Source organism: Streptomyces sp. NPDC001868 (genome assembly GCF_040297125.1).
Taxonomy (GTDB): domain Bacteria; phylum Actinomycetota; class Actinomycetes; order Streptomycetales; family Streptomycetaceae; genus Streptomyces.
Genome location: NZ_JBEOYO010000001.1, coordinates 57,341 through 115,011, shown reverse-complemented (window position 1 = coordinate 115,011; position 57,671 = coordinate 57,341). Strand labels below are relative to the sequence as shown.

The 57,671-nt window shown below is 70.1% G+C and carries 47 protein-coding genes (2 of these 47 running past the window's edge); 28 read left to right on the top strand and 19 right to left on the bottom strand.

What is annotated here, in order from left to right; genetic code table 11:
- A protein-coding gene (locus ABT147_RS00525; protein ID WP_351401157.1) for a cysteine hydrolase family protein crosses the window boundary here: on the top strand, positions 1-129 show its 3' portion. Its footprint begins 435 nt before the window's first position; 129 of the gene's 564 nt are visible here — the last part of the coding sequence; its start codon lies beyond the left edge, outside the window; its stop codon occupies positions 127-129.
- Between the two features lie 224 nt (positions 130-353).
- Here ABT147_RS00525 and ABT147_RS00520 read toward each other — a convergent pair whose 3' ends face one another.
- Complete coding sequence (locus ABT147_RS00520) at positions 354-1,574, bottom strand: metallophosphoesterase (protein WP_351401155.1); 1,221 nt, start codon at positions 1,572-1,574, stop codon at positions 354-356.
- Positions 1,575-1,923: 349 nt separating this feature from the next.
- On the opposite strand from ABT147_RS00520, the gene ABT147_RS00515 reads away from it, so the two are divergent.
- A complete protein-coding gene (locus ABT147_RS00515; protein WP_351401152.1) occupies positions 1,924-2,100 on the top strand; it encodes a hypothetical protein in 177 nt (58 codons plus the stop codon).
- 193 nt (positions 2,101-2,293) lie between these two features.
- Here the strand turns inward: ABT147_RS00515 and ABT147_RS00510 are convergent, their stop codons facing one another.
- Positions 2,294-3,760: a non-reducing end alpha-L-arabinofuranosidase family hydrolase gene (locus ABT147_RS00510; RefSeq protein ID WP_351401150.1), complete on the bottom strand. Its 1,467-nt coding sequence runs from the start codon at positions 3,758-3,760 to the stop codon at positions 2,294-2,296.
- A gap of 755 nt (positions 3,761-4,515) precedes the next feature.
- Between ABT147_RS00510 and ABT147_RS00505 the strand changes: the two genes are divergently transcribed.
- The gene (locus tag ABT147_RS00505) at positions 4,516-5,940 is read left to right on the top strand and encodes an endo-1,4-beta-xylanase (protein ID WP_351401148.1); all 1,425 of its coding nucleotides are present in this window, start codon (positions 4,516-4,518) and stop codon (positions 5,938-5,940) included.
- Between the two features lie 184 nt (positions 5,941-6,124).
- Here the strand turns inward: ABT147_RS00505 and ABT147_RS00500 are convergent, their stop codons facing one another.
- The 3 genes from ABT147_RS00500 to ABT147_RS00490 all read right to left on the bottom strand — a co-directional run bounded on the left by ABT147_RS00500 (position 6,125) and on the right by ABT147_RS00490 (position 9,934).
- Positions 6,125-7,018, bottom strand: coding sequence for a geranyl diphosphate 2-C-methyltransferase (locus ABT147_RS00500; protein WP_351401146.1), 894 nt, complete (start codon positions 7,016-7,018; stop codon positions 6,125-6,127).
- A 16-nt stretch (positions 7,019-7,034) separates the two neighbouring features.
- Positions 7,035-8,408, bottom strand: coding sequence for a 2-methylisoborneol synthase (gene tcp / locus ABT147_RS00495; RefSeq protein WP_351401144.1), 1,374 nt, complete (start codon positions 8,406-8,408; stop codon positions 7,035-7,037).
- A gap of 110 nt (positions 8,409-8,518) precedes the next feature.
- On the bottom strand, positions 8,519-9,934 hold the full coding sequence (locus ABT147_RS00490; protein WP_351401142.1) for a family 2B encapsulin nanocompartment shell protein: 1,416 nt from the start codon (positions 9,932-9,934) through the stop codon (positions 8,519-8,521).
- Between the two features lie 354 nt (positions 9,935-10,288).
- Between ABT147_RS00490 and ABT147_RS00485 the strand changes: the two genes are divergently transcribed.
- On the top strand, positions 10,289-10,867 hold the full coding sequence (locus tag ABT147_RS00485; protein WP_351401140.1) for a dienelactone hydrolase family protein: 579 nt from the start codon (positions 10,289-10,291) through the stop codon (positions 10,865-10,867).
- Positions 10,868-10,948: 81 nt separating this feature from the next.
- On the opposite strand, the gene ABT147_RS00480 is transcribed toward ABT147_RS00485, so the two are convergent.
- Entirely contained in the window at positions 10,949-11,917 is a 969-nt protein-coding gene (locus ABT147_RS00480) for a LysR family transcriptional regulator (protein WP_351401138.1), read from the bottom strand.
- Positions 11,918-12,086: 169 nt separating this feature from the next.
- Here ABT147_RS00480 and ABT147_RS00475 point away from each other — a divergent pair, with 169 nt between their 5' ends.
- Together ABT147_RS00475 and ABT147_RS00470 are read left to right on the top strand one after the other, a co-directional pair.
- Positions 12,087-13,208 carry a PrpF domain-containing protein gene (locus tag ABT147_RS00475; protein WP_351401135.1) on the top strand — a complete coding sequence of 374 codons (1,122 nt, stop codon included), beginning with the start codon at positions 12,087-12,089 and terminating at the stop codon, positions 13,206-13,208.
- A gap of 102 nt (positions 13,209-13,310) precedes the next feature.
- Positions 13,311-14,564, top strand: coding sequence for an SLC13 family permease (locus ABT147_RS00470; RefSeq protein WP_351401133.1), 1,254 nt, complete (start codon positions 13,311-13,313; stop codon positions 14,562-14,564).
- A gap of 257 nt (positions 14,565-14,821) precedes the next feature.
- Here the strand turns inward: ABT147_RS00470 and ABT147_RS00465 are convergent, their stop codons facing one another.
- From ABT147_RS00465 to ABT147_RS00455, 3 genes are all read right to left on the bottom strand, one after another.
- Positions 14,822-14,995, bottom strand: a complete 174-nt coding sequence (locus ABT147_RS00465) for a hypothetical protein (RefSeq protein WP_351401131.1) — start codon at positions 14,993-14,995, stop codon at positions 14,822-14,824.
- Between the two features lie 47 nt (positions 14,996-15,042).
- The gene (locus ABT147_RS00460; RefSeq protein WP_351401129.1) at positions 15,043-15,348 is read right to left on the bottom strand and encodes a hypothetical protein; all 306 of its coding nucleotides are present in this window, start codon (positions 15,346-15,348) and stop codon (positions 15,043-15,045) included.
- Between the two features lie 155 nt (positions 15,349-15,503).
- On the bottom strand, positions 15,504-16,259 hold the full coding sequence (locus ABT147_RS00455; RefSeq protein ID WP_351401127.1) for a hypothetical protein: 756 nt from the start codon (positions 16,257-16,259) through the stop codon (positions 15,504-15,506).
- Positions 16,260-16,388: 129 nt separating this feature from the next.
- Here ABT147_RS00455 and ABT147_RS00450 point away from each other — a divergent pair, with 129 nt between their 5' ends.
- On the top strand, positions 16,389-16,976 hold the full coding sequence (locus tag ABT147_RS00450) for a hypothetical protein (protein WP_351401125.1): 588 nt from the start codon (positions 16,389-16,391) through the stop codon (positions 16,974-16,976).
- A 360-nt stretch (positions 16,977-17,336) separates the two neighbouring features.
- Here ABT147_RS00450 and ABT147_RS00445 read toward each other — a convergent pair whose 3' ends face one another.
- From ABT147_RS00445 to ABT147_RS00435, 3 genes are all read right to left on the bottom strand, one after another.
- On the bottom strand, positions 17,337-18,302 hold the full coding sequence (locus ABT147_RS00445; RefSeq protein WP_351401123.1) for a glycoside hydrolase family 6 protein: 966 nt from the start codon (positions 18,300-18,302) through the stop codon (positions 17,337-17,339).
- A 96-nt stretch (positions 18,303-18,398) separates the two neighbouring features.
- Positions 18,399-20,465 carry a glycoside hydrolase gene (locus ABT147_RS00440; RefSeq protein WP_351401121.1) on the bottom strand — a complete coding sequence of 689 codons (2,067 nt, stop codon included), beginning with the start codon at positions 20,463-20,465 and terminating at the stop codon, positions 18,399-18,401.
- Between the two features lie 96 nt (positions 20,466-20,561).
- Complete coding sequence (locus tag ABT147_RS00435; RefSeq protein WP_351401120.1) at positions 20,562-20,771, bottom strand: hypothetical protein; 210 nt, start codon at positions 20,769-20,771, stop codon at positions 20,562-20,564.
- Between the two features lie 494 nt (positions 20,772-21,265).
- On the opposite strand from ABT147_RS00435, the gene ABT147_RS00430 reads away from it, so the two are divergent.
- Together ABT147_RS00430 and ABT147_RS00420 are read left to right on the top strand one after the other, a co-directional pair.
- Positions 21,266-22,525 carry a CE1 family esterase gene (locus tag ABT147_RS00430; RefSeq protein WP_351401925.1) on the top strand — a complete coding sequence of 420 codons (1,260 nt, stop codon included), beginning with the start codon at positions 21,266-21,268 and terminating at the stop codon, positions 22,523-22,525.
- Positions 22,526-23,451: 926 nt separating this feature from the next.
- Positions 23,452-24,174 (top strand): FadR/GntR family transcriptional regulator, encoded by a 723-nt coding sequence (locus ABT147_RS00420; RefSeq protein WP_351401117.1) that lies wholly within the window; start codon positions 23,452-23,454, stop codon positions 24,172-24,174.
- 105 nt (positions 24,175-24,279) lie between these two features.
- Here ABT147_RS00420 and ABT147_RS00415 read toward each other — a convergent pair whose 3' ends face one another.
- Entirely contained in the window at positions 24,280-26,262 is a 1,983-nt protein-coding gene (locus ABT147_RS00415) for a glycoside hydrolase family 31 protein (RefSeq protein WP_351401115.1), read from the bottom strand.
- Positions 26,263-26,796: 534 nt separating this feature from the next.
- On the opposite strand from ABT147_RS00415, the gene ABT147_RS00410 reads away from it, so the two are divergent.
- Both ABT147_RS00410 and trpC read left to right on the top strand, forming a co-directional pair.
- Positions 26,797-28,062, top strand: coding sequence for a ferredoxin reductase family protein (locus tag ABT147_RS00410; RefSeq protein WP_351401113.1), 1,266 nt, complete (start codon positions 26,797-26,799; stop codon positions 28,060-28,062).
- Positions 28,063-28,338: 276 nt separating this feature from the next.
- On the top strand, positions 28,339-29,124 hold the full coding sequence (trpC, locus tag ABT147_RS00405; protein ID WP_351401111.1) for an indole-3-glycerol phosphate synthase TrpC: 786 nt from the start codon (positions 28,339-28,341) through the stop codon (positions 29,122-29,124).
- 161 nt (positions 29,125-29,285) lie between these two features.
- On the opposite strand, the gene ABT147_RS00400 is transcribed toward trpC, so the two are convergent.
- Positions 29,286-30,773: an APC family permease gene (locus ABT147_RS00400; RefSeq protein ID WP_351401109.1), complete on the bottom strand. Its 1,488-nt coding sequence runs from the start codon at positions 30,771-30,773 to the stop codon at positions 29,286-29,288.
- A gap of 83 nt (positions 30,774-30,856) precedes the next feature.
- Positions 30,857-32,512, bottom strand: coding sequence for an amidohydrolase (locus tag ABT147_RS00395; protein ID WP_351401106.1), 1,656 nt, complete (start codon positions 32,510-32,512; stop codon positions 30,857-30,859).
- A gap of 201 nt (positions 32,513-32,713) precedes the next feature.
- On the opposite strand from ABT147_RS00395, the gene ABT147_RS00390 reads away from it, so the two are divergent.
- The 3 genes from ABT147_RS00390 to ABT147_RS00380 all read left to right on the top strand — a co-directional run bounded on the left by ABT147_RS00390 (position 32,714) and on the right by ABT147_RS00380 (position 35,404).
- Positions 32,714-33,328, top strand: a complete 615-nt coding sequence (locus ABT147_RS00390) for a TetR/AcrR family transcriptional regulator C-terminal domain-containing protein (RefSeq protein ID WP_351401104.1) — start codon at positions 32,714-32,716, stop codon at positions 33,326-33,328.
- Between the two features lie 47 nt (positions 33,329-33,375).
- A complete protein-coding gene (locus ABT147_RS00385) occupies positions 33,376-33,939 on the top strand; it encodes an MBL fold metallo-hydrolase (protein ID WP_351401102.1) in 564 nt (187 codons plus the stop codon).
- A 412-nt stretch (positions 33,940-34,351) separates the two neighbouring features.
- The gene (locus ABT147_RS00380) at positions 34,352-35,404 is read left to right on the top strand and encodes a LacI family DNA-binding transcriptional regulator (RefSeq protein WP_351401100.1); all 1,053 of its coding nucleotides are present in this window, start codon (positions 34,352-34,354) and stop codon (positions 35,402-35,404) included.
- A gap of 80 nt (positions 35,405-35,484) precedes the next feature.
- Here the strand turns inward: ABT147_RS00380 and ABT147_RS00375 are convergent, their stop codons facing one another.
- Positions 35,485-36,294, bottom strand: coding sequence for a leucine-rich repeat domain-containing protein (locus ABT147_RS00375; RefSeq protein WP_351401098.1), 810 nt, complete (start codon positions 36,292-36,294; stop codon positions 35,485-35,487).
- A gap of 347 nt (positions 36,295-36,641) precedes the next feature.
- Positions 36,642-38,267 carry a PucR family transcriptional regulator gene (locus tag ABT147_RS00370; protein ID WP_351401095.1) on the bottom strand — a complete coding sequence of 542 codons (1,626 nt, stop codon included), beginning with the start codon at positions 38,265-38,267 and terminating at the stop codon, positions 36,642-36,644.
- 244 nt (positions 38,268-38,511) lie between these two features.
- Between ABT147_RS00370 and ABT147_RS00365 the strand changes: the two genes are divergently transcribed.
- Genes ABT147_RS00365 through ABT147_RS00350 form a run of 4 tightly spaced genes read left to right on the top strand, consistent with a single transcriptional unit; the run spans position 38,512 to position 44,517 of the window.
- Complete coding sequence (locus ABT147_RS00365; protein ID WP_351401093.1) at positions 38,512-39,780, top strand: aspartate aminotransferase family protein; 1,269 nt, start codon at positions 38,512-38,514, stop codon at positions 39,778-39,780.
- Complete coding sequence (locus tag ABT147_RS00360) at positions 39,777-42,671, top strand: FAD-binding and (Fe-S)-binding domain-containing protein (protein ID WP_351401091.1); 2,895 nt, start codon at positions 39,777-39,779, stop codon at positions 42,669-42,671. The genes ABT147_RS00365 and ABT147_RS00360 overlap by 4 nt, the downstream gene beginning before the upstream one ends.
- Positions 42,668-44,107 carry an NAD-dependent succinate-semialdehyde dehydrogenase gene (locus ABT147_RS00355; protein ID WP_351401089.1) on the top strand — a complete coding sequence of 480 codons (1,440 nt, stop codon included), beginning with the start codon at positions 42,668-42,670 and terminating at the stop codon, positions 44,105-44,107. Before ABT147_RS00360 ends, ABT147_RS00355 begins: the two co-directional genes overlap by 4 nt.
- 56 nt (positions 44,108-44,163) lie before the next feature.
- Positions 44,164-44,517 carry a cupin domain-containing protein gene (locus ABT147_RS00350; protein WP_351401086.1) on the top strand — a complete coding sequence of 118 codons (354 nt, stop codon included), beginning with the start codon at positions 44,164-44,166 and terminating at the stop codon, positions 44,515-44,517.
- 40 nt (positions 44,518-44,557) lie between these two features.
- Here ABT147_RS00350 and ABT147_RS00345 read toward each other — a convergent pair whose 3' ends face one another.
- Positions 44,558-45,301 carry an IclR family transcriptional regulator gene (locus tag ABT147_RS00345; protein ID WP_351401923.1) on the bottom strand — a complete coding sequence of 248 codons (744 nt, stop codon included), beginning with the start codon at positions 45,299-45,301 and terminating at the stop codon, positions 44,558-44,560.
- Positions 45,302-45,641: 340 nt separating this feature from the next.
- A complete protein-coding gene (locus ABT147_RS00340) occupies positions 45,642-46,388 on the bottom strand; it encodes an IclR family transcriptional regulator (protein ID WP_351401921.1) in 747 nt (248 codons plus the stop codon).
- Between the two features lie 285 nt (positions 46,389-46,673).
- On the opposite strand from ABT147_RS00340, the gene solA reads away from it, so the two are divergent.
- The 10 genes from solA to ABT147_RS00290 all read left to right on the top strand — a co-directional run.
- Positions 46,674-47,813, top strand: a complete 1,140-nt coding sequence (gene solA / locus ABT147_RS00335) for an N-methyl-L-tryptophan oxidase (protein WP_351401084.1) — start codon at positions 46,674-46,676, stop codon at positions 47,811-47,813.
- Complete coding sequence (locus tag ABT147_RS00330) at positions 47,810-48,877, top strand: M14 family metallopeptidase (RefSeq protein WP_351401082.1); 1,068 nt, start codon at positions 47,810-47,812, stop codon at positions 48,875-48,877. The genes solA and ABT147_RS00330 overlap by 4 nt, the downstream gene beginning before the upstream one ends.
- 74 nt (positions 48,878-48,951) lie before the next feature.
- A complete protein-coding gene (locus ABT147_RS00325) occupies positions 48,952-50,058 on the top strand; it encodes an ABC transporter substrate-binding protein (protein ID WP_351401080.1) in 1,107 nt (368 codons plus the stop codon).
- Positions 50,059-50,080: 22 nt separating this feature from the next.
- A complete protein-coding gene (locus tag ABT147_RS00320; RefSeq protein WP_351401919.1) occupies positions 50,081-51,193 on the top strand; it encodes an ABC transporter ATP-binding protein in 1,113 nt (370 codons plus the stop codon).
- A 3-nt stretch (positions 51,194-51,196) separates the two neighbouring features.
- Positions 51,197-52,093 carry an ABC transporter permease gene (locus ABT147_RS00315; RefSeq protein ID WP_351401079.1) on the top strand — a complete coding sequence of 299 codons (897 nt, stop codon included), beginning with the start codon at positions 51,197-51,199 and terminating at the stop codon, positions 52,091-52,093.
- Positions 52,090-52,956, top strand: coding sequence for an ABC transporter permease (locus tag ABT147_RS00310; protein WP_351401077.1), 867 nt, complete (start codon positions 52,090-52,092; stop codon positions 52,954-52,956). Before ABT147_RS00315 ends, ABT147_RS00310 begins: the two co-directional genes overlap by 4 nt.
- The gene (locus tag ABT147_RS00305) at positions 52,953-54,335 is read left to right on the top strand and encodes an aminotransferase class III-fold pyridoxal phosphate-dependent enzyme (protein WP_351401075.1); all 1,383 of its coding nucleotides are present in this window, start codon (positions 52,953-52,955) and stop codon (positions 54,333-54,335) included. Before ABT147_RS00310 ends, ABT147_RS00305 begins: the two co-directional genes overlap by 4 nt.
- Before the next feature lie 23 nt (positions 54,336-54,358).
- Positions 54,359-55,312: a succinylglutamate desuccinylase/aspartoacylase family protein gene (locus ABT147_RS00300; protein WP_351401073.1), complete on the top strand. Its 954-nt coding sequence runs from the start codon at positions 54,359-54,361 to the stop codon at positions 55,310-55,312.
- The gene (locus ABT147_RS00295; protein ID WP_351401071.1) at positions 55,309-56,772 is read left to right on the top strand and encodes an aldehyde dehydrogenase family protein; all 1,464 of its coding nucleotides are present in this window, start codon (positions 55,309-55,311) and stop codon (positions 56,770-56,772) included. Before ABT147_RS00300 ends, ABT147_RS00295 begins: the two co-directional genes overlap by 4 nt.
- Positions 56,769-57,671: the 5' portion of an aldo/keto reductase gene (locus tag ABT147_RS00290; RefSeq protein ID WP_351401069.1), read on the top strand. Its footprint extends 36 nt past the window's final position; the window shows 903 of its 939 coding nt (coding positions 1-903); the start codon lies at positions 56,769-56,771; its stop codon lies beyond the right edge, outside the window. Before ABT147_RS00295 ends, ABT147_RS00290 begins: the two co-directional genes overlap by 4 nt.

Sequence of the window (57,671 nt, the reverse complement as noted above, 5' to 3'; positions counted from 1 at the left end):
ACCGTCCTGGCGGACGGCTGCCTCGACACCGACCCCGAGGTGCACCGGATGCTCACCGAAAAGCTGTTTCCGCAGTGGGCAGATGTCGTCGCCGTCGAGGACTGGCTCAAAGCGATCGCACCGCAATAGCGGGAGGCCGTCCGGACCCTCGCGTTCGGGACAAGACGGCATCGCCTCCCGCCGGCCGGGGGAGGTCAGCCCACCCCGTATTTGCGCTGCGGGGCCCGGTTCGACATTCCTGCCCGGCTATCACGGCGGATCACCGATCGACAACCGGTGTCAGAGCTCACCGACAAAGCCATTCTGGTCCGGATCTCGTCCTCGGCGAGACGGCAGCGTCGGCCCGCCGTGTGTTACGGCGAGGTGGGCAGGTGCGGGGAGCGGAGCACGAGCAGGGTGATCTCGCTGGGGGCGAAGACGCGGAACGGCGGGCCCCAGAAGCCGGTGCCGCGGCTGGTGTAGAGGAGGGTGCGGGTGCCGTGGCGGCTGAGGCCGGCGAGGGCGGGCTGGTCGAGGCGGACCAGGTGGTGGAAGGGCCAGATCTGGCCGCCGTGGGTGTGGCCGGAGAGCTGGAGGTCGATGCCGGCGGCTGCCGCCCGGTCGACGAATTTGGGCTGGTGGGCCAGGAGCAGGACGGGTAGGTCGGGGTCGGCGCCGTTCAAGGCTCCGGCGAGGTGGGCGCGGTGGCCTGCCAGGCCGGAGGACTCGGCGGTGACGTCGTCCACGCCGGCGACCACGAGGGTGTCGCCTCCGCGTTCGAGCAGCAGATGGCGGTTGCGCAGCGGCTCCCAGCCCAGCTCGCCCATCAGATCGACCCAGCCCTGGGCCTCGCTGTAGTACTCGTGGTTGCCGGTGACGTAGACCCGGGCGCGGGTGGCCCGCACGGTGCCGAGTGGTGTGGCCTGGGCGCGGCGGCGTTCGGCCGTGCCGTCCGCGATGTCGCCGGTGTGGCAGACCAGGTCGGCTTCCAGAGTGTTCACCGTCTCGCACACCCGCGCCGACCAGCGCGCGCGGTCGAGCGGGCCGTAGTGGGTGTCGGTGATGAGGACGACGCGGAGACCATCCAACCCGGCCCCGAGCCGCGGGAGTTGGACATCGAGTCGGCGCACCCGCGGCACGCGGCGAGCCTCGGCGTACCCCCAGGCGAGGAACACGGCGGTGACGCCGAGGACGGCCCACGTGACGATTCGGGCCCGGTCCTGACTGTCGCCGACGCCGGCCACGGCCAGAGTGAGCCGCAACAGGGCGCCGAGCAGAACGGACCAGGTGAACAGAATCCAACTGGTGCCCAGCAGGGTGTCACCGACGATCGCCGCCCGGTCCTGCTGGCGCCGGCCGTGGCCGCGCATCATCGCGAGCGGCATGCCGACGAGGCCGAGGACGAACAGGGCGGTGCCGCCGAGCGTGACGGGCAGCGGCCAGTGCTGACCGGTGTGCAGGAGCACCCAGCAGGGCACGGCCCACAGCAGGACGGGGGCGATCAGGGGGAGGTAGCGCATCAGGCGGTGCAGCCGGCTCTGCCGTGGCGCTCGCGCTTCACTGTCGGCGGGTCGGGTGTCGCTGGTGTCGGTCACGCTTCCCCTCACAAACCAGGCTGCCGTCCCGCGCACTGTATCCGGTCGCCCTCGGGCCGACCGGACCGGCGTCCACGGGCTCGGCCCCTTGGCGCGAAGGATTCTCGGCGGGATGGCAAGGCCCCGCCGCAGACACCTCCTATCCTTGGCATGAGCCGCGATGACGCAGGGCAACCCCGACACTCGTCAGGCGCGGGTTCCATTCGCCGGAGGCGCAGGATGTGCCGGACGTGCCGAATGTGCCGGACGAGCCGGGCGAGCCGGGCGAGCTCAGGTCGTCGACACCGCGCGGTACATGGGCCGGCCCGAGCGCGCCATGTGCGTCCCCTCCGACCGCGGCCATCGCCGGGTGTACGAGCGCATCGCCGCCCACAACCCGAGCGGTGCGGCCGAGGCGCTGTTCACCCACATCACCGCAGCCTGGCTCGTCCGCCGCTGCGCACCAGGCGACCTGCGCGCCTGGATCGTCAGCCAGTCAGCCAGTCAGCCAGTCAGCCAGTCAGCCAGTCAGCCAGTCAGCCAGTGAGCCAGCCAGCCCGACCGGCGGCGGCGCACCGCGTTACGGGGTGGCGCTCGGGCCGGTGAGCGTTGCCCGCTCCCGCGCTCCGTCGCCGTACAAGCGCGCCGGCGTTGTCGCGTGACCGTGACCCGGGCGGGCTCGGCCTTCCGCCGAGCCCGCCACGCCGACTCCCTGTCGGAGCCGGACTCGTGTCACGCCGTCAGCGCTGCAGTGTCAGCAGACCCGGACGGTAGGGCAGGAGGCCGTAGTCGCCGCCGGAGCTGGGGCTGCGACCCTGGTAGAGCAACTGCAGATTGCAGGGATCGACGGTCATGGTCTGATCGGCGCTGGTGCGGATCAGTTCGCCATGGCTGATGTCGTTGGTCCAGGTGGCGCCACTGTTGGCCTTGCCGGCGAAGGGGTTGCTCTCGGTCGCGGCCTGGGGCGTCCAGGAGCCGTTCAGACTGGTGGCCGTGAACGAGCGGAAGTAGCGGCCCTGCGAGCCGATCGCCTCGACGATCATGAGGTAGCGGTTCTGGCCCTGGAGCTTGTAGACCTGGGGGGCTTCGAACAGGTTGTTCGTCGTATCGCTCATGATCGTCGTGTACGACGAGCCGAAGCTGCCCGGGAAGTTCCCGATCGGCATGCTGGCCCGGTAGATCTTGCCGTTGTCACCGGCGAAGAACAGGTACATGTTCGACCCGTCGGCGATGAGCGTCTGGTCGATGGGTCCTGTACCGGAGCCGGTGATGCTCCCGGAGAAGAGCACCTGCGGTGCGGACCAGCCGTTGGGGTTGGTCGGGTCGCTCGACGTCCGGTAGGAGAAGGCGGTACTGCCCCACTGGTAGGCGAGCACCCAGACGTTCTTCGGCGCGAAGTAGAAGAGCGTGGGCGCGACGGTGGAAGACGACATCGTGTTCTGGCCGGCCGAGGCCATCTCCGACCAGTTGGTGAACAGGCTGAAGTTCATCGAACCCCAACTCGTCCCCGTGTCGTGTGTCGTCGCATAGACGAGTTGTCTGCCGTTGTAGGGGACGACGGTGAAGTCCTTGAGCGAGACCCACCCCGGCTTGGGCTGCGCCAGCGCGCCCGTCGATGTCCAGCGGTAGGTCGACGGAAGATCGCACGGGCCGGGGGTGTCGCCGCCTGCCTTGACGAGCTGCCACTGCTGGTTGGTGCCGCCCCAGTCGTCGTACTGGACGATGTTCGCGTTGTCGGCGGTGGAGGCTCCTTGTACTTCGAGGGCCTTGTTGCTGTGGCGCGAGATGAACCTCACGTAGCCGTCCGAGCTGTCGGCCAGCCTCCACTGCTGGTTGGTGCTGTTCTGGTCGGCCCACTGGACGATCGAGCCGCCGTTCGCGGTGGACCAGTTGTGGACGTCCAGCACCTTGCCCGAGTGGCGGGACTTGATGCGGTAGTAGCCCCCTCCGGAATCGACGAACTGCCACTGCTGCTGGTTCTGATCGTTCCTGGCCCACTGGGTGATGCGGGCGCCGTCATTGGTCGCCATGTTGTACACATCCAGGGCCTTGCCGCTGTTGCGGTTGACCAGCACGTACGAGGCGTTGGGGTCGACGGTCGCCGCGTCGGCGGGCTGGGCACCGACGAAGGTAGCCATCAGCAGCAAAGGCGCAAGGACGGCGAGCAAGCGTCTTGGACGGACCAGGGACAGATGGCGAAACCACATCAGTAGGCCTCCTATGGGGGCGGGGGTGAGGTGACCCCGATGAGCCGCGTAGCGGACGTGCCGGAGGGCAGAGAGAATCTCGAATGTTTCGGAGAACTCCCCGATGCTTCGACGCCACAAGCTAGGAATGCGCTGCCCTCCGGTCAAGGCCTGTCGCCGATCTGTCTACAAACAGCGCCTGCTCCCTTGGGGCTTGACGAGGTGTCACACCGACCCGAAACACGCCGGAGTTCGCGACGCATCTGTTGACGGCGGCGCCGGGGGATTCCCCGTCCGTCTCGCCGTGATTTCCGAATGTTTCGGTCTAGGACCCGAAACTTCTTCTGCGGGGAGTATTGACGATCCATCGTCAATGCCTCAATCATCCGAGCCTGAGAACCCGGCCATGGTTCGAGGTATCGAACCACGTCGGCCCTCAACAATCTGCGCCGCACGGCAGATCCACGCACAGCTGCACGGCAGATCCGCGCACCAAGAGCACCTGCGCCACCCCATCTCGTTCCGGTGAGATTCGCAGCAGCGCATCCTGGCTCTCTTCGCGCAGTGGGAGAGATACGCGACGCGACGCGGCGGTCCCCCGGCTGAGCCGCGATGGAGTACCCCCATGCCTGTGTCGCAACACCGCCGCCGCCAGCCGTACGTCACGCGACGGCGGACCGGGTTCCTGCCCGCCCCGTCCGTCTTCCGAGTGGGAGCGGACGACGCAATGCCCAGCGCTTCAGTCCTTCCGTGATTTCTACCTTGGAGGCACAGTCATGGACTTGCATGCCCTTCCCAGACCCGCAATCCGTCGGAAGATCCGAGGCCTGCTGTTGGCGCTGCTCGTCGGCGCCCTGGGTATGGTCGCCACACTGGCCGCGCCGCCGACCGCACACGCCGCCGAGAGCACGCTCGGCGCCGCGGCGGCGCAGAGCGGCCGCTACTTCGGTACCGCCATCGCCTCGGGCAGGCTGGGCGACTCGGCGTACACGACGATCGCGGGCCGTGAGTTCAACTCGGTGACGGCCGAGAACGAGATGAAGATCGACGCCACCGAACCGCAGCGGGGCCAGTTCAACTTCACCGCCGGTGACCGCGTCTACAACTGGGCGGTGCAGAACGGCAAGCAGGTACGCGGCCACACCCTGGCCTGGCACTCCCAGCAGCCCGGCTGGATGCAGAGCCTCAGCGGCAGCACGCTGCGCCAGGCGATGATCAATCACATCAACGGCGTGATGGCCCACTACAAGGGCAAGATCGCCCAGTGGGACGTCGTGAACGAGGCCTTCGCCGACGGCAGTTCGGGAGCCCGGCGCGACTCCAACCTGCAACGCACCGGCAACGACTGGATCGAGGTCGCCTTCCGCACCGCGCGCGCCGCCGATCCGGCCGCCAAGCTCTGCTACAACGACTACAACGTCGAGAACTGGACCTGGGCCAAGACCCAGGCCATGTACGCCATGGTCCGGGACTTCAAGCAGCGCGGCGTGCCGATCGACTGCGTCGGATTCCAGGCGCACTTCAACAGCGGCAGCCCCTACAACAGCAACTTCCGCACCACCCTGCAGAGTTTCGCCGCTCTCGGCGTCGACGTGGCCATCACCGAACTCGACATCCAGGGCGCCTCGGCCACGACCTACGCCAACGTGACCAATGACTGTCTGGCCGTCCCGCGCTGCCTCGGCATCACCGTCTGGGGTGTGCGCGACACCGACTCCTGGCGGCCGGAGCACTCGCCTCTGCTGTTCAACGGCGACGGCAGCAAGAAGCCCGCCTACACCGCCGTCCTCAACGCCCTCAACGGCGGTTCCCCTACGCCCCCTTCGGATTCCGGACCGATCAAGGGCGTCGGTTCGGGCCGCTGCCTGGACGTGCCCGGCACCAGTACCACCGACGGCACCCAGCTCCACTTGTGGGACTGCAACAACCGCACCAACCAGCAGTGGGCCCACACCGCCGCGGGCGAGCTCAGGGTCTACGGCAACAAGTGCCTGGACGCCGCCGGCACCGGTAACGGCACCAAAGTCCAGATCTACAGCTGTTGGGGCGGCGACAACCAGAAATGGCGCCTCAACTCCGACGGATCCATCGTCGGCGTCCAGTCCGGCCTCTGCCTCGATGCCGCCGGCACCGCCAACGGCACCCTGATCCAGCTCTACTCCTGCTCGAACGGTAGCAACCAACGCTGGACCCGCACCTGATCGACCGGCCGGGGCGTAACGGGGTTCAGGTGGCCCGCACGGCGAGGGCCGGCCGGACTGCGGCACGGTGCGGCGAAGGCTGCCGCGCCGTACCGGTCGGCCCTCGGGCCTCTTTCCGTCCTCGGCGGGGTGGACCTCGCGGGACCGGGCCGCCGAGCGGCGATCCGGCCCCGCGAGGCCACGCTCACACGCGGTCGGCCGCGATCAGGACGTACTGGAAGGAGCCGTCCCGGTAGGACTCGATGAACGCCTCCTCGATCCCGGTGACCAGCGAGGACGTCGCCCGCAGCTCCCAGTAGGGCAGGGTCTCCGCGGTGAGGTCCACGATGGTGTGCGGTACGAGCCGGTTGTCGGCCATGGCGCGCAGATACTCGCGGCGGGAGTGGATGTTGCACTCGAAGTGGGCGTTGATCTGGGAGACCCACTTCGACGGCTGGCCGTAACGGGGGTTCCAGCAGCCGGTGATGGTCACGTACCGGCCGCCCGGCTTCAGGAAACGGGAGTGCTCGGCGAACAGGTCGTGAAGGTCGACGTACATGGTCGACTCGTTGTTCCACGAGGCCGCGACGCTGCCCTTGTCGAAAGGCGTGTCGAGCATGTTGCACACACGGGAGCGGACGTGGTCGTCAATACGGAGTTCTCGCGCGCGCCTGTTGCCGAAGTCGGCCTGGGTGGCGGACAGCGTGACCCCCTCGACCCTGCTGCCGAAGCGCTGGTGGGCCATGACCATGGAGCCGCCGCGCCCGCAGCCGGCGTCGACGAGGGTGTCGTCCGGACCGACGGTGCCGAGGTGGTCCAACAGAAACTCCGCTTGCGCCGACTCCAGGCGGTGCAGCTCCGCGATGAGCTTCTTCTCGTACTCGCTGTCCGCAGGGTCGCCGAGCGCGGCGTGGTCCACGGCGCCGATGCCGTAGTGGTGGTGGTAGAGCCCGTCCACATCACCGAGGCGGAGGTTGACGGGCCGCGCCTCGTTGTTCCAGTAGCGGGCGATGTCCCCCTGGTACGGCGTCGCCGGAGCCGGGATCTTCGCGGTGACAGGGGACGCGGCGGTGGACGTGGCGGTGGTTTCAGTGGTCATAGAGAATATCCGTTCTTTACCAGAAATCGGGCAGGCTGTAGCGGAAGGTATTGGTGCGATGCCAGTCGTGATTGCCGTCGACCCAGGCGGCCACGCCCCTGAGGAAGCGCAGCACGGTGGGCAGCGGGCAGGCCTGCGCGAGGTCGGCCGCGGCGGCCTCGAAGGTGTGCTGGAGTTCGTTGTGGACCTCGACGGCCTTGAGATAGGCGTCGCGCTCGGAGAGCTCCTCGCGCTTCGCGATCACCACCGGCAGGTTCAGATGGAGGCCGGGGCTGTCGAGTTCCTTGGTGTACGAGTAGAGGTCGTTGACGATGGTGGTCGCGTTGCCGGCGAGGGCGATGACCCGTTGCATGTCCGGCCGGGCGTGGACGTCCGCGGGCAGTTCGTAGCCGCCGACGGCGTCGGTGATCGTGGGACAGGGGCGGAAGTTGTTGAACTGACGCATCGCCAGGTACTCCCACACCTCCGGGACATGACCAGTCTCCGCCCAGGCGGCCTCGGCGAGGTAGCCCATGTGCAGGCGGGCCATGTCATGCCGGTAGCGATCCGCCTGGGAGGGTGTGGTCGCACGGACGAAGTAGTCCATCGCGCTGCGGTACGCCCGGCGTGGGGCGTCCGATGCGAGGGAGTCCTGCCACGCCGGTGCGTACTCCGTCGTGCTGTGGACGTGGTCGAGTGCGGTGTGCGCGAGGAGGAGGCGCCCGCCGAGACCGACGGGTGATCCGCCGTGGTCCTCGCAGTAGCAGTCGTCCACCGCGTTCTCCGCGACCATCAGCCGGGTGGCGAGCATCAGGTGGTCGATCGTGGGGGCGTCGGGGTGGCAGCCGACCATGTAGCGGCCGACGGAGAAGCCGTCGAACTGCCCCTCCCACTCCTCGGGATAGAGCTGGACCTCGTCCTCGGCCCAGCGCTTGATCCGCCGGCTCACCTCCTCGACGCGTACGGGGTCGGGTTCCGGGACGGGGTGGTGGTAGAGGCCGGGGACGGCCTGCCCCGCGGCGGGCGGAGCGGGTGCCGGGGACACCGGCGCCGGGAGCGCGGTTCTGTACCGGTCGGCCAAGGCGAGCGCGGCCGTGCCCAGTCCGGTCGATCCGCGCAGGATCGCCTGAAGAGCGGAGGAGTCGGCCGCGGGCGTGTCCGCGGTGTCCTGTACGGCGGTGGCGGTGCCGGTGCCTGCGGCGATCCCGGTGGGGGGCGCCGGGGCCGAGGCGGGAGCCGGTGGCGGACCGGGCGTCATGACCGGCGGATGCAGTGCCGCCAGAAAGCCGGAGGCGATCGGTGCGACCGGAAGGTCCGGGACCACCGGCACGGGGGCGGCGTCCGGCGGGGCCGTGTGCGGCGTCGGCCGCTGCTCAGGGGGTGAGGACCCGAGGGGCCCGGAGTCGGGCATCGGTAGCTCCTTGGTGCGGTGCGGTGCGGTGCGGTGCGGTGGGGTTCGGGGCATGGGTGCTCCGCCGTACGTACGGCGGGGCGGGGGTGGACCTGCGGCGGGTCGGGCCGTCAGCGCGGGGTGGCGGCGATCTGCACGTTCTCCATCACGCCGAGGGCGTCCGGCAGGAGTACCGCGGCGGAGTAGTAGGTGCTGACGAGGTAGGAGATGATCGCCTGTTCGTTGATGCCCATGAAGCGAACGGAGAGGCCCTCTTCGTACTCGTCCAGCAGTCCGGTCTGGCGCAGGCCGATGACGCCCTGGTTCTTCTCGCCGGTGCGCATCGCGATGATGGAGCTGGTCTGCTCCTTGCTGATCGGGATCTTGTTGCACGGCAGGATGGGGACCCCGCGCCAGGCGGGGACGGACTGCCCGCCGAGGTCGACATGGTCGGGGTAGAGACCGTGGGCGTTGAAGCCGCGTCCGATGGCGGCGATGGTCCTGGGATGGGCGAGGAACAGTTTGGTGCCGCGGCGCCGGCACAGCAGATCGTCCATGTCGTCCGGGGTCGGCGGGCCGGATCGGGGTTGGATGCGCTGCTTGAAGTCAGCATTGTGCAGCAGCCCGAACCCCCGGTTGTTGATCAGCTCGTGTTCCTGACGCTCACGCAAGGCCTCGATGGTGAGCCGGAGTTGCTCCTCGCTCTGGTTCATCGGACCGTTGTAGAGGTCGGCGACCCGGGTGTGGATGCGCAGAACGGTCTGTGCGACGGAGAGTTCGTACTCGCGCGGCTCCAGTTCGTAGTCGACGAAGGTGCTCGGCAGGTCGACCTCGCCGACGTGACCGGCCGTCAGAGCGATCGCGGCCTCGCCGTGTTTGTTCTGCGGCTGCCGCGTGCGGGAGGCGAACCGGTCGACGTGGGCCTGCAGACGGGGCGCGGAGGCCCGGACAGCGGCGAAGTCGGCCCGGGAGAGGGTGAGGAGGGTACCGGGAGTCTCGGCGGTGACCGTGCGGTCATGGCGGGCGTCGGGGTCCAACAGGGCGTTCTCACCGAAGTGTTCGCCGTCCGAGAGCACCGCGATGCCGATCTCTCCGCCGTACTTGCCCTCGGAGGTCTGGCTGACCCTGCCGTGGGCGATCAGATGGATCCCGTCCGCGGGACTGCCGCGCTCGACGAGGACTTCGCCCGCCGCGAAGTCGCGCTGCGTGCAGCGGTCGGCGAGGGCGGTGAGGACGTCCGAGTCCTCGAAGCCGCGCAGCAGGGCCAGTTCACCGAGCTCCCGGGGGATCACCCGGACCGTGGCGCCCTCCTGGACGAATTCGACGCGCCCGTCGCCGACGGTGTGGCGCAATCGCCGGTTGACCCGGTAGGCGCCACCCTCGGCCTCGACCCAGGGCAGCATCCGCAGCAACCAGCGGGAGGTGATCTCCTGCATCTGCGGGGCGGACTTGGTGGTCGTGGCGAGGTTACGGGCGGCGGCAGTACTCAGGGACTGCTGCGGTGCGTCGGATGTGGTCCGAGCTTCCCGGACGCTGTCGACGGACATCGAGGGCTTTCTCCTTGCACGGCGGGTCGTTCGGCGCAGACGGGTACGCCGAACGAAAGACACGGAGGAGTGGGTGACGAGCGAGAAGGATCACGGGAATCCGTCCACCGGCAGAAACCTAGCCGCCGGACTGGCCGCATCCACCAGGGAGACAAGATGCTTACCTCGAAGCAGTGATTATCGGTGCAACGCGGTTTATCAGTCCGTTATGTGTCAAGGCCCCGTCCTCGCCCGGCTGTCACGGCCGACACCCGCCCGGCCAACGGCAACGGTGTCCAGGGCCCCCGGTGTCAGTGCCGCGGGCCATACTCGTGCCGCGGCGCCACACGGGCACCGCGGCACGAGGGGAGCGACATGGCCGAGGTGCTGGTCTTCCATCATGGACACGGGCTGACCGCGGGCGTTCGCGAGTTCGCCGAGCGGTTGCGCCGGGCCGGACACACCGTCCACGCCCCGGACCTGTACGAGGGGCAGGTGTTCGACAGTCTTGAGGAGGGCATCGGCTACGCCGAGAGCGCCGGGTTCGACACGATCACCGCGCGCGGAACCGCCGCTGCCGAGAAGCTGCCCGCGGAACTCGTCTACGTCGGATTCTCACTCGGTGTCCTGTCGGCACAGAGACTGGCCCAGACCCGCCCCGGCGCGAAGGGCGCACTGTTGCTTGAGGCATGCGTCCCGGTCTCGGAATTCTGCGGCGCCTGGCCCCAGGACGTCCCGGTCCAGGTCCACGGCATGGACGCGGATCCCTTCTTCGCGGGGGAGGGCGATGTGGACGCCGCTCGCGCACTCGTCGGGACGGCGGCGGACGCCGAGTTGTTCCTCTACCCCGGCGACAGACACCTGTTCACCGACAGCAGCCTGCCGTCCTACGACGAACAGGCCGCCCAGCAGGTGAACCATCGGGTGCTCGGCTTCCTCGACCGCATCAAGTAGGTACAGAGACCAGCAACAACCTGCCCCGGTCCGGCTGACGACCTTGCACACCGTGAAGAAACGGCCTTCGCTGACATGAGGTCAGGCGCGCCCAGACCCGCCCCTGCGCACGGCGCCGAGCTGGGTGCGGTCCAGGTGGGCTCCGGTGAACCGCTGCGCCACGGCGCGCAGAACGTCGGCCATGGCCCGGGCGGGCGGGGTGGCGGCGCGTGACGCGGCGCGGGCGAGCAGGATGCGGCGGGTCGGGGCGGGGACGTCGGATCCGAACGGCAGGAGGCGGACGTCGCTGCGGCGGCTGGTCAGGGCGAGTCGGGGAGCGAGGGCGATGCCCAGTCCGGCCGCGACCATGGCCTGGCCTTCCTGGTAGTCGTGCGAGGCATAGGCGATGCGCGGTTCGAACCCGGCTCGGTGGCAGCTACGGCGCAGCACGTCGGCGACGGGGTGGTTGTCGGCGCGGGTGATCCACTCCTGGTCGGAGAGGTCGCTGAGGCGCAGCGAGGGCAGTGTGCGCAGCGGGGAGTCGGCGGGGACGACCAGAACGGTCGGATCGTCGAGGAGATGGGTGAGGGTGAGCGCGTCATCGTTGACGCGGTTCCACTCGTAGTCCCACAGCAGCGCCTGCTCGACCTCTCCGGTGTGCAGCATCTCGCGCAACTGGTCCAGGACTCCGGCACGTACGACGGTCCGGACATCGGGGTGGCGGCGACTGAAACGGGTGAGGGCGAGCGGTAGCAGCGAGGCGCTCGCGGTGGGGAAGGAACCGAGTCTGAGAGTGCCCTGGTCGAGGTCGGCGAAGGCATCCAAGTCGGCTTCCGCGGCGCTCAGTTCGCGACGGATGGCCTGCCCGCGCTCGGCCAGGGCGGCGCCCGCCGGAGTGGTGCGGATACCGCGCGGCAATCGTTCGATCAGGGGCTGCCCGGCCTCCCGTTCCAGCAGGGACATCTGCTGGGAGGCGGCGGAGGTGGTCATGCCCATCGCCTCCGCCGCGGCGGTGAGCGAGCCGCGCTCGGCGGCCTCGGTGAGCAGGAGCAGACGGCGCACGTTCAGCATGCCGGAGAGTTTAGCTGAGCTAAACCGAGGTGAAGGAAACTGCCATTGTGCCAAAGTCACGCGGCTGGGAAGGTCGTCGCATTCGCCGGAGCGGTTCACCGGAGCGCAATGTGCCCGTAATCATCCGCACCGGTGTTCCCCCTCGTGTGACCCAGGAAGAGCCTCAACTGTGCACATTCCCGCGACCCTGGTACGTGGCGGCACCAGCAAGTGCTGGTTGTTCAGCCAGGTTCATGTCCCCACCGACCGCAGCGCGTTGGAGAAGCTGCTGGTCTCCGCGTACGGCTCCACCGACCCGGTGGAGCTGGACGGGGTGGGCGGAGCGACACCGACCACCTCCAAGGCGGCCGTCGTCGGCGTTTCCCCCGAACCCGGAATAGATGTCGACTACCTGTTCGCGCAGGTCGGCATCGGCACCGGCACGATCGAGTGGACCAGCAACTGTGGCAACTGCGCCACCGGAATCGCCTTGTACGCCGTCGCGAAAGGGCTGGTGCCCATCACCGGTGACCGTACTCGCGTGGTGATGCGGAACAGCAATACCGGCGCCGTACTGGAAGGGGTGGTCGACACCACAGGCGGTGTGGTGCACGAGTTCGGTGACCAGACCGTGCCGGGCACCTTGGCCGGCGGTGTGGCGGTCGGCCTCACCTTCCTCCGCCCCGCCGGCGGCACCACCGGCTCGTTACTGCCCACCGGACGGGCAACCGACGAACTGCGACTCGGTGCCGCCGAGCCTCAGCGGGTGAGCATGGTGGACGCGGGAGCCCCCGTGGTCCTGGTGGACACGCACGGTACCGGACGCTCCGGTGCCGAGTCCCTGGAGCAAGTGCGCGCCGACGTGCCCTGGCTGCGAGCGGTCCGCCACGCGGCCGCGCCGCTGATGGGGCTCCTCAAGCCGGGTCAGGAGCCAGGTGACGCGGTGCCCAAGGTGGGCCTGGTCGGCCCTCCGGTGCCGTACACCACCACGCTGGGCGAGTCGGTCGCCGCCGAGGACTACGACGTCTCGGTGCGCATGCTCACCATGAACGCCCCCCACCCGGCGATCGGCCTCACCTCCGCGGTCGCCGTCGCGGCCGCGGGCCTGCTGGAGGACACGGTGGTCTCCCGGGCCGCAGGCGGGCCGACCGGTGAGTGGCTGCGCCTGGGCACCGCCGCAGGCGTCGTGGCAGTCCGCTGCTCGGACCTTCGCGAAGGCCTCCCGGGCCGGGTCACCGTGCAGCGGGCCGCCCGGCTGCTCGCCGATGCGCGTATCTACGTACCGGAATCAGGAGCACGGCAAGCCTCCTGAACCGGGCTGAAACGCTCCCCCGGGCGCCCCCCCCACCGCCCCCGGGGCAGCCCCGCGCCCTCGGGGCGCGCTCTCCCCTTCCTTCCTGCACCAAGGACAAAGATGTCTGCTGAAGTGATTTCTGTAAGCGCGCTCCTGGTGATGTTCGTGGTCGGTACCGTGCTCCCGATCAACCTGGGCATACTCGCCTTTGTCGCTACGTTCACGGTCGGCACCGCCTCACTCGGCCTCACCGAGGACGAGATCTTCGAGGGCTTTCCGGTGAAGTTGTTCGTGACGATCGTGGGAGTCACCTACCTGTTCTCCGTCGCCCGCCGCAACGGCACCATCGATCTGCTCGTCGCGGCCGGCGTGCGGCTGGTCCGCGGGCGGGTCGTGCTGATCCCCTGGGTGCTGTTCCTGATCGCGGCACTGCTGACGGCGTTCGGCACCTTCACCCCCGCTGCTGTCGCGATCCTCGTGCCGATCGGCATGAACTTCGCCTACCGCTACAAGCTGAACCCGCTCGTGGTCGGCATGATGGTGATCAGCGGCGGCCACGCCGGTGCGTTCTCGCCGCTCGCCGTCTCCGGTGCGCTGGTGCTCGACATGGTCGACAAGACCGAGCTGGCCGTTTCTCCGGTTGCTCTGTTCGCCGCCAGCTTCGTGATCAACCTGGTGCTGTCGCTCCTCACGTACGTGCTGCTGGCCAAGCGGCCCGTCCCACTGGCCGAGCAGGACGAAACGACCGTCGAAGACGAGGATCCGGCCGTTTCCGGCAGGCCCGACTGGCGGCAGTGGCTGACCCTCGCCTGTCTGGTCGGCCTGATCGTGGGCGCGCTCGGCTTCCAGCTGGAGATCGGCTTCCTCGCCCTGGCCGCAGGCGCCTTGCTGGCCGTGGTGGACATGAAGCGGCAGGAGAAGGCCGTCGAAGGCATCAGCTGGTCCACGCTGCTGCTGGTCGCGGGCATGATGACGTACATCGCCATGCTGGAGCACGCCGGGGTGATCGAGGACATCTCCGAGAGTGTCGCCGGTCTGAGTGCCCCGCTTGTCGTCGCCCTGCTCCTGTGTTTCACCGTGGCCATCACCTCGGCCTTCGCTTCGTCCACCGCGATCCTCACCGCGATCATCCCCATCGCCGTGCCGCTGTTGCTCTCCAGTCACCTCAGCGCTGCCGGGCTGATCGCCGCCCTCGCCGTGTCCACCACGATCGTCGACACCTCGCCCTTCTCCACCAATGGCGCCCTAGTCCTGGCCAACGCGCGCGGCGTCGACTCTCGCCGCTTCTATCGCCAGGTCATCACCTACACCGGCGGCATCGTCGCCCTTGGCCCCGTCGTCGCCTGGGGCGCCCTCGTCCTGCCCTGGTCCTAGCTGGGCCCTGTCGCCTGGGTCATCGCCGTGGAGATCGTTCTGTCCTGGTGGCCATCGGCTACGGAGTGAAGTCGTCCGTCGACCTGGACAACGGTGCCAAGCTCGTCGGGTACTGCTCCTTCGGCTCCTGGGACTTCGAGAACGACACGGCTGGGTTGTTCGCCGGCTACGCGTCGATCGTCGCCATGTATCCCGCGCTCGCCCACTATCTGCGCCGCCGGCGCACCGGACGGCGCCCCGTGAAACCAGCGGTGGTGTCACGCGAGTTGTACGGGGGCAGGGCGCCAGTGACTGAGCCAAGCCCTCAACGAACACATCGCCGGCACGAAGTACACCGTGTACCGGGCGGACAGCAGACTCTGACGATTCTCCGAGCGCCCGGCCCCGCTGACCACCCGGTCCACCGGCTCAGACGGACACGGCCGGGTCACCACTCCCAGCTCCAACCGTTCCAGACGGGAGAGACGTAACGGGGGCGTCAGTCGCCACCGCCGCTGCCGCAGCTGTCGGTGCCACCGCCACCTTCCTCTGCGGCCCAGGCGCTCTCCGTCTCACCGAGTGACCTGGGCCCCGAGGTGTTCTGGTCCGGACGGCCGGTCAGGTACCAGACCAGACAGGCGACGAACACGAAGACCGAGAGCCCGACTGTCCACAGCAGTGACGCCGTGGGGCGCTGGTCCATAGGGCCTTCCATGACTATGGCCGTGAACCAGGCGGCCAGGAACCCGCTCTCCGGTGCGAACACCAGCACCAAGAAGATTCGCTCCCCGATGGGCATACGCATCGCTTCCCCCCTGTCGTCTGTGCCAAATTAGCGGGCTCGGGCACAACCGACCACGGAACGAGCGGGCCCTGGCCTGCGCGTGGACGGGGCGCAGCGTACGTGGAGGACCTTTGCTGGCCCCGTTGCAGCCTGGCCCATGGCTGTGCGCGCACCGTTCATGAGGCGGTCCAGGTGCCGAGTGCGTGGGCCAGTCGGTCGCTCTGCTCCCGGGTGATGCCCTGGGCGAGGTGAGTGCCGCACCGCGGACTCATGGACCCGTCGCAGTGCAGGATTCCGTGGAAGGGTTCCTGGCTGCCGGAGAGCGGGGAGGCGGCCGGAAGGGTCCATTGAGCCGGCTCCCACAAGGGATGGTCTGCGAGGAGTGCGGCTGCGAGGTGCGGCGCCAGTGTTGCGGGGACGCCCGCCTGCGCCAGCGCGTCGCCGAGAATGCCTGGGGCCTCCTCCGGTAGGTCCTGGTCGCCGAGCGCGGGCAGCAGGAGGAGCAGGCGTGCGTATGCGGCGTGGATTCCCGGGGCGTTGAGGTCGGGCGTGCGGGCGATGTGGTGGAGCTCTCGCCAGGAGAGTCCCGGGCCCGCCTGGTGGCCGTCGACGCCGGCCAGGAAGCCGTGCCGTGTCCACTCGGGGTGGGTGATGAAGTACTGCGTTCCCGGGTCGTCGGGAATGTTGCAACCGAGGACCACCGCAGTGTGGCCGTCCGCGAAGGGGATCCGGAAGACAGGCCACCGGTCCTCGTCGCCCAGCGCATCACAGGCCGCGTCGGCATCGGCCCCGTCGACGCCGAACCATGTCGGAACCGGGTCGTACTCCTCTGTCTGGCTCAGCCACATCAGGTAGGCCGCCCAGAACCCCGGTAGTGACAGCAGTTCCTCCCCCATGACAACAGGGGCGTTCTCGAATCCCTTTATGAGCACCGGCCCAGACTCTCACCGGCCGCGGAGCGGGGCGAGGCGCATCGGCGGGTGGCGTCGGTGACGGCACCCGCCCCTGCGGTGGCGAAGGCCGCCTGCGGTGAGCTGCGGGGCGGCGGATAGCGTGCGGGCATGGCGATGACGGGGAAACGGCGGGTCCTGTACCGGCAGGGCACTGGGTTCTGGCGGATGACGGCGAAGTGGGTTCTGGTCTTCGGGATCCTGTACCTGCTGGACGGCGGGCTGCTTCGGTCGTGGGGCGACGCTCTGGTCTGGCCGATGATCGGGATCCTGCTGTGGGTGCCGTTCGGTGTCGGCGTCGTCTGGTACCCGAAGAAGGACCAGCGCGTCGAGCTGACGGCGCGTGAACTGCGGGTGCGGCGCAAGCGGCTGCCGATGGAGAAGGTGAACCTGCTGCATGTGGCGCGGCTGTGGCTGGAGGGGCGGTCCACCGCGGACGACCAGCCAGTGCTGGAATGGCCACGGTTCGACCGGGTGGTGTGGGTGCCGCTGCGGGACGGCCGGGCGTTCGGCGTGGAGTTCCGCGACCCGGCCGCGTTCGCCAAGGTTTTCGGCGCCTTCGCGGTCGAGGCGTGCGGCGGGCCCGACATCGTCCGCGCGAGGGCCGCAGCGGCAACCTACCCGGATCCGCGCCCGATGCGGCCCCGCCCCACCGACGACGCAGGCTCCTGGCTGGACCTCCTGGACATCTTCAACTGACAGCCCTTGGCTGCTTCCTACCGGCCGCGCTGCGTGAGATCTACCTGCTCCTGGGCCGACGGTTCGACCTGATCGGCCATGGTCGGCGCCATCGAGAGCTGCAACCGACCCACGCATCCACGGCCGGGTCTACCTCGCCACCAACGGACGCGGTGTCCCGTACGGGGAGCCCGCCCGATGCCGGAGCGAGAGGGGCGCCCGCCTTGAGCGATGCCACCCATAAATGGCTCCTCTTCGGTGGCGACTACGACGGAGCAACGGCCCATGGTGGCTGACTCCACGTCAGGGCCGAGGTCGGTCCGCGTCTTGCTCAGGCGGGGTCGACCTCGGCCCGCGGATCCGCGCCGGAGCGGCTCCGGATCAGTAGCCGTAGATCATCTTGTAGCCGACCTCCGGGAGGAACTGTCCGGCCGAGGAGCCGGTTCCCACGCCGCAGTTGCCGTCGGACTCACCCGGGACCTTGATCCACAAGAGCATCTCGGCGCCGCCGCCCAGTTGGGTGGGGGCGCCGATCCGGCGGCCTGAAGGGTTGCACCACTGGCCGTTGGAGCCGTTGCCGTTGCGGCTGGTGTCCACGACGAACGGCTTGGTGTAGCCGTACCGGGCGCTGAGCTCCCTGTTGACGGCGGCGCCGTACGCGGTGTTCTCGGCCGTGGTCAGGTAGTTGGAGACGTTGAGGGAGAAGCCGTGGGCCTGCCGGACGCCGGCTTCGTGAAGGCGCTGGGCCATGGTCATCGCGCTCGCCCAAGCCGGGTTGCCGGCGTCGAGGTAGACCCAGGTGTTGGGGGCCTGACGGTTGAACTCGGCGAGCGCTCCGGTCAGCATGCTCCTGCGTTCGCCGATCTGGGCCTGGGTCATACAGCCGTAGTCCCCGAGGGAATCCGGTTCGAGGATGACGACGGCCGGGCGGGCGGCGATTCCGCCCGCGAACTGGGCGATCCAGTTCGCGTAGGCGGACGCCGAGGATGCTCCGCCCGCGGAGTGCCCGCCGCAGTAGTCGCGGTTGTAGATGTTGTAGGCGACGAGGAGGGGCAGCTTGTCCCGGGCGTCCGCGGCTCCCACGTACGCGCCGGTGGCGGTGCCGATGGTGCCGCTCCAGGAGCCGAACCAGCGGGCCGTCGGGGTGTTGGCGATCGAAGCGCTGATGGCGGGTGCCCGGCCGTCACCGGGGTTGGCGGCGGCCCACCGCTTCGCGCTGGAGTCGGGGTCCGCGTAGAACCCGTTGGTCATGGTCGTCGGGTCGGCCGCGTGGGCGGGCGGCGCGGCGGCGAGCGCCAGGGGCAGCGAGGAGAGTGCTGTCACCAGGGCGAGAAGTCTGCGGCGCATGGCGTTACCTCGGCTTTCTGACAGGGATGTGTCCGGAGGTCGGCGGCGAGTGTGGGGAGCGCTCCCGTCGGATGCGCTCCCCACGGCACGCGTCGGTCAGCAGGTCGGGTTGGTCTGGGTGAGGAGGCCGAGTCGCCATGGGAGGGTGTTGTAGTCGCCGCTCGCGTTGGGGTTCATGCCCTGGTAGAGGTACTGGAGCCGGCAGGCGGGGATGGTCAGTGTCTGGTCGTAGCCGGCCCGGATCATCTCGCCGTGGCTGATGTCCCGGGTCCAGGAGCCTGAGGGGAAGGTGACGTTGTTCGACCTGGCGAAGGGGTTGTTCTCGGATGCGGCCAGGGGCGTCCAGGAGCCGGCGAGGTTGCTCGTCGTCCAGGAGCGGAAGTAGCGCCGGCCGTCCGATCCGATGGCCTCGACGAGGAGCAGATACTGGTTGGCGCCCTGCACCTTGTACACGTTGCTCGCCTCGAACATGGCGTACTTGGAGTCCTGGGCCGCGATGACGGTGTTGGTGAAGCCGTTCGGGAACTGGCCGACGGTCGTCTGCGAGCGGTACAGGTGTCCGTTGTCGTCGGAGGAGAACAGGTAGCAGTTGGCGCTGTCGCAGATCACCCACATGTCGACCCAGTAGCCGTTGCCGATGTTCTGCCTGATGATGTCGGGCATCGAGGAGTAGAAGTTGCGCGGTGCGCTCCACCCGCTCGGGTTGCTGATGTCGGGGTTGGTGGAGTAGGACGCGTTGCCGGTCTGGTACACGAGGTACCAGAGGCGTTGGGGCGCGTAGTAGAAGACCTGCGGCGCGGCCCGGTATCCGGCTCCGATGGCGCTGCGGTCGAGGTAGTGGTGTGGGGCCGAGCCGGCCTGCGACCAGTCGGTGAAGTTCAGGTAGACCAGGTTGTATCCGGAGGCGCTCGCGGTGCTGGCGAACACGTGGTACTTGCCGTTGTGGTGGACGACCGTCGGGTCCTTGATGCCGGCGATGTTGTGGGTGGCGTCCGACTTCGGTGAGATCAGCGTTCCGCTGGAGCTCCAGGAGAAGCGGGAGGGCAGCGCGGCGGCGGACCCGGGCGAGCGGGAGTCGGCCGGCTGGGCGTCAGTGGGCCGGGCGTCGGCCCGTTTCGTCGCGGCCGAGCCGCCCATCGTCGTCAGCGCCGCGTTGTACGCCGCCTTCTTGTTGCCGCCGCGGTCGAACAGCAGCGGGTTCTCCGAGGCCCGCCAGGAGTCGCTGTCGCGGATGCCCCAGACGGTGATGCCGGTGCAGCGCGCCACGTTCATGCAGGCCCTGACCGTGCTGGCGTACGCGTTCGCCGGTGCCTGTGCGATGTCGAGCTCGGTGATCTGTACGTCCACGCCGAGGGCGGCGAAGCTCGACAGCGTGGTCTGGAAACTGGCGGGCGGACCGCCGGCGCCGAAGTGGGCCTGGAGGCCGACGCAGTCGATGGGCACGCCGCGCGACCTGAAGTCGCGCACCATGCGGTAGACGCCCTGGGTCTTGGCGGCGTTCCAGTCCTCGATGTTGTAGTCGTTGTAGCAGAGCTTGGCCGCCGGGTCGGCCGACCGGGCGGTGCGGAAGGCCTGCTCGATGAAGCCGTTGCCCAGCAGGTTCTGGAACACCGAGGGGCGGTGCTGGCCGCTGCCGCCGTCGGCGAAGGCCTCGTTGACCACGTCCCAGGAGTGGATCCGGCCCTTGTAGCGGTTCGCCACCGTGGTGATGTGGTTGTTCATCACGCTGCGCAGCGTGTTGGCGTCCGTGATCGAGCTGACCCAGCTGGGCAGTTGGGAGTGCCACACCAGCGTGTGGCCGCGCAGGCGCTGGCCTCGGGCCGTGGCACGGTTCACGATCTGGTCGGCGGGGCCGAAGGTGAACGAGCCGCGGGACCGCTCGGTGGCGTCCCACTTCATCTCGTTCTCGGCCGTCACCGAGTTGAACTCGCGGTCCAGGATGCCGGTGTACACGCCGTCCCCGAGTTTTCCGGCGGCCACCGCTGTCCCGAAGTACCGTCCGGACTGGGCGGCTTGGGCGCCGAGTGTGGAGGCCCGGACGGCGTCGGGCGAGGCAGGCGCTTCGGGCGCGGCGGTCGCGGCCTCTGGTGTCACCAGGGCGGCCACGGCCAGCAGGGACAGCACCGAGGCTCGGCGACGGCCGAGCCGTTTCAGCGGGTTCATGGTTCTCCTCGTGGAGTGGGTGGGGGGTTGCGTGGTGCGGTCGGTGGACCTCCTCAGTGCGTTGGCGATCGGCGGGCCGCTTCAGGGCGTGGACAGCTAGAACCGCGTGGCGCGAACCGTGCCGCCGAGTGCCTGGGTGCCGTTGGTGTGGTGGGAGAAGGTGCCGGGGCGGATGTCCGCGTTCGCGCGCGGCCGGACTCGACCGGCGGAGGCGTGGGCGCGCTTGCGGCCTTGGTGTCGGTGCCGGTGACCAGGCCGGTCGCGGCGGCCGGCGTCCAAGGGCAGCCTTCGGATTGTTGAGAGCATGACATATTCATGTGTCGATCTCTCTGGGGAGTGCTTGCGTGAGGCGATCGGTCCCGCTGTGTTCGAGAATTCGAATGCCAATCGAGGGCGAGCATCCTGGATGATAGGAGTCCGAGAGCTCCCGTCAATACGCCTCGCAGGATTCGCTACTGGTAGCGAAACATTTCGACGATGGGTGCGATCGACGATGGTCGATTGCCGGTCAATGGGGCGGATGGTTCGACGAACGTGTTGACATGGCCCGGGTTCCCTCTAGCATCCGTGGGATCGGCGATCCGAAATCCCATCGAAAGTTCGGATGATCCAAGAGAGGTCATCCATGCGGAACTGCCGTATCAGCTCAGCTTTCATCCGCTGTTTGGCGCCCTCGGTGACCACCCATGGCGCCCCCTCACAGAGCCAAGTGGACTGCCGCTCCTGGAACAACCGCGCTTGAGAAGAGGAGTTTGACGATGACGAGGACAAGATCCCTCTTATGGACCGCCGTGGTCGCGGTGCTGGTCGTCCTGAGCATGGGAGGCACGGCACTGGGCCACGGCCGGGGCGAGGGCGCCCCGCTCACGGCCTCCGGCACGGCTGCCGCATCCGTCGGTACCGCCGCCCCGAGCTCCGGTTGTGGCAAGACACCCACCCTGACGAGCGGATCGCACACGCTCCAGAGTGGCGGCAAGAACCGGAACTTCATCCTGCGCATCCCCGACGGCTACGACCGCGACCGCGCCCACCGGCTGGTCTTCGGGTTCCACTGGCTGGGAGGCACCTCCACCGATGTCGCCACCGGCCGCACCGTGGAAACGGGCACCTGGGCCTACTACGGGCTCCAGCGACTGGCGAACAACAGCGCCGTCTTCGTCGCACCCCAGGGCCTCAACAACGGCTGGGCCAACGCCGGCGGGGAGGACGTCACCTTCGTCGACGACATGATCAGGCGGATCGAGGCGGCCCTGTGCGTCGACACGACACAGCGCTTCGCCCTGGGATTCAGCTACGGCGGCGCCATGTCGTACGCGCTCGCGTGCTCCCGCGCGACGGTCTTCCGGGCGGTCGCGGTCCTGGGCGGCGGACAGCTCAGCGGATGCGCCGGCGGAACCCAGCCGATCGCCTACCTCGGCGTGCACGGCCTCAGGGACGGTGTCCTCGGTATCTCCGGGGGACGGGCACTGCGGGACAGGTTCGTCAGGAACAACCGGTGCACGCCCCAGAATCCGCCGGAGCCGGCGCAGGGCAGCCTGACGCACCGGGTCACCACCTACTCGGGATGCGCGGCCGGGTATCCGGTCGCCTGGGCCGCGTTCGACGAAGGGCACATCGCCGCTCCGCAGGACGGGACCCCCGGTGACAGTGGTTCCCGGACCTGGGTGCCGCAAGAGGTCTGGAAGTTCTTCACGCAGTTCCAGACCTCCAACCCGCCGCCGGGGACGGCGACCTGCCGGGTCACCAGCACCGTCAGCGCCTGGAACACCGGCCTGACGTCGAACATCACCATCGCCAACACCGGCACCACCGCGATCGACGGCTGGTCCCTGGCCTTCACCCTGCCCGAGGGCCAGACCATCACCTCCGGCTGGAACGCGGACTACGCGGCCGTCTCCGGCCGGGTGACGGCCAGGAACGCCTCCCACAACGCCACCGTCGCTCCAGGGGCGTCGGTCGACATCGGATTCCAGGCAGCCCACACCGGCAACACCGCCCCACCGGCCTCCTACACCCTCAACGACACGGCCTGCGCTGTCACAGGGAGTGCACCGAAGTGACCACGTGGTCCGGCGGAAGGGCCGCCCCACCGCGGAGTTGATCGCGAACGGCTCGCAGGCGCCGGTGTCCACCAGGCCGCGCGTGAGCTGGGCCTGTGCATTCCGCACGGTCTCGGCGTCGCGGGCGGAAAGGCGGGTGCCCTGGTTGCCGGGGAGGTGGCAGCCAGGGCGAGGGGCCGGTCGGTCAGGAGGCGGGTGCCGGCCGTGAGGACGAGCCGCGCCCTGTCCCGGAGGGCGTAGCCGCGTTTTTCCAGGCTGTTGCCCAGGTTCCAGCTGGGCTGCATCGCGGCGACGAGGCGCCACCGCCTGCCGGAGCCGGCGGTGCGGCAGAGGGAGTGGTGGGCCGGTTCAGCGCTCCAGGGGGTCGTGGTCGAACCAGTCGAAGACTCAGCGGGTACCTTCCTCGTCAGCCCGCCGGGGACATGTCGCACTCGACCAAGGCCTGCTCTGTAGCAGAGCAGTTCAACGGATCGACATCGAACTCGTTCTCGTGCTGGCGGCAAAGGCACGACCACAGTTCCTGCGAGGCGACTTTCGAGGTCGCCGCGCTGTTGGCGATGAAGGAGATCGAACTTCACGTCCGGACGGTGGCCGGCCACCCGAACTCCCTCATGCAGCAGGCGTTCCGACCCGGCAAGGAAGATCAGGAAGCGGGGCCACGGGTCGAGACCACGGCCGATGTGGGTGAGGCAGTCGGCATGCCTGGAGCTTCTCACTCGGCGCGGTCGGCGCTGGACGACGTCCTGCCCGCGCACGCATCCCAGTATCATCAACGTCACCCTCGGCATGCGGGTCCCGGAACAGATCGTGCGGAACGTGAAACTCCAAGATCAGCGCGTCCCGGACGGTCTCTGGCACAACCTCCGTGCTCAGGGGCTGATCAGGTGGGACGTGCTCACGGGGCACGCTGGGGGGAGGGATGCGCGGTGTCTCTGACGGACAAGGCCATCGAGCAGATCCGCGAGCTGATCCGGACCGGTGCCCTGCCTCCGGGCTCGAAGCTACCCCCGGAGCCGGACCTGGCTGCGCAGCTGGGCCTGTCCCGCAATCTCGCCCGGGAAGCGGTCAAGGCACTGGCCGTCGCGCGGGTCCTGGAAGTCCGGCGAGGTGACGGCACCTATGTGACCAGCCTCCAGCCGAGCCTGCTCCTGGAGGGGCTCGGCGGTGCGGTGGAGCTGTTGCAGGGCGACTCGGTCGCCCTGCAGGACCTCATGGAGGTACGGCGGCTCCTCGAACCGGTCGCCACGGCGCTCGCCGCCACCCGGATCTCCGATGAACAGCTGGCCGAGGTGAAGCGGCACCTGGACGCCATGCGCGAGGCCCGCGACGACGTCGAACAGCTCAACGCCCACGACGCCGCCTTCCACCGCGTCGTCGTCTCGGCCACGGGCAACGAAAGCCTCCTCACCCTCCTCGAAGGGATCTCCGGCCGCACCCTGCGCGCCCGCATCTGGCGCGGTCTGGTCGACGACAAGGCCGCGGGCCGCACCCTCGCCGAGCACGAGGCGATCTTCAACGCCCTGTCCACCCGCGACGGCGCCCTCAGCCAGGCCGCCGCGCTGCTGCATGTGAGCAACACCGAGCAGTGGCTGAGGGAACACCTGCGCTCGGGCGAACCCCTTCTCGTCGGGACGACAGTGCGGAAGTGACGGGCGGGCGCCGCCCGCCGCCCCTGGAAGCGCTTCGGTTCCGGCAGGTCGACGACGTCCTGAAGGAGATCTCGACCATGGACGGCCCTCGGCCCGGATCGTCCGTCAGCCGAGCAGAGCGGCGACGTGGGCCCCCTCGCGGACGAAGACGGGAACGCGCTCCAGCGGGGCGTCCACCTGGAGCGTCGTACCGCCCTCCAGCACATGTCCGGTGGCCGGGTCACGCCAGTGCGCGCCGGCCGGCAGATACACCTGACGGGCCCGCGCGCCCGCCTCGTACACGGGGGCCACCAGCACATCGGGTCCGAGCAGGAACTGGTCGTCCACGTCCCATGCCTGCTCGTCCTCGGGGAAGTCGAAGAACAGCGGGCGCATCGGCGGGGCGCCGGTGCGGTGGGCCTCCTCGGACAGCCGCATCAGATACGGGCGCAGCCGCTCGCGGAGCATCAGGTGGTCGCGGAGGATGCCGTACGCCTGCTCCCCGTAGGACCACACTTCGTTCGGGCCGCCGGTCATGTCCGCGGAGAACGTGGGGTGGTTGGGCTTTCGGTCCCCGTGCAGCCGCATGACGGGGCTGAAGGTGCCGTACTGGAACCACCGGATCAGCAGTTCACGGTAGGCGGGGTCGTCCGGGTCGCCGCCGCCGAAGCCGCCGATGTCGGTGTTCCACCAGGGGATGCCGCTCATCGCGACGTTCAGCCCGGCCCTGATCTGACGTGCGAGGGAGTCGAAGGTGGTGGGGATGTCACCGGACCACAGCAGGGCCCCGTGACGCTGGCTGCCCGCCCACGCGGAGCGGACCAGCGACAGCGGCCGGTCCTCACCCGCCGCACGCAGGCCGTCGGCGACCGCACGGGTGTGCAGCACGGGATAGAGGTGCGCGACCTCGGCGGCCGGTCCGGCCGCGTAGACGGCGCGGTCGGCGACCTCCCGGGGTAGATCGGGCTCGCAGGCGTCCAGCCAGAAGCACCCCACGCCCAGCGCTCGGTAGTTGTCGTTCAGCCGCTGCCACAGCGCGGCGCGCGCGCCGGGGTGGGTGGCGTCGTAGTACGCCATCGGGCGTGTCATCGCCTCCCCGGCCTCCCGGGACGGCCACGCAAAGGTGAGCAGACCGCCGTCCTTGTCCTGTACGAGGTGTCCGCAGGTGCGCAGCTCGTCGTAGGTGTCGCTGCCGGGTTCGACGGTCGGCCACACCGAGACGGCGAGCTTCACCCCGAGGTCTGTCAGTTCCTCGACCATGGCGGCGGGGTCGGGCCACTCGCTGTGCTCGAAACGCCAGTCGCCCATCCTCGGCCAGTGGAAGAAGTCGCAGACGATGACGGACAGCGGCAGTCCGCGTTCCTTGTACTGCCGTGCCACCGCGAGGAGTTCGTCCTGGGTGCGGTAGCGCAGTTTGGACTGCCAGAAACCTGACGCCCACTGGGGGAGGAGGGGTGGGCGTCCGGTGGCCCGGGTGTACGCGTCCATGATCTGGGCCGGGGTGTCGCCGACGGTGATCCAGTAGTCGACACGTCCGCCGGCGTCGGCGGTCCACCGGGTGGTGTCGGCACCCAGTTCGACGCGGCCGGTGGCGGGGTTGTTCCACAGCAGTCCGTAGCCGCGCGAGGAGTGGAGAACGGGAACGGCGGCCACGGTGTTGCCCTGGACGAGGTCGATCACACAGCCCTTCTGGTCCAGGCGTCCGTGCAGATGCTGCCCCAGGCCGTACAGCCGTTCCCCGTCGTACGCCTCGAAGTGCTGCTCCGTCCGGCCGCCCGCCGCATGGACACGGGGGCCGGCATGGTGACTGTACGGGGCCTTGTCGGCGAGGAGTTCACGGCCCGAGGCGGCGTGCAGGAACCTCAGCCGGCCGTCCGCGGCGGCCTCGACGGCGAGGCGGCCGTTGACCAGGCGAGCGGAGCCGTCGTCCCGTACGGACGGTTCGGTGTACCGGGAGGGTGAGGGGCTCTCCAGCGCTCCGGGAGCGGCGGGGTCGATGGCCCCGGCCGAGGACCGGACCCGCACCGCGTGCGGCCCCCAGGGCTCGATGCGGAGGATCTCTTCGGCGGTGTGGCGCTCCAGGCCGCCCGCGCGGATGCTGTAGGTCAAGTCGTTCCTCTGTTCCTCTCAAGGGCCGGACACGTGCGTCCGCGCGGACGCCATGTCACGGTGACCGGTACCGTGTGCGGCGGCTCGGGCGGCCTCACGCGTGCCGCCCGCCACCGGTGTTCGCCCGGGGCCTGAGCCTGCGCCGCCGATCGCGGTACGACGGCGTCGCCCAAGACCCGTGCCCTACGCGATGAGGCACACAAGGCGTCGTGTCTCCTGACCGCCACCGTGAGACGGGCCTGACTGCGCACAGGGTGCCCGCGAGGTTGGCGGGAGGGCCGCTCTGGTGCCGTTGAGCGCGTGCGACACCGCTCGTTCTGTGACGGCTTGTGGTTAAGACCTTAATCGCTCAACCTACCGAGCGACGGCCGCCGGAACGGCCGCTTCACCGGCGGACGTTCCTGGTCGCGACCGAGGCGTCCCCGGTGGAGATGGCCACTGTGGGGCAAGAAAGGGGAAGCGGTGGAGGCGACGATGTCACGGGTGCGGCAAAGCACCATATCTCCGGTCGTTGCGGCGCGGTGGGCGCTGTGGATGTTTGTCATCACCAACCTGGTGATCGTCGAGGTGCTGTTCCTCACCGCCGGCACCGGCAAGAACGGGGTGCTCACGGTCGCCAAGTTCTTCGGGCTGCACGCAGCCGTACTGATGCTGTTCCAGCTGCTGTTGGTGGCCCGGCTGCCCTGGCTGGACCGCCGTATCGGCATGGACCGGCTGACGGTGTGGCACCGCTGGGTCGGCTTCACCCTGTTGTGGACGGTCCTGACGCACGCCGTGCTGGTGGTGCTGGGCTTCGCGACGCTCGATGACGCGCCGATGGCGAAGACGTTCTTCGCGCTCGCCGGAGTGCCGGCCTCCCTGCTCGGGATGCTGGCCGCGGGGTTCGTCGTCGTGATCGCCGCGGTCTCCGTCCGTCAGGTGCGGCGGCGGTTGCGGTACGAGACCTGGCACGCTGTGCACCTGCTGCTGTACCTGGCGTTGGGGCTGGCGTTCGTCCACCAACTGCAGGAGACCACGACCTTCAGCTCTTCCGCATTCGCGATGGTCTACTGGTGGGCCCTGTGGCTGTTCGCGTTCGGTGCCCTGGTCGCGGGCCGGATCGTCATGCCTCTGTGGCGCAACGCCTATCACAGGTTCCGGGTCGCGGAGGTGGTGGTGGAGTCGGACGACGTGGTGTCGGTGCGCGTCACGGGCCGCCATCTCGACAAGCTGCCGGCCCGTGCAGGGCAGTTCTGCATCTGGCGGTTCCCCGGGCACAACCACTGGTGGCTGGCGAACCCGTTCTCGCTGTCGGCGGCACCCGACGGCCGTACGTTGCGCCTGACCGCCAGAGCGGTCGGCAGCACCAGTGCCGGCCTGCCACATGTCCCGGTCGGGAGCCGCGCGTTCGTCGAGGGGCCGTACGGGGCGTTCACCTCGTTGCATCGAACGCGGCCCGGCGCACTGCTGATCGCCGGAGGGGTGGGGATCACGCCGGTCCGAGCCCTGCTGGAGGAGGAAGCGGCCGGGGATGTCGTCGTGCTCTACCGGGTGCGCAGTGAGGACGACGCCGTACTGGTCGACGAGGTACGAGCCCTGGTCGCGGACCGCGGAGGGCGGCTGTACCTGCTCGCCGGCCGCACGGGGGAGGGGAACACGCCGTTCGAGCCGGAGAACCTGCGCGCCCTGGTCCCCGACCTGACCGAACGTGACGTGTACGTCTGCGGCCCGCCCGCGATGACTTCGGCCGTGCTCGGCGCCCTGCGCATGCTCAGGGTTCCCCAACGGCAAGTACACGCCGAGCGGTTCGGCCTGGCCTGAGCCCCGCCTGCGGCGGAATCCGGTCGAGACCGGAGGCAGTGGGGGAGGGGCGCGGCCAGGCGGAGCCGCATTGCTGATGGTCGCGCCCACTGCCCGTCGACACGACCTGGGCATGCCTCTCGTCAGGTCACCGAGACTGCCTGCGAGGCGCCGAGCACCTGCATGCGGCCTGAGCCGACACTTCACGGATCCCATGACTCGGACGTGGGTGATGCATGGCCTCACCCGAGCCGGGGGACGTCCACAGCGGCAGACGATTCGACAAGGAAGAGGGCAATGAGCATTCTTGATGGCATCCTCGCTGGAGTCCGTGAAGACCTGGAAGAGCGTAAGCGCGCGACGCCGCCGGCGGAGTTGCGCGCCAGGGCAGCGGACGCGGCACCCGCGATCGACCCGCTGCCCGCGTTCCGGGTGCCCGGGGTGTCCATCATCGCCGAGGTGAAGCGAAGGAGCCCCAGCAAGGGTGCGCTGGCGGACATTCCCGACCCCGCGTCGCTCGCGGCCCAGTACGCGGCAGGCGGTGCCGCTGCGATCAGCGTGCTGACCGAACGCAGGCGTTTCGGCGGCTCTCTCGCCGATCTGGACGCCGTACGCGCGCGGGTCGATGTGCCCGTCCTGCGCAAGGACTTCATCATCGACCCCTACCAACTGTGGGAAGCCCGCGCACACGGCGCCGATCTCGCGCTCCTGATGGTCGTGTCGCTGGACGACGGCCAGCTCGCCGACCTGATGGGGCTGTGCAAGGAGTTGGGGCTCACGCCGCTCGTGGAGGCGCACACGGCCGACGAGGTGCGGCGCGCTGTCGCCGGAGGAGCGGAGCTCCTCGGTATCAACGCGCGGGACCTGACCACGCTGGACGTGGACCGCGAAGTGTTCGCCGACCTCGTGACGGCCATCCCGGAAGGCACGGTCAGGGTCGCGGAATCGGGAGTGACGGGCCCCAAGGATGTCGCGGAGTACCGCGGTTGGGGAGCCGACGTGGTACTGGTCGGCGAGGCACTGGTCCGCTCGGGGGATCCGCGCAGCGCCGTGCGCGAGTTCATCGCGGCGGCCGGGGCGTAACGGCGTTCGCCCCGGCCAGGGGCACGCCTGGAGACGCCGGGGCCGAGCCGCCGGCCGAAATGATTCGGCTCCGGGTGCGGTGACAGCCGGGGCCCTCCTCAGCCGTTCGGCGGCCCCGTCGCGGTGACTCACCGTCCCGCGACGGGGCCATGTGCCCTCGCTCATACGGAGTCGACGTCCGTGGTGGCGAGCCTGGCGTAGACATCGGGCCGGTTGCGGCGGATCCGCAGAGCAAGTGCCGCGCCGGTCGCGAAGATGACCGGAGTGAGCGCGACCAGCGTCCAGTTGACGGCGGGTGCGGCACCGGTGAAGAGATTGAGGCGTGTGCAGACCAGCCCCGTGATCGCGGCGAGGAGGAGCGCGGCGGCCACCGGCGCGGCCACCGTACGCAGGCGTCCCGCCGCGCCGACGCCGCGGTTGCGGCGGAAGAAGACGACCACGGCGCAGGCCGCGAGCGTCTGCAGCGCCAGGATGCCGACCACCCCGGGTGTGTTCACCCACAGCAGGAACTCGTTGTACGGGTGCGCGCCGATCGCGGCGAACACGGCGGTGACGACGGCCGCGAGTACGGTCTGCGCGATGCCGGAGACCCAGGGCGAGCCGTGCCGGGGGTGGATGCGGCCCAGGCCGGCCGGGGCGGTGCCCTCGACGGCCAGCGCGTAGCCGTAGCGGGTGATGGCGTTGTGGAAGGCGAGCAGGGAGGCCAGGAGGCTGCTGACGATCAGCACGCGCTGGAGGTCGGTGGCCCAGCCGCCCACGTAGCGGGTCATGGCGGTGAAGAACATCTCGGCCGGGTTCTGCGCCGCGGTTCCGACGGCGTTGTCGTCGCCGAAGGCCTGGACGATGACCCAGACGACGAACGTGTAGAAGAGGCCGAGGAAGCCGACGGCCAGGTAAGTGGCGCGGGGGACGGTGCGGTCGGGGTCGCGGGCCTCCTCGCGGTAGAGGGCGGTGGCCTCGAAGCCGATGAAGGCGGCGATGGCGAGGCCCAGCGGTGCGCTCATCTGCGAGGTGAAGACGTTGGAGGGGGCGAAGGAGGCCAGGCTCAGGCCGTCCGCACCGCCCTTGACGAGGATCGCGCCGGCCAGCAGCACCAGGATCGCGGTCTCCGCGATCAGCAACGTGGCGAGGACCTTGGCGCCCACGTGGATCGACCGGAACCCGAGGAACCACACCACGGCGATCCCGGCGAAGGCGTAGACCGGCCAGGGCAGGTCGAGGCCCAGGAGGTCGTTCGCGGTGCCGGCGGCGAAGAAGCCGAGGGCCCCGTAGGTGCCGATCTGCAGGGCGTTGTAGGAGAACACCGCGAGCAGCGCGGCCCCCAGTCCCGCTGGGCGGCCGAGGCCCCGGGCGATGTACGAGTAGAAGGCGCCCGCGTTGCGGATATGGGGCGTCATGGCGGTGAAACCGACCGCGAACAGGCACAGTACGACGCCGACCGCCAGGTAGGCGACCGGGGCGCCGATACCGCCGAAAAGGATCGCGAGCGGAGCGATACCGGCCATGACGGTGAGCGGGGCGGCGGCCGCCACGACGAAGAAGACGATGTCGGTGACGCCGAGTGAGGCACGTTGCAGACGGCCGGTCGGGTCCGCCCCGGTGGCCGTCGGTGGCTGTTGGGGAGGGGTGGAGGTGTGGGACTCGGTCATGGTGGTCTCCGCGTGATGCGTGAGGTCGACGGGGGAGGGGACTGTCCCTGGTACGAGGGCCCGGCCGTGACGACGCCGTGGGGCTACAGCCCTCCGGCGGACACGGGGGCGGTGGCGCTGCGGCCGTGTGTACGCCGGCCGGCGAGCCAGGTGCCCAGGACGGGCAGGTGCGCGAGGTCGCGGGGAGCGGTCCCGACCGGGTCGGCGGCGAGATGTACCAGGTCGGCGCGCATTCCGGGGCGCAGGACGCCCCACTCCTTCTCCTCGAACGCCTGGTAGGCGCATCCGGCGGAGTAGGCGGCCAGGGCGGTCGCGGTGTCGATCCGTTCCTGGGGAAGCCAGCCGCCCTCGGGGACTCCCTCGGGCGTCTGACGGGTCACGGCGGTGGCGATGCCCCGCAGCGGCTCGTGATCGGTGACCGGCCAGTCGCTGCCGAACGCGATGCGGGCGCCGGAGGCGAGCAGGGCCGCGATCTGGTACTGGCGGGCACCGCGCTCCGGGCCGATCTTGGGCAGGATGAGGTCGGTCATCAGCCGGTCGGGCTGGGCCCACAGCGGCTGAAGACTGGCAATCACCCCGAGGCCGGCGAAGCGGGGCAGGTCGGCGGGGTCGATCAGCTGGGCGTGGGCGATGACCGGGCGGCGGTCGCCGGGACCGTTGACGCGGGCCGCGGCCTCGATGGCATCGAGGGCGACCCGGACACCACCGTCGCCGAGCGCGTGGATGTGCGGCCGGAAACCGAGGGCGTCGATCGCGGTGACGGCCTTCGCCAGCTCTGCCGGTGTCCAGTTGGCGATGCCGTGGGAGTGCGGGCAGTCGGTGTAGGGCTCCAGCAGGGCGGCCGTACCGGACTCGATGACCCCGTCCGCGAAGAACTTCACGGTGCGCGCGGTGAGCAGCCCGGGGGCGGCCCGTTCCACACGCTCACGCTCGGCGGCGAGCCGGGGGAGCCGCTCGCGCCAGTGCTCCGGTCCCAGGAAGTAGCCGAGGTCGGCACGGACCGGCAGTCCCGGGCCACTGGTGGCCGCGGTGATCCAGACGTCGGCGTGGTGAGGTTCCACCCAGGCGTCCTGCATCCAGGTCACACCGGAGGCGGCGAACCGGTCGGCGGTCCGGCGCAGCGCGTCCACCTGGGTTTCGTGGGACGGCTGGGGGACGAGGTCGAGGACCGGCAGAACGGCGCCGAACTCGCGCAGGGTGCCCAGCGGTTCGGTGGAGCCTTCCCTGCGTACGATCTCCCCGCCGTCCGGGTCGGGCGTGGTGGCCGTGAACCCGACCCGGCGCAGTGCCTCGCTGTTCACCCACGCGGTGTGGTGGTCCATCGTGCGCAGGACCACGGGCCGGTCGGGGACGGCCTCGTCCAGTCGGCGGGCGTCGAACCGGCCGTCAGGGGCGAGCCAGGCGTCGAAACCGTCGCCGGTGATCCACTCGGCCTCGGGGTGCGCGTCGGCCCAGTGCCGTACGGCCTCGACGATCCCCTCCACGGAGTGGCACTCGCGGACGGGCGCTCCGAGCAGGCCCAAGCCGCCCATCACGGGGTGCACATGACCGTCGCCGAACGCCGGCAGCAGGGCGCCTCCTCGCAGGTCGACCATGACGGTACGGCCGCCGCGGGCGGCGAGCGCCTCCGCTCCGAGTGCGCTGATCCTGCCGCCCGTGACGGCGAGGGCGTCGAGCACCGGACCTTCGACGGCCCCGGTCCTGACAGTCCCTCCGGTGAACACGATGTCGGCCTGCATGGCGGCGGCGTCCTTCCCGTCGTACGACAACCGAACCGAACCGAACCGGAAACAAGAACTGAAACTGATTCGGTTTCGGTAATGTAGGGGGCGCCCGAGCGGCCGGGAAGAGTTTTACTGAAAGTCGTTCGGTAAAGTTCGGGTGACATACGCGGGCGGCCGTGCGGCCGCCCGGCGGGAGACATACGAAGAGGAGCCCACGTGCCAAGGCCGCGCACCCCTCTGCTGGACCGTCGGCGCATCGGTGCGGCAGCACTGAGAATCGCCGACGAGCAGGGCACTCTCACCATTCCCGCCCTGGCCCGGGAGCTCGGCGTCGCTCCCTCCGCGCTCTACCATCACGTGTCCGGCCGGGGCGAGATCATCTCGCTGATGCGGGAAGAGCTGGCTCTGGAGTCCGGCGCTGACGACCGGGACTTGTCACAGCCCTGGGAGCAGGCCCTGGAGGCATGGGCCCGCTCCTACCGCGCGGCCTTCGCGACCCATCCCGGGGCGGTGCCTCTGCTCGCGACGGCCCCTCTGGCCGAACCCTTCATGCACGCGATGTACGAGAGGGTCGCCGAGCTCCTGCTGGCCGCCGGCTTCACCACCCGTCAGGTCATGCCCCTGATCAACGCGCTGGAGAGCTTCATCCTCGGCTCGGCCCTCGACCTCGTCGCGCCGCCGGTGATGGTCTCGGACGTGACCCGAGAGACCGCCCCCCACCTCAGCGCCGTACTCGACGACACCCCCACCGACCACCGCCGGGCCGAGGTCGCGTTCGACACCGGTCTCCGCGCCCTGCTCACCGGCTTCCGGGTGCTCCTTCCCCGGTGACCGGCTCGTACGGCACCCCACCACACCCCTCACCCCAGGAGCCCTCCATGACCGCTGCCTTCCACGTCCTGACCACCGGCTACGCCGACGAGCGGGTGGCCGGCACCGTCACCCTGCTCGTCGACGGGGACACGGTCGCGGTCGTCGATCCGGGCATGGTCGCGGACCGCCGACTCATCCTGGATCCCCTCACGCACCACGGACTGGTCCCCGAAGACGTCACCGACGTCATCTTCAGCCACCACCACCCGGACCACACCCTGAACGCGGCGCTGTTCCCCGAGGCCCGCTTCCACGACCACATGGCCATCTACCAGGACGACATCTGGGAGGACCGCGATGCCGACGGATACCGGCTCTCCCCGTCGATCACGCTCATGACGACCCCGGGCCACACCGCGCAGGACGTCAGCACCCTGGTCACGGCCGACGAGGGACTCGTGGTCCTGACCCACCTGTGGTGGACCGCCGAGGGACCGGCCGACGATCCCTTCGCGCCCGACCGTGAACAGTTGCGGGCGGCGAGGGAGAAGGTCCTGGCCCTCGCTCCGGCGCTGATCGTGCCGGGACACGGGGCACCGTTCGCGCCGTCGGCGTCGACCCCCGTCTAGCCGGCCTCATTTCTTCCTCGCCCGGCCATGGGCCTTCGGGACGGCTCGGTGACCGCGACGGAGGCCGTGGAACTGCGGGCCGCCGTCACGTCCGGCATCTCCTGGAGTCCCGCGCGGAGTCGGGCAACCGTCACGGACTCATGGCACAGCGACGGTTGCACGGACCGCATGACCGCGCCGAGCGGATGCTTGCGCCCGTCATCAAGCCCCGGCATGACGGAACCGCCCTCGGCGTCGATACCGGTGGCCGGCCGGCCGGTCGCGGCCCGTGCGGTCGAACCCGCGGGCGGCCACCGCGACGGCATCTGCCCCGGCCGCGGCCAGGAACGTGCGCCGGCCCACGCCCGGTACGCTGCGTGATGATTTCCCGACCGCGTGAACCACAAGCGGTCACACGGCAGTTGGGGTGCGTATGGAGAGCTCTCGTGCCTGGCGGCGTCCCACGCTCGACGCCGTCGCCGCACGGGCAGGCGTGTCCACCGCCACGGTGTCGAACGCGCTCAACGGCACCGGACGGCTCTCCGAGGCGACCAGACAGCGCGTGCTCGCCACGGCGCGCGAACTCGGCTACGCCCCCACCAGTACGGCCCGTGCCCTGGGCCGCGGCGGCACCGGAGTGCTCGGCCTGACCATGACGACGTACGGCGACCTGCCCGTCCCGTACACCGAGATCCCGTACTACGCACAGCTGACGCTGGCCGCCATGGCGGCGGCCCATGAGCGCGGCTATCTGCTCCTGGTGATGCCGAGCTCGATGTCACCGTGGATGTGGCTCAACACACCTATGGACGGCGTCATCCACGTGGGACCGCGCGCCGAGGACCCGGTGCGTTCCATCCTGCGGGAGCGTGGCATACCGATGATCAGCGAAGGCCGGCCGCCCGAGCCGCACCGGTGCGACGCATGGGTGGACGCCGACCACGAAGCGGGCCTGCGCCTGCTGCTCGATCACCTCGCGCGGTCCGGAGCCCGGCGGATCGGGCTGGCCCTGCCCGTCCACGACGACGCGTACCCACACCTGATCGCACACGCCTATCGGTCCTGGTGCGACGAACACCGCATGGGCGCACTCGTGGAGGAGTACGCCTCACTGCCCGACTACTTCACGGCCGAACGGGACGCTGTCAGCCGACTCCTCCACCATGATCCGAGGCCGGACGCCGTCGTCGGCGTGTACTCCGACTCCGGTCACAACATCCTGGCCGCCGCTCGGCAGCACGGGCTTCAGGTGCCGCAGGACCTGCTGGTGGCCTGCATCAGCGACGATCCGGACTGCGCGTCGACCACCCCGCCCCTCACTACCGTCAGCCTGCGCCCGGACCGGGTGGGCGCCGAAGCGGTCGACCTGCTGATCGCTGTCATCAACGCCCGCAGCGGCGTGGACCGGCGTCGGCTCGTCGGACCGGTGCTGATCCCCCGACGGTCCACACGGCGCGCGGTGCGGCGGAGCAACGGCACACCGTGAGGGCAGGGCGCCGGAACGCGGCCGGTTGAAGGGGGTGCGGCGGCGGGATGCCGGGATCGGCAACTCCTGCGCCCTGTCGGTCAGTCCCAATCGGACGGCGGCTGGTCGACCCGGCCCCCCTTGTGCGGCGTGGGGATGTAGTCCTGCGCACCGCTGGGCAGTGCGGCGACGCAAGCCGATGAGCATGCGTTCACCAGCAGGGGCAGTACGTCAGTGGCCACGCGCAGTGAAATCCACATCTGCCGGAGCCCAGCCTGTTCGATCGGACGGCCGCAAACGCTGCATCGGTGGACGGCTGTGGTGCCCCAGCGCCGGGGATCGAGGTTCTCCAGGGCGAGCTCGGTGACGGAGTCCAGGTCAGGTCGCAGGCGGGGGAAAGGCGGTCGCAGCTTGGAGTTGCCGAACAGTGCGCGTGTACTCACCGTGCTGCGGGACAGCTTCTCGCACCGGGTGAGTTCGTAGGGAAACCAGTGCAACCGGTAAGAGGTGTAGGGCGTGAACTCCTCCAGGCTTGTCATGGCCCCGATCTCGGGCGGAATCCGGACCAGGTTGCCGCCGTAGAGCACAAGGTGCTTGACCATGGTCAGCCGCGCGATGCTCGGAGGCAGGGTGACGATCTGCTGCCGCTCCTCCGGACTGAGTTCCACGAGGGGGCGGAACTCCTCGCGCCCGTCGGCCACGGCTTCGTCAATCAGCTCCAGCAGACGCAGCCAGCCCGGAGCGGACGTGTCCTGGCGCTCGGTGTGGAATCCGACCCGGGCTCGCGGATGCGGCCTGGACTGGTCGAAACACGCGCAGGCGTCCTGGCGAATCCCGCGCCGTTTTGGGGCCGGATCCGACGTGTCACCCCAGCGGTTCACATAGAGCTGTGGCTCTCTCTCGCGCGTCATGGCGCAAAGATACGAGGGCGGCGCAGACCCCATGAGGCCATCACGTCGTCTGTGGGGCTCGACCTTGCCGGTCACCGTGGTGTGACATCGCCGGCGGTCGGGTGTGGCACGTCATGTTCTTGTCCGCTGCCGATGTGTTGCCCGCGTCCAGCGGCGCCGCCTGCGCCGCCTGCGCCGCTTCAGCTGAGGGCGCATCAGGAAGTGGCCGGTGCAGTGGCTGTGGAGGTTGACGTTGGCCGCGCCGCCCGGACGCACCGGGAGACGGTGCCTCGACGCGGGGCGGGCGTCGGCCGAGTGGCGCTGCGGGGACTGAGTGTCTCCGCCGTCGGCTGTACCGGGGTTCTGTCTCAGTCGGCTCGCATCACGTCGAGGGCGGTGAGGGCCACGTGGAGCTCGGTGCGCTGGTCGCCCGCTTCGAGGTCGCGGCCGAGGAGTCGCTCGATGGTGCGCAGGCGTTGGTACATGGTCTCGCGGGAGAGGCCGCCACGTCGGGCGGCGGTGGTTTTGTTGCCGGCCGCGTCGAGGTAGTGGCGCAGAGTCGTGAGCAGGTCGGTGCCGTGCTGGGTGTCGTGGTCGATGAGGCGCCGGAGCCGGCGTTCGGTGTACTCCTGGATCCGGGTGTCCTCGCGGAGGGCGTACAGCAGGCGGCGCAGGCCGATGTCGGACAGCTCGTGGAAGGAGCGGTCCGGGGGGAGGGGCTGGCCGGGTGGGGTGGCCTCGGCGACGCGGGCCGCCTCGCGGAAGGAGCGGGCGGTGTCGGTGAGGTCCGCGACCTCGGAGCCGGCACTCACGACGGCTCCCGGGGCCAGGCTCAGTACAGCGCCGGACAGGCGCTCGACGATGGGGCGCCAGGGCTGGGAGACGCGCAGAGCCAGCAGGATGCCGAGGCGGCCGGGGGCCAGTTCGCCGACGAGGGCCGGGATGCCTGCCGTCCGCAGCTCCTGCCACAGACGGGACTCGGTCTCGGCTCCCCCCTTCCCGGCGCGCAGGTCCACCAGCGCGGCGACGAAGTGGTGTCGATCAGTCGGCAGGCCCAGTGCGGCGCAGCGGGCCCGGGCGTCCTCCGCGGAGCGATGGCGCTGTTCCACGAGATCGAGCAGGGCGTTCCGGTGTGCGGAGCGTTCCCACGGGGTGGGGTGGATGAGACGCGCGACGGTCAGCGCCATCGCGGTCCTCTCCAGCAGGGTGACGTCCTCCGGCCCGAACATCGGTCCGTCGGTGCGTGCCGGCAGCATGGCCACACGGCCCCAGCGCTCGCCCTGGTACTCGACGGAGGCGGTGAGCCAGCCCTCCGGCCCGCGGGTCGCTGTGCCGTCGCCGGGTCCGGTCGCCCTGGAGCGCTGTTCCCAGTCGGCGAGTGCCTCCTCGACGGTGAGCCCGGACGGCTCGCAGATCAGGGCCTGGTGCACCAGGTTCTCCAGGACGACCGTGCGGCCGCTCATCTCCGCCGCCGCACGCACCACGTCCTCCGGGCCGGCGCCGCGCAGGGTCAGAGCGGTGAACGCCTCGTGGATGCGCTGGGTGCGGCGCATCGCGTCCGCCTGGTTGCCGAGCAGCAGGGCGTGCACGACCTGGGTGACCTCCAGGAAGTTGACGTCCTTGGCGAGGGTGACCAGGGGGAGGCCGCGCAGGCGGCAGGCGTCGACCAGCGCGTCCGGCGGGCGGTGGTAGCGGCGTACCAGCTCGATGACCAGTGCAGCGGCCCCGACGTCGGCGAGTTCGTCGACGTACCGGCGTACACCGGCCGCGTCCTCGGGAAGAGGCATGCCTGTCGTGAGGACGAGTTCGCCGCCCTTGAGGAAGGACGCGGGGTCGGTCAGTTCGGTGATGTGCACCCACCCGACCGGCCGGTCCAGGTGGGGCACACCGGTGACGACCTGGGGCTGTCCCGCGGCCAGCACCGGAAGGGCCAGGACGTCGGCCACGGTGAGCTCACGGGTGGGCCCATGGCCGGCCGGGTGGTTGTCGTTCACATGTCTCCAGGGGTCCCTGCCGGGCACGGCCCAGCGCCCGGGAGTGCCCGGCCACTGTGACAAGCGTCGCTGACCAGCGCAAGTGCGGTCCGTGAGCGAGCATCACCCGGCATGCCCCCGATGCGGCTGACACATCGTCCGGATGTCGCCTCCCGGCCGGACAGATCGCGCATTGGCGCACCTCTCGCCCGCGGCGATGCTCGGGAGACCGCAGCAGACCGAACACCGAGGCCGGGAGACGAACATGACCGCACTGTCGCCGCACCTTCGCCAGGCCACGCCCGTGGTGGCGGCCCGGGGCGAGGGCGTCCACCTCTTCGACCAGGACGGCCGCCGCTACCTCGACTTCACCGCCGGCATCGGCGTCACCAGCACCGGGCACTGCCACCCCAAGGTCGTCGCGGCGGCGCAGGAGCAGGTGGGCACGCTGATCCACGGCCAGTACACAACGGTCATGCACGAGCCGCTGCGCCGTCTCGTCGACAAGCTCGGCGAGGTGCTGCCGGCCGGTCTGGACAGCCTGTTCTTCACCAACTCCGGCAGTGAGGCCGTCGAGGCCGCGCTGCGACTGGCCCGCCAGGCCACCGGCCGGCCGAACGTCATCGTCTGCCACGGCGGCTTCCACGGCCGTACCGTCGCCGCCGCCTCCATGACGACCTCCGGTACCCGTTTCCGCTCCGGCTTCTCGCCGCTGATGAGCGGTGTCGTCGTCACCCCCTTCCCGTCGGCCTACCGCTACGGCTGGGACGAGGAGGCCGCGACCCGCTTCGCCCTGAAGGAGCTCGACTACACGCTCCAGACGATCTCCTCGCCCGCCGACACGGCCGCGATCATCGTCGAGCCGGTGCTCGGCGAGGGCGGCTACGTGCCCGCCAACCGCGCGTTCATGGAAGGGCTGCGGGAGCGGGCGGACCGGCACGGCTTCCTGCTGATCGCCGACGAGGTGCAGACCGGCGTCGGCCGCACCGGCCGCTTCTGGGGCCACGACCACTTCGGCGTCACCCCCGACATCCTCGTCACCGCCAAGGGCCTGGCCAGCGGCTTCCCGCTGTCCGGCATCGCCGCCTCCGAGGAGCTGATGACCAAGGCCTGGCCCGGCTCGCAGGGCGGCACCTACGGCGCCAACGCCGTCGCCTGCGCCGCGGCCTGCGCCACCCTCGACGTCGTCCGCGACGAGAAGCTCGTCGAGAACGCCGAGGCCATGGGCAAGCGGCTGCGCCAGGGCCTGGAGGCGGTCGCCGACCGGACGCCGGGCATCGGCGACGTGCGCGGCCTCGGGCTGATGCTCGCCACCGAGTTCGTCACCGAGGACGGCAGCCCCGACCCCGAGACCGCCGCCCGCGTGCAGCGCGCCGCCGTCGACGAGGGTCTGCTCCTGCTGCTGTGCGGCGCCTGGAACCAGGTCGTCCGCATGATTCCGGCACTCGTCATCGACGAGACGGCGGTGGACGAGGGCTTGCAGGCGTGGGCGACCGCGGTCGAGGCCGGCACATCGGGAGCGGCACGGCGATGACGGACACCACCACGGCCCTGGAGCCGCTGGCCGCGCGGCTCGCCGAGACCGCTCCCGGCCTGCGGGTGGAGACAGGCCCCGGCTCCACCGGTCTCTACGCCTACGACGCCTCCAACTACCGGGTCCCGCCGAGGGCCGTGGTCTTCCCCCGCAGCGCCGACGACGTGGTCGCGGTGGTGCGGGCCTGCCGGGAGGCGGGCGTTTCCATCACCGCGCGCGGCGGCGGCACCAGCATGGCGGGCAACGCGGTCGGGCCGGGTGTGGTCCTGGACTTCTCCCGGTACCTGAACCGGATCCTGGACATCGACCCGGTGGCCCGCACCGCGCGCGTCGAGGCCGGCGTGATCCTGGACGTGCTGCGGTCCGCGACCGCTCTGCATGGGCTCACCTTCGGCCCCGACCCCTCCTCGCACAGCCGCTGCACCATCGGCGGCATGATCGGCAACGACGCGTGCGGCAACCGGTCCGTGCGCCATGGGCGCACCAGCGGCCATGTCGAGGCGCTGGAGATCGTGACGGCCGACGGCGTGCGGGCCGTCGCCGACCGCACCGGACTGCGGGCCGCCGATCCGGACGACACGGACGCCGTCCGGCGGGTCGCCGCTCTGGAAGCGGATGTGCGCCGCCTGATCGACGGCAATCTGGCGTCGATCCGTACGGAACTGGGCCGGGTACCGCGCCAGGTCTCCGGCTACCAGCTGCACCACCTGCTGCCCGAGCACGGCTTCGACATGGCCCGCGCGCTGGTGGGCACCGAGGGCTCCTGTGCGGTCGTCACCGCCGCGACGGTCCGCCTGGTGGCGACCGCACAGGCTTCCACCCTCCTCACCCTCGGCTACGACGACGTGGTCGACGCCGCCGAGGACGTCCCCGAGATCCTGCGCTGGAACCCCACCGCCGTGGAGGGCATGGACGAGGCGATCGTCGCCACCATGCGTGCCCGGCGTGGCCCGGACTCCGTCACCGGACTGCCCGAGGGGCGTGCCTGGCTGTACGTCGAGCTCGACGGCGACGACCAGACGGCGGTCGACGCCCGCGCCGCCGAACTGCTGGACGTGCTCAAGGCACAAGGCCGGACGACCGGTGGGCGGGTCGTGGAGAACGCCGCCGAGCGGCGCTCGCTGTGGAGGGTCCGCGAAGACGGGGCAGGGCTCGCCGCCCGGCTCGTCGACGGCTCGGAGTCCTGGCCCGGCTGGGAGGACGCGGCCGTGGCGCCCGAGGACCTGGCCGCCTACCTGCGCGACTTCCGCAAGCTGCTGGCCGCGCACGGCCTGACGGGCGTGTTGTACGGGCACTTCGGCGCCGGATGCGTCCATGTGCGCATCGACTTCGACCTCGCCACGGACACCGGCCGGGCCGCCACCCGCCGGTTCCTGACGGAGGCCGCCGCCCTGGTCGTCGAGCACGGCGGAAGCCTGTCGGGCGAGCACGGCGACGGGCGGGCCCGGGGCGAGCTGCTGGAGGTCATGTACAGCCACCGGCTGATCCGGGCGTTCGCCGACTTCAAGGAGATCTTCGACCCCGAGGGGCTGCTCAACCCCGGCGTCATCGTGGCCCCGGCGCCCCTCGACGCCGACCTCGCGCTGCGTGAACTCCCGCTCGTGGACACGACGTTCACCTTTCCCCACGACGAGGACGGCTTCGCGGGAGCGGTGCGCCGCTGTGTCGGTGTCGGCCGCTGCCGCAGCGACGCCGGCGGCGTGATGTGTCCCAGCTACCGGGCCACGGGGGAGGAGAGCGACTCGACGCGGGGGCGGGCCCGTCTGCTCCAGGAGATGGTGCGGGGCGGAACCGTCCAGGACGGCTGGCGCTCCACCGAGGTCCGTGACGCCCTCGACCTGTGCCTGTCCTGCAAGGCCTGCTCCAGCGACTGTCCGGTCGGCGTCGACATGGCCACGTACAAGGCGGAGTTCCTGCACCAGCACTACAAGGGCAGAGTCAGACCCCGCTCCCACTACTCCCTGGGCTGGCTGCCCCTGACGTCCAAGCTCGTCGGATACGCGGCCCGCCCGGTGAACGCGCTGCTGCGCGGCCCCCTCGGGAAGCTGCTCGCGCGCCTCGGCGGCGTGACCACGAAACGCCGGATTCCCGCCTTCGCCTCCCGGCGGGCACTGCGCCGGGCCCTGCGCACGGCGAGGACCGGTGAACCGGCGAAGACGCTGCTGTTCGTGGACAGCTTCACCCGCGCCTTCCGTCCCGAGGTGGCCGGGGCGGCGAGCCGCGTACTCGCCGACGCCGGCATTCCCTGCACGGTGGAGGACGACCTGTGCTGTGGCCTGACCTGGGTGAGCACCGGCCAGCTGTCGCTGGCGCGCCGCATCATGGCCCGCACGGTCGCCCGCCTGGACAACGGCGACGACCGGCCCATCGTCGTGGCCGAACCGAGCTGCGCCGCGGCGCTCAGGCGTGACGTGCCCGAACTCCTCGGCACCGACGCCGCCCGGCGCGTCGCGGCCCGCGTCCACACCCTCACCGGAGCCCTGACCGACCTCGCCGCACCCGGGTGGGTGCCACCGGAGCTGCCGGACGACGTCGTGCTGCAGACCCACTGCCACGAGTACGCCACCTTCAAGGGCCGCCACCCCCGCGACCTGCTCGGCCGCCTCGGCGTACGGAAGGTCGACGAGGCCGAGGGCTGCTGCGGACTCGCCGGCAACTTCGGCTTCGAGGAACAGCACTACGACACCTCGATGGCCGTCGCAGACCTCGCCCTGAAGCCACGCCTCGACGACATCGACCCGCGGACACCGGCCGTCGTCGTGGCCGACGGCTTCAGCTGCGCCACCCAGATCGACCACCTCGCCGGAGACCGGGGCATCCGCGCCCTGCACCTCGCGGAACTGCTCGACCCCGCCGCCGACCGACCCGGACAACCAGGAGAGAACTCATGACCGACACACCCACGCAGTTGTTCATCGGTGGCGCCTGGGTGGACGCCGCGGACGGCGCCACCATGCCCGTCGACGACCCCGCCACCGGCGAGATCCTCTGCCACGTCGCCGACGCCGGTCCCAAGGACGCCAAGCTCGCCGAGGAAGCGGCCGTGCGGGCGCAGGCGGAGTGGGCCCGTACGGCGCCCCGGGTGCGCAGCGAGATCCTGCGCCGCGCCTACGAGATCGTCATCGAGCGGACCGACGAGCTCGCCCACCTGATGACGGCCGAGATGGGCAAGCCGCTGGCCGAGGCCAGGGGAGAGGTGGCCTACGCGGCCGAGTTCTTCCGCTGGTTCTCCGAGGAGGCCGTCCGTATCGACGGCGGCCTCGCCACCCTGCCGGACGGCCGCAACCGGATGCTGCTCTCGCGCCGCCCGGTCGGCCCCTGCCTCCTCATCACCCCCTGGAACTTCCCCCTGGCGATGGGCACCCGCAAGATCGGCCCGGCGATCGCCGCAGGCTGCACGATGGTGCTCAAGCCCGCCCCGCAGACCCCTCTGTCCAGCCTGGCTCTCGCCGCGATCCTCAAGGAGGCCGGGCTGCCGGACGGCGTGCTGAACGTCGTCACCACCTCCCGTGCGGGGGAGGTGTGCGAACCGCTCCTGCGCGGCGGGCGGATTCGCAAGCTGTCCTTCACCGGTTCCACGGGCGTCGGGCAGCTGCTGCTCGCCCAGAGCGCTCAGGCGGTGGTCCGTACGTCGATGGAGCTGGGCGGCAACGCGCCGTTCGTCGTCTTCGAGGACGCCGACCTGGACAAGGCGGTGGACGGGGCGATGGTCGCCAAGATGCGCAACATGGGCGAGGCGTGCACGGCCGCCAACCGCTTCTTCGTGCACGGCTCGGTGGCGGAGGAGTTCGGGCGCCGGCTGGCCGAGCGGATGGGCGCGCTGGTCGTCGGCCCGGGCACCCGGGACGGCGTCGACGTCGGCCCGCTGATCGACAGGAAGGGGCGCGCCAAGGTGGAGGAACTCGTCGCCGACGCGGTGGAGCGCGGGGCGCAGGTCCTCGTGGGAGGCCGTACACCCGAAGGCCCCGGCTGCTTCTACCCGCCGACCGTGCTGGCCGACGTCGACCCCGGAAGCCGCCTGATGGACACGGAGATCTTCGGCCCGGTCGCCGCGATCCTCACCTTCGACGACGAGGAGGAGGTGATCCGCCGGGCCAACGACACTCCCTGGGGCCTGGTCGGCTATGTCTTCACCGAGGGCCTCGACCGTGCCCTGCGGGTGAGCGAGCGGCTGGAGGTGGGCATGGTGGGGCTGAACACGGGTCTCGTGTCCAACCCGGCCGCACCCTTCGGCGGCGTCAAGCAGTCCGGGCTCGGCCGCGAGGGCGGTCGAGTCGGAATCGACGAGTTCCTGGAGTACCAGTACCTCGCGGTGCCCGTGAGCTGACCGTCGTCATGCCCATCAGAGCCTCCGGCGCATCTCCCGCCCAGGAAAGGAAGAACATGTCGTTCCTGAAGACCATCGACACCCATCCCTCCTTCGCCCCGCACGAGTCCGGCCCGCTCCCGGAACGTCTGGTTTCCGGCGACCCCGCGTTCCTGACCTGGCCCCAGGACATCGCCCGCGGGGAGATGATCCATACGGGAGTCTGGGAAGCGACGCCCGGCGAGACGCGCTCGATCAAGGGCGAGACCTTCGAGTTCTGCCATATCCTCGCCGGCCTCGTCGAACTCACACCGGAAGGCGGCGAGCCGGTGGTCTACAAGGCAGGCGACAGCTTCGTCATGAAGCCGGGCTTCGTCGGAGTCTGGAAGACCATCGAAACCGTGCGCAAGATCTACGTGATCGTGAAGTGATGCCTTCGCTCAACCGCGCACAGAGCCGCCGGGACCGTCGTCAGGCCAGGTGACGGGCGGTGATCTCCGCCGCCGTCTCGGCGACCAGCCGACCCAGCTCGGGCAGCCGGCCGGGCTCGAAGCGGGAGTCGGGCAGGGAGGCGGCCACGGCGGCCAGCGGTGTGCCCTCACCGTCGAGCACGGCTGCCGCGATCGCGCAGACACCCTGCAGGTACTGGTTGTGGTTGACGGCGTAGCCACGCTCTCGCACGCGGTGGAGCTCCGCGCGGAGTTGCCCCGGGTCGGTGATGGTCTCCTCGCCGTAGCCCTCCAGCGTTCCCGCGGTGACCTCTGCTATCTCGGACTTCCCCAGATGGGCGAGGACGGCGTTCCCAGTGGCGGTGGCGTGCAGGGGTGAGGTGTCGCCGATGGCGTGGAAGGTGCGTACGGCGTGGTCGCAGTCGACGCGGTCGACGACGACCATGCACTGCAGGGCGTCCGGTACGGACAGGTGGATGGTCTCGTTCAGTGCGTCGCGGAGCCGGACCATGGGTTCGCGGGCTGCGGCGAACAGGCTGGAGCCCTGGAGGGCGGCGGGTCGTACGGCCAGGACGCGGGCGCCGATCTCCCAGCGGGTGGTGTCCTTGCGGTTGGCGCGCAGCCAGCCGGCTTCGGCCAGTGTGACCAGGGTCCGCTGCACGGTGGACTTCGGCAGCCCGAAGATCTTTGTCAACTCTCCTACGGTCACGGGCTGATGCTGGGCGACCGCCTCCAGGACGCGCAGCGACCTGGTGACGCTCTTCATTTCCATCCGATGCCCCCCTCAGACCTGTGGATCCATGTTTCTCGCCTCGTGACTCCACCAAGGAGTCACCTATCGATCGTGCCGGATATTAGCATAGCGTTCCACAATATGGCACGATCGGGGGAGGGTGGATGCGAATCCCGATTCCTCGCGGCGGTGGGCAGCGGTAGGGCTCTGACCGTCCCTGCGGTGCCGCGTGGTGCGGCCGGCCTGTGTCCGGCCTTCCCCCGGCCGGGCGCAGGGCGGTGCCTGCCTTTGACGCAAGGCTGAGGGCCGGCTTGCCGCGCTGAGGCGTGCGAGCCGGCCCTCGACCGACGGTCTGCGGGGTGTTGTCTGCCGTTCAGGCGCTCAGGCGGCGCTGTGAGATCTCCGCGGCCGTGTCGGCGACGAGGCGGCCCCACTTGGGCGCGCGTTCGCGGTCGAACCGTGCCTCGGGCATGGAGACGGCCACGGCGGCCAGCGGGGTGCCGTCCTCGTCGAGCACGGCGGCGGCGACGGCGCAGACGCCCGGCCGGTACTGGTTGCGGTTGATCGCGTAGCCGTCGGTGCGGATCCGGTCCAGCTCGGCGTGCAGCTCGTCGGGCTCGACGGGGGTCGTGTCGCTGAACCGCTCCAGCCCTGCCGCGATGAGTTCTTCGACGTCCCGCTTCGGGAGGTGGGCGAGGATGGTGCGTCCCACGGCGGTGGCGTGCAGGGGTGAGGTGTCGCCGATGGCGTGGAAGGTGCGTACGGCGTGGTCGCAGTCGACGCGGTCGACGACGACCATGCACTGCAGGGCGTCCGGTACGGACAGGTGGATGGTCTCGTTCAGTGCGTCGCGGAGCCGGACCATGGGTTCGCGGGCTGCGGCGAACAGGCTGGAGCCCTGGAGGGCGGCGGGTCGTACGGCCAGGACGCGGGCGCCGATCTCCCAGCGGGTGGTGTCCTTGCGGTTGGCGCGCAGCCAGCCGGCTTCGGCCAGTGTGACCAGGGTCCGCTGCACGGTGGACTTCGGCAGCCCGAAGATCTTTGTCAACTCTCCTACGGTCACGGGCTGATGCTGGGCGACCGCCTCCAGGACGCGCAGCGACCTGGTGACGCTCTTCATTTCCATCCGGTTTCCCCCTGTTAATCCTCGAAATTTCTGCCGGACACCCTCTTGACTCCCCTCTGAAGCCACTGTCATTCTCTGTGCCAGATTCTAGCACAGCATTCCACATAGTGGCACGGCTCTTCGGAGAGATTCCTCCCGCAGTGAGCCGGACTACGAGACGCGGCGGTTGCGAGCCGCAGGTCCCCGAGGAGGACCTGGCTCCCGCTCAAACCATCTCGAATCGAACAGCCTCACGTCGGTGGCTCAGCATGCGCCTCGGCGATACGAAAGGAAAGTCCTGTGTCAGCTGCCAGGAAGCGCGTCGCGGTGGTCGGCGTCGGAACGATGGGCAGCCAGGCCGCCTGGCGCCTGGCGGCCCGCGGCGCCGAGGTCGTCGGATACGACCGCTACGCACCCGGCCACGACCGCAGTGCCGCCGGTGGTGAGACCCGCATCTTCCGCAGCGCGCACTTCGAGGACTCCCGCTACGTCCCCCTCCTCAAGCACGCCGATGCCCTCTGGGAGCAGCTCCAGCAGGAGACCGGCCGCGAGCTGCGCCGCCTGACCGGATGCCTGCTGATGGGGCCGACCGACCACCAGCAGATGGCCACCGTCCTTCAGTCCATCGCCGAGCACGACCTCGACCACGAGGTGCTGGACACCGATGCCCTGGCCAAGCGCTTCCCGCAGTACCGCATCGAGGACGGCGACGCGGCCGTTCTCGACCGCCGTGCCGGGTTCATCCGCCCGGAACTGACGATCCAGACCGCCGCCCGCCGCGCCGAGCAGCTGGGCGCGGTGATCCACCGCTACAGCACGGTCCGGGAGATCGTCCCCGTCGCGGGCGGCGTGGAGATCCGCACCGACTCCGGCAGCGAGCGCTTCGACACGGTCGTCGTCACGCCCGGCCCGTGGGTCAACGACCTGCTGCCCGACCTGCCGTGGGAAGTGGACGTCCGCCGCCTCGTCAGCGCCTGGTACGTGCCCACCGCCCCCGAGGCATGGTTCGGTGAGGAGCGCCCGGCGTTCATCCGTACGGCGCCCACCCACTGCTACGGCCTGCCCTCCCCGGACGGCATCTCGGTCAAGCTCGGACTGTCCCGCGCGCTGCACCGGCCCGCGGGCGACCCCAACCAGCTGGACCGCACCGTGCGGCCCGATGAGCTGGAGGTCTTCTCCGAGCTGATCGGGCGTCACCTGCCCGACCTGCACCCGGACCCGACCCGCCTGTCCGTGTACATGGAGGGCTACACCGAGAGCAGCCGCCCCCTGGTCGGCCCGCTGCCCGGCGCCGAGAACGTGATCCTGCTCGCCGGTTTCTCCGGTCACGGCTTCAAACTCTCGCCCGCCTTCGGCGACATCGCCGCGGACCTGGCTCTGGACGGCGCCTCGCCCCAGCCCATCGACTTCATCTCCACCGTCGGCCGTACGGAGGCATGACCGTGAACGACACCACCCTCTCCGTCGGCACCCTGGTCGCCGAGCCGGGCACCAAGGCCCGCGGCACCGTCCCCGCCGACCTCGGCACCCTCACCGCTGACATCCCCCTGACCCTGGTCAACGGGGCCCGTCCCGGCCCCCGCGTCGTCATCACCGCGGGTGTGCACGGCGGCGAGTTCCCGCCCATCGACGCCGCCGTACGACTGGCGGACGGGCTGGAGCCCTCCGAGGTGCACGGACAGCTGATCATCTGTCCGGTCGCCAACCCTCCCGCCGTGTACCAGGGCCGGCTCAACCTCTCCCCGGTCGACGGCGTGAACCTCAACCGCGTCTTCCCCGGCGACCCGGCCGGCGGCCCCACCGAGCGGCTGGCCGCCTGGCTCTTCACCCACCTGATCGACGGAGCCGACGTCTACATCGACCTGCACTGCGGCGGCATCGACCAGGTCCTGCGGGACTTCGTCGGCTACCGCGTCACCGGTGACCCGGACCTCGACAAGGCCACGGCCGAACTCGCGGGCTCCTTCGGCATCGAGGACGTCATCCTCGGGCTGACACCCGAGGGTGGCAACAGCCACGCGGCCGCCGCCCGCCGGGGCATCTCGGCGGTCCTCGTCGAGGTCGGCGAACTCGGCCGGCGGGACGAGGCCACCGCCCTCCGCCGCGTCGACGGCCTGCTGAAGGCCCTGCAACACCTGGGCGTCCTCGACCAGACCGGCTCCGCCCAGGCCCCCGTCCGGGAATGGGTGTGGTCCGCCGGCGTCACCGCAGAGGCCACCGGCCTGTGGTACCCGGAGTTCTCCTTCGACGCCGACATCATCGGCGAAGTCGCCGAGGGCGACCGCCTCGGCCGCATCCTCGACCCGACCGACGGCACCGAGCACACCGTCCACGCCCCCGCCGCAGGACGCATCTTCTACGGCATGCACGGCCTCACCGTCGCCCCCGGTACCGAACTCGCCGCCCTCGCCACCCCGTGGGACCCCGACACGGCCGCACGGGCCGACACCCTCCGGACGCCCGGTATGGGCGCCGGATCCGACGAAGCGGATCCCCGCCCCTAGCCCCCGTTCCAGCCGCCCCCCTTCCAAGTCCCCAGCCGCCCCTTCCCGCGGCCAGTACCACCAGGAGGCACCAAATGAAAGATGCCCGAATAGACCGCAGACTGTTCCTGCGCGGAATAGGCGGAGTCACTGCGGGTATGGCCGCCGCGACCACCCTCAGCGCCTGCGGTACCGGTACCAGCCGGACGGCCGGCAGCAGCGGCGCCAAGGGTTCAAAGACGGTGGTCGTCCGTGACAGCGGCGGTTCCTACGGTGCGGCCCTGCAGAAGGCGATCTACACGCCGTTCACGCAGGAGACCGGCATCCAGGTCAAGGTGCTCAACGTGGACGACGCCCCGCTGCTGGCCCAGATCAAGCAGGGCCGGCCGCAGTGCGACCTCATCAACAACTCGATGATGTCGCACACCAAGTACGTCAAGCAGGACGCGCTGGAGGCGCTGGACCTCGACCGGATCAAGAGCGTGAAGAGCGCGAAGATCCCCGAGGCCCAGATCACCGACCACGCCGTCGGCAGCAGCTTCTACGGTCAGTGCATCGCGTACCGCACCGATGCCTTCGGCGGTCGCAAGCCGGAGTCGTGGGCGGACTTCTTCGACACCAAGGCGTTCAAGGGCGGCCGGTCGATGTGTAGCCCGGACGGCGATCTGCCCGAGCTGGAGTTCGCGCTGCTGGCCGATGGCGTCCCGATGGACAAGCTGTACCCGCTCGATGTGGACCGTGCCTTCAAGGTGCTGACCCGGCTGCGGGGCGACATCAAGAAGTTCTGGGACAGCGGCCCGCTGCCGGGTGTGCTGCTGAGCCGCCAGGAAGTGACGATGTCGACCGTATGGGACGGCCGGATCGCCGATCTGGAGAAGCAGGGAGTTCCGGTCACCCGGCAGCTGAACGGTATGCGGCGTCAGTTCCAGGGCTACGCCATCGCCAAGGGCGCGGCCAACGCGGACAACGCCTACCAGCTGATGGACTTCTCACTGCGTGCCGAGAGCCAGGCCGCTCTGGCGAAGGCCTTCCCGTCGAACCCGGCTTCTCCGCTGGCCTACGCCGAGCTGACCGAGGACGAGCGCAACGCCCTCGCCGGCGCGCCGAAGTACTACGACAAGGGCTTCGACACGGACATCGACTGGTGGCTGAAGAACGAATCGGCCGTCACCAAGCGCTGGCTGGAGTGGGCTCGTGGCTGATTTCGGTGTTGCCGCACCGGCGGTGAAGGTGGCAGGCGTGGCGTCGGCCACCGCGACAGGTAAAGCGCTGTCGGTGGTGGCTCTGCGCAAGACCTACGGCGACGTCGTCGCCGTGGACGAGGCGTCGATGGAGATCGCGGCGGGGGAGTTCGTCACCTTCCTCGGCTCCTCCGGGTCGGGCAAGACCACGACCCTGATGATGATCGCCGGGTTCTGCGAACCGGACTCCGGCACCATCACCGTCGGAGGCCGGGACGTCACCCGGCTGGCGCCGCAGAAGCGGGGCCTCGGTTTCGTCTTCCAGCAGTACCTGCTGTTCCCCCACATGACGGTCAGTGAGAACGTCGCCTTCCCGCTCACCCTGCGCGGCGTGAGCAAGGACGAGATCCGTCGGCGGGTGGGGGAGACGCTGGAGATCGCGGGCCTGTCGGGGTTCGGCGGGCGTAAGCCGCGTGAGCTGTCCGGTGGTCAGCAGCAGCGGGTCGCGTTGTGCCGGGCGCTGGTCTACCGCCCGCCGGTCATCCTCATGGACGAACCGCTCGGCGCGCTGGACAAGAAGCTCCGCGACCAGCTCCAGGTCGAGATCAAGACCATCCAGCAGGAACTCGGCCTGACGGTCATCTATGTGACGCACGACCAGGAAGAGGCGCTGGTCATGTCGGATCGCATCGCGGTGATGCGCAACGGTCTGATCGAGCAGTTCGACACCCCCCGGGAGCTGTTCGAACGGCCCAGGACACCGTTCGTGGCGGACTTCCTCGGCGCGGCCAACTTCCTGCCCGGCCGCATCGAACAGCACACCGACACGCACACCCTGGTCCGTCTCGACGGCAGTGGCGGACTGATCAAGGCGCGCCGTCACCAACTGCCCTCCGGCAGCCAGGTGAAGGTCGCGGTGCAGCCGGGCCGGCTGCGGGCCTCGGCCGCCGACGACGGGTTCTGTACCGGCACGGTGGAGATGGCCACCTATGTGGGCACCCTGGTCCGCGCGGGCGTCCGCGTCGACGGCGGTCAGGCGCCGCTGCTGCGCCTGGAAGTACCCGCCGGGCGCGGTCCGGTCGCGGGCGAGCGGGTCGGGATCACCGCCGACCCGGACGACGTCAACCTCTTCCCCACCGACGAACAGGCGGGGTGAGTCATGGCCGCCACTCTCACCGCGGGCGCTCCCGCCCGCCCCCGCAAACTCCTCGCCTCACGCCGGACCCGGGTCGGGATCCTGTACGCGCTCCCCGTCGTCGTGTATCTGCTGGTGCTGTTCGTCTACCCGATCTTCTCCACGCTGCTGCTGAGTCTGAAGGACGCCAACGGCTCGTTCACGCTGCACTGGTACGCCGACGCACTGACCGGCGTGAACCTGTCGGTGCTGTTCACCACGCTGCGGATCTCCGCCGAGACGGCGGTGCTGAGCCTGGTCTTCGGGTTCGTCCTGGCCCAGGCCATCTCCCGGCTCAAGCCGATGTGGGCGGGCCTGGCGATGCTGGTCGTGGTCGTCCCGCACTTCGTCTCCGCGCTGGTGCGCACCTACGGCTGGATCATCATGCTCGGCGACAAGGGCCTGGTGAACGAGACCCTGACCAGCATGTCCGTCCCCGGGGCGCCCTTCCAACTGCTCTACAACGAGTTGGGTGTGGTCATCGGCACCACTTCGATGATGCTCCCGTACACCGTCCTGCTCCTGTACGGCGTGATGCGCGGGGTGGACCGCCGCCTGCTGGCCGCCGCGGCCAGCATGGGCGCGGGACGCGTGACGATCTTCCGGCGGGTCTACCTGCCGCTGGTGGCCCCCGGTCTGGCCAGTGCCGGGCTGCTCAGCTTCATCCTCTCGCTGGGCTACTACATCACCCCCGCCCTGATGGGCGGACCCAACCAGACCATGATCGCCACCCTCATCAACCAGCAGGTCACCAAAGAGAACCAGTGGAACGGAGCGGCCGCGCAGGGCGTCATCCTCCTGCTGCTCACCCTGGCCGGACTGCTGCTGGTCAAGCTCGTCAGTTCCCTCGGCGCCAGCCGCAGGAAGAGGAGTGCGTCATGATCGAACTGCGGAAAACCCTCGCGGGACGGATCGTGCTGACAGCGGTGGCCACCGTCATCCTCCTCTTCCTCGCGCTGCCGATCGTCGTCATCCTCGTCACCTCCTTCAGCAACAACGCCTTCGCCTCCTTCCCGCCCGAGACGTGGACGCTGAACTGGTACAAGGCCCTGTTCGCCGACGGCAGCAAATGGCCCGCCGCGCTCTCCCTGTCCGCCCTGGTCGCTGCCCTGAGCACCGTGTTCTCCCTGGTCATCGGGGTGACCGCGGCGACCGCGCTGGTCCGCAGCGAACTCCCGCTGCGCTCGGCGGTGTTCGCCCTGGTCCTCGGGCCGCTGGTCATCCCGCAGATCGTCACCGCGCTCGGGCTGTTCCTGCTGTTCGAGCCGGCCGCGATGCTGGGCAGTCCGATCGCGATCGCCCTCGGCCACACCGTGCTCGCCTCACCCATCGCGGTGCTGATCCTGATCGCGACCCTGCGCGGCATCGACGAACGCCTCGAGGACGCCGCGGCCAGCATGGGCGCCGGCCGGCTCACCATCGCCCGGAAGATCACCTTCCCCCTGGCCGCGCCCGGCATGATCGCGGCGGCGATCTTCTCCTTCATCACCAGCTTCGACGAGTTCTACATCTCCCAGTTCCTCTCCTCCGTCGACACCGTCACCCTGCCCGTGCAGGTCTACAACTCCCTCACCTTCGAGATCGACCCCAGCGTCACCGCCGTCAGCGCCATCCTCATCGCCTTCGCCGTCCTCGCCCTCGGCCTCGTCGCCCTGGTCCGCTGGCTCGGCACCGGACGGCAGGAATCCCTCCTCTCCGTCGACAACACGGTCGGCGTCGCCACCCCCGGAGGTGAGGCCGTATGACCACCGCCGCCGCCCAACCGACCGCGGCCACCGCTCAGCGGCACCTGCTGCTGAACATGACCGCCAACGGATCGCTCGGCCCGGAAGGCGAGAACCTCCTCGTCATCCAGCGGGGCGAGGGCCCGTACGTCGACGACGCCGACGGCAGGCGCTACATCGACGGTCTGTCGGGGCTGTACTGCTGCCAGCTCGGCTACTCCTACGGTCCCGAGTTCGCCGAGGCAGCCGAACGGCAGCTGCGCGAGCTGTGCTACAGCCCGCTGTGGACCTCCTCCGCGCACCCCACGGCGATCGAACTCGCCGAGCGGCTGTCCCGGATCGCCCCCGTCGACATCGAGCACACCTTCTTCTCCAGCGGCGGCGCCGAAGCCGTCGAGACCGCCTGGAAGATCGCCCGCCGCTACCACGCCCTGCGCGGCGAGCCCGGTCGCACCAAGGCGATCACCCGGCGCGGCGCCTACCACGGACTGACCATCGGCACCCTCTCCCTCACCGACGACCCCGGCCTGACGGAGCCGTACGGCCCGCCGGCGATCGACACCCGGTTCGTGGCCAACACCAACCGCCACGGCCTCGCACCGGAGTTCGCGGACGACGAGGTGTACACGGCATGGCTGCTCGCGGAGCTGGAGGCCGCGATCCTGACCGAAGGCCCCGAGACCGTCGCGATGCTCATCGCCGAGCCGGTGCAGAACCGGGGCGGCTGCATCACCCCGCCCCAGGGTTACTGGCAGGGGTTGCGGGCACTGGCCGACCGGTACGGCTTCCTCCTCGTCGCCGACGAGGTCATCACGGCCTTCGGCCGGATCGGCGAGTGGTTCGGCGGGGACCACTACGGCGCCCGCCCGGACATGGTCACCGTCGCCAAGGGCATCACCGCCGGATACGCCCCCATGGGCGCGACCCTGGTCGGCACCAAGGTCACCGAGGTCATCAACCGGCCCGGCGTGGTCCTCAACCACGGCTACACCTTCGCCGGGCACCCGCTGAGCGCGGCCATCGCCCTGCGCAACCTGGAGATCATGGAGCGGGACCGCATCCTGGACAACGTCCGCGGTCTCCAGGGGGACCTGGCCAAGCGCATGGAGGCGCTCAAGGATCTCCCGATCGTCGGCGACGTCCGGGGAACCGGGTTCTTCTACGCCTGCGAACTCGTCGGCGACCTCGACGGCGGTGACTTCAGCGCCAAGGCCCGAGCCGCTCTCATCGGCGATCTGATCCCGCGCCGACTGCGTGAGGCTGGCCTGCTGGCCCGCGTCTACAACCGGTCCGCGCCACTGGTCCAGATCGCGCCCCCGCTGATCAGCGACCGGGCCCTTCTCGACCGTATCGCCGACATCCTCGCGGAGACCCTCGCCGAGGCGTCCGCCCGCATCTGATCCATGTTTCGGAAAGGAACGACATGTACTCCATCGGTCCGCTGACCGTCGCCCCCGGCGAGCGCGCCCAAGGCCTCATCCCTGTCGGCACCAGCAGCTACGGCGTGGAACTCGGCATTCCACTGATCGTCGTCAACGGCGCGCAGGACGGCCCGGTCCTGTGTGTGGACGCCGGCGTGCACGGCGACGAGTACGACGGCCAGGAGGCGATCCGCCGCGTGCTCGCCGAGATCGACCCGGCCACCCTGCGCGGCACGCTCGTCGCCATCCCTTGCATGAACACCCCGGCCTTCGAGGCGGCGGCCCGCACCAGCGGCCTGGACCACCTCAACCTCAACCGCATCTTCCCGGGTGACGCTGAGGGCTCGTACTCCCAGCGGCTGGCCGCCACCTTCGTCGAGAAGGTCGTCCCGGCCGTCGACGCCGTGGTCGACCTGCACACCGGCGGTGCCTACGGCGAGATCGCCCCGCTCGTCATCCTCCAGGGCGGCTACGAGGACATCGCGACGGACCTCGCCCTCGCCGCCGGGCACGAGCTGGTCTGGAAGGGCGGCAAGTGGGGTGGCACGGTCCGCCACCCCGCTCTCGCGGCAGGCAAGCCCGCCATCACCATCGAGGTCGGCGGCGGCACCTACCGCGAGGCCAACGTCGAGACGCACATGGACTCGATCCGCAACGTCCTGCGCCAGTTCAAGATGATCGACGGCGAGGTGAAGCTGCGGGACTCCTACACCACCGTCTCCGGCACCTTCGCCCGCTCCGCCTCCGGCGGCTTCTTTGTCGCCCGCGCCGAGCCGGGGGAGACCTGCAAGGAAGGCGACCTGATCGCCACCATCACCGACCACTACGGCAACACGCTGGAGGAGGTCCTCGCCCCGCAGGAGGGCATCGTCTTGTGGGTGCGCCGGATCCGTACGGTCCGTCCGGGCGACGAGGTCGTCATCTTCGGTGAGGTCCTGGGGGAGATCCGGCCATGACCACCGACGAACTGCGGCTGACCGAGTTGCTCATCGACGGCAAGCAGGTGCCCGCCGCCGATGGCCGCTCCTTCACCGTCCTCGACCCGTCGGACGGCACCGCCGTCGCCCAGGTGGCGCTGGGCGGCAAGGCGGACGTGGACCAGGCGGTGGCCGCCGCGCGCGCGGCCTTCACCTCTCCCGAGTGGGCCGGGATGCGTGCCGCCGACCGAGGGCGCATCCTGTACCGGATCGCGGAGGCCATCCGCTACCAGGGCGAACGGCTGGGCCGCCTGGAGAGCCAGGACGTCGGCAAGCCGCTTCGCCAGGCGAAGGCCGATGTCGAAGCGGCCGCCCGGTACTTCGAGTTCTACGCGGGCGTCGCCGACAAGCTCGGCGGCACCACGATCCCCCTCGGGCCCGGCCTGATCGACTACACCGTGCGTGAGCCGATCGGTGTCTCCGGCCAGATCATCCCGTTCAACTACCCTCTGCAGAACACCGCCAGGGGCTCCGCCCCCGCGCTGGCGGCCGGGTGCACGGTCGTGCTCAAGCCGTCGCCCGAGGCGCCGCTCACCCCGCTGGAGATCGGCAGGATCGCCCTGGAGTGCGGCCTGCCGCCGGGTGTCCTCAACGTCGTCCCCGGTGACGGCGAGACCGGCGCGGCCCTCGCCGGCCACCCGGACATCGACCAGGTCACCTTCACCGGCTCGGTGCCGACCGGCATCAAGGTCGCGCAGGCCGCCGCCGCCAACGTGGTGCCCTCCGTCACCGAACTGGGCGGCAAGTCCCCCGTCGTCGTCTTCGCGGACGCCGACTTCGACCTGGCGCTCGGCGCGGTCGCCGCCTCCGCGTTCGGCAACGCCGGGCAGACCTGCTCCGCCGGTACCCGGCTGTTGCTCCAGCGCGGCGCCGAGGAGTTCCTGGACAAGCTCGTCGCCCATGCCGCGTCCCTGCGCCTCGGCCCGGGTCTCACCGACCCGGACGTCGGCCCGCTCGTCGCCGCACGGCAGCGTGACCGGGTCCTCGGCTACCTGGACCTGGCACGCGAGGAAGGCGCCGTGGCACGGGCCGGCGGCGGTGCGCCGTCCGACCCGGCCCTGGCCGACGGCTACTTCGTCGAGCCGACCGTCCTGACCGGGCTCGACAACCAGGCCCGTTGCGCCCGCGAGGAGATCTTCGGCCCCGTCGTCACGGTCATCGAGTTCGACGACGCGGACGAGGCCCTGGAGATCGCCAACGACAGCCCGTACGGCCTCGCCTCCTATGTGTGGACCCGTGACATCGACAAGGCGATGCGTATGGCGGAGGGCATCCGGGCCGGCCAGGTCTATGTCAACGCCACCGGCGTCGGCACCGGCGTCGAGCTTCCCTTCGGCGGCTACAAGCACAGCGGCTGGGGCCGCGAGAAGGGCCTGGAAGGACTGGCGAGCTACCTGCAGACCAAGAACGTCTGCATCGGGTTCGGGAGGCGGTCGTGAGATACCGCTCGCTCGGAGAGCGCGGCCCGGTCGTCTCCGTGGTCGGCGTGGGGGGCAACAACTTCGGCGCCCGCCTCGACGAGGACGGCACGAAGGCCGTCGTCCACGCGGCCCTCGACGCCGGGATCACGCTGTTCGACACCGCCGACATGTACGGCGGGTTCGGCGAGCGGGGCGGCCTGCGTGGCGACGGTGAACGGCTCCTCGGCGCCGCCCTCAAGGGGCGCCGTGACGAGGTCGTGCTGGCCACCAAGTTCGGCATGGAGATGGGCCGGGACGCCGACCTGTACGGCCCGCGCGGCGCCCGCGCCTACATCCGGTACGCGGTCGAGGCGTCGCTCAGCCGACTCGGCACCGACCGGATCGACCTGTACCAGTACCACGAGCCGGACGGCGTCACGCCACTGGAGGAGACGGTCGCCGCGCTCCGGGAACTGGTGGACGAGGGCAAGATCCGCTACATCGGCTGCTCCAACCTCCCGGCCGAGGACCTCACCGACGCCTTCGTCTCCACCCAGGCCCGCTACCACCTGCTCGACCGGTCGGTGGAGCGGGACCTGATCCCGGCCTGCCTGCGCCACGGCGTCGGCGTGCTGCCGTACTACCCGCTGGCCAACGGTCTGCTCAGCGGCAAGTACCGGCGCGGCGAGCAGCCCCCGGCCGGCAGCCGGCTGTCCTGGCGGCAGGGCTGGCTCACCGACGCCGCCCTCGACAAGACCGAGGCGCTCACCGCATACGGCACCGAACGCGGCCTGACCCTCCTCCAGGTCGCCGTGGGCGCACTGGCCGCCCTGCCCGCCGTCGGCTCCGTCATCTGCGGAGCCATGACCCCCGAACAGGTCACCGCCAACGCGGCGGCGGCCGACTGGCTCCCCGACTCGGCCGACCTGGCCGCACTC

Excerpts from the sequence above, each read along its gene's own strand:
- ABT147_RS00510 (WP_351401150.1), bottom strand. The coding sequence starts at position 3,760 with ATGTGGTTTCGCCATCTGTCCCTGGTCCGTCCAAGACGCTTGCTCGCC.
- ABT147_RS00505 (WP_351401148.1), top strand. The coding sequence starts at position 4,516 with ATGGACTTGCATGCCCTTCCCAGACCCGCAATCCGTCGGAAGATCCGA.
- ABT147_RS00500 (WP_351401146.1), bottom strand. The coding sequence starts at position 7,018 with ATGACCACTGAAACCACCGCCACGTCCACCGCCGCGTCCCCTGTCACC.
- tcp (WP_351401144.1), bottom strand. The coding sequence starts at position 8,408 with ATGCCCGACTCCGGGCCCCTCGGGTCCTCACCCCCTGAGCAGCGGCCG.
- ABT147_RS00490 (WP_351401142.1), bottom strand. The coding sequence starts at position 9,934 with ATGTCCGTCGACAGCGTCCGGGAAGCTCGGACCACATCCGACGCACCG.
- ABT147_RS00485 (WP_351401140.1), top strand. The coding sequence starts at position 10,289 with ATGGCCGAGGTGCTGGTCTTCCATCATGGACACGGGCTGACCGCGGGC.
- ABT147_RS00480 (WP_351401138.1), bottom strand. The coding sequence starts at position 11,917 with ATGCTGAACGTGCGCCGTCTGCTCCTGCTCACCGAGGCCGCCGAGCGC.
- ABT147_RS00470 (WP_351401133.1), top strand. The coding sequence starts at position 13,311 with ATGTCTGCTGAAGTGATTTCTGTAAGCGCGCTCCTGGTGATGTTCGTG.
- ABT147_RS00460 (WP_351401129.1), bottom strand. The coding sequence starts at position 15,348 with ATGCGTATGCCCATCGGGGAGCGAATCTTCTTGGTGCTGGTGTTCGCA.
- ABT147_RS00450 (WP_351401125.1), top strand. The coding sequence starts at position 16,389 with ATGGCGATGACGGGGAAACGGCGGGTCCTGTACCGGCAGGGCACTGGG.
- ABT147_RS00445 (WP_351401123.1), bottom strand. The coding sequence starts at position 18,302 with ATGCGCCGCAGACTTCTCGCCCTGGTGACAGCACTCTCCTCGCTGCCC.
- ABT147_RS00440 (WP_351401121.1), bottom strand. The coding sequence starts at position 20,465 with ATGAACCCGCTGAAACGGCTCGGCCGTCGCCGAGCCTCGGTGCTGTCC.
- ABT147_RS00435 (WP_351401120.1), bottom strand. The coding sequence starts at position 20,771 with ATGCTCTCAACAATCCGAAGGCTGCCCTTGGACGCCGGCCGCCGCGAC.
- ABT147_RS00410 (WP_351401113.1), top strand. The coding sequence starts at position 26,797 with ATGTTTGTCATCACCAACCTGGTGATCGTCGAGGTGCTGTTCCTCACC.
- trpC (WP_351401111.1), top strand. The coding sequence starts at position 28,339 with ATGAGCATTCTTGATGGCATCCTCGCTGGAGTCCGTGAAGACCTGGAA.
- ABT147_RS00400 (WP_351401109.1), bottom strand. The coding sequence starts at position 30,773 with ATGACCGAGTCCCACACCTCCACCCCTCCCCAACAGCCACCGACGGCC.
- ABT147_RS00395 (WP_351401106.1), bottom strand. The coding sequence starts at position 32,512 with ATGCAGGCCGACATCGTGTTCACCGGAGGGACTGTCAGGACCGGGGCC.
- ABT147_RS00385 (WP_351401102.1), top strand. The coding sequence starts at position 33,376 with ATGACCGCTGCCTTCCACGTCCTGACCACCGGCTACGCCGACGAGCGG.
- ABT147_RS00380 (WP_351401100.1), top strand. The coding sequence starts at position 34,352 with ATGGAGAGCTCTCGTGCCTGGCGGCGTCCCACGCTCGACGCCGTCGCC.
- ABT147_RS00375 (WP_351401098.1), bottom strand. The coding sequence starts at position 36,294 with ATGACGCGCGAGAGAGAGCCACAGCTCTATGTGAACCGCTGGGGTGAC.
- ABT147_RS00365 (WP_351401093.1), top strand. The coding sequence starts at position 38,512 with ATGACCGCACTGTCGCCGCACCTTCGCCAGGCCACGCCCGTGGTGGCG.
- ABT147_RS00360 (WP_351401091.1), top strand. The coding sequence starts at position 39,777 with ATGACGGACACCACCACGGCCCTGGAGCCGCTGGCCGCGCGGCTCGCC.
- ABT147_RS00355 (WP_351401089.1), top strand. The coding sequence starts at position 42,668 with ATGACCGACACACCCACGCAGTTGTTCATCGGTGGCGCCTGGGTGGAC.
- ABT147_RS00350 (WP_351401086.1), top strand. The coding sequence starts at position 44,164 with ATGTCGTTCCTGAAGACCATCGACACCCATCCCTCCTTCGCCCCGCAC.
- ABT147_RS00345 (WP_351401923.1), bottom strand. The coding sequence starts at position 45,301 with ATGAAGAGCGTCACCAGGTCGCTGCGCGTCCTGGAGGCGGTCGCCCAG.
- ABT147_RS00340 (WP_351401921.1), bottom strand. The coding sequence starts at position 46,388 with ATGAAGAGCGTCACCAGGTCGCTGCGCGTCCTGGAGGCGGTCGCCCAG.
- ABT147_RS00330 (WP_351401082.1), top strand. The coding sequence starts at position 47,810 with ATGACCGTGAACGACACCACCCTCTCCGTCGGCACCCTGGTCGCCGAG.
- ABT147_RS00325 (WP_351401080.1), top strand. The coding sequence starts at position 48,952 with ATGAAAGATGCCCGAATAGACCGCAGACTGTTCCTGCGCGGAATAGGC.
- ABT147_RS00315 (WP_351401079.1), top strand. The coding sequence starts at position 51,197 with ATGGCCGCCACTCTCACCGCGGGCGCTCCCGCCCGCCCCCGCAAACTC.
- ABT147_RS00310 (WP_351401077.1), top strand. The coding sequence starts at position 52,090 with ATGATCGAACTGCGGAAAACCCTCGCGGGACGGATCGTGCTGACAGCG.
- ABT147_RS00305 (WP_351401075.1), top strand. The coding sequence starts at position 52,953 with ATGACCACCGCCGCCGCCCAACCGACCGCGGCCACCGCTCAGCGGCAC.
- ABT147_RS00300 (WP_351401073.1), top strand. The coding sequence starts at position 54,359 with ATGTACTCCATCGGTCCGCTGACCGTCGCCCCCGGCGAGCGCGCCCAA.
- ABT147_RS00295 (WP_351401071.1), top strand. The coding sequence starts at position 55,309 with ATGACCACCGACGAACTGCGGCTGACCGAGTTGCTCATCGACGGCAAG.